General features: G+C 58.4%; 54 protein-coding genes and 1 pseudogene (2 of these 55 only partly in view). 19 read left to right on the top strand and 36 right to left on the bottom strand.

Going from position 1 to position 56,302, the window contains the following annotated elements:
* Positions 1-395 carry the 3' portion of a DsbA family oxidoreductase gene (locus ACXPVS_RS00760; RefSeq protein WP_458508206.1) on the top strand. Its footprint begins 271 nt before the window's first position, so 395 of the gene's 666 nt are visible here — the last part of the coding sequence; the start codon falls outside the window, past its left edge; the stop codon is at positions 393-395.
* A 51-nt stretch (positions 396-446) separates the two neighbouring features.
* On the opposite strand, the gene ACXPVS_RS00755 is transcribed toward ACXPVS_RS00760, so the two are convergent.
* The 11 genes from ACXPVS_RS00755 to ACXPVS_RS00705 all read right to left on the bottom strand — a co-directional run bounded on the left by ACXPVS_RS00755 (position 447) and on the right by ACXPVS_RS00705 (position 12,734).
* On the bottom strand, positions 447-776 hold the full coding sequence (locus tag ACXPVS_RS00755; RefSeq protein ID WP_415773891.1) for a GlpM family protein: 330 nt from the start codon (positions 774-776) through the stop codon (positions 447-449).
* An 8-nt stretch (positions 777-784) separates the two neighbouring features.
* Entirely contained in the window at positions 785-2,113 is a 1,329-nt protein-coding gene (gene aauR, locus ACXPVS_RS00750) for a two-component response regulator AauR (RefSeq protein ID WP_458508205.1), read from the bottom strand.
* A complete protein-coding gene (gene aauS / locus ACXPVS_RS00745) occupies positions 2,110-4,011 on the bottom strand; it encodes a two-component sensor histidine kinase AauS (RefSeq protein WP_458508204.1) in 1,902 nt (633 codons plus the stop codon). The genes aauR and aauS overlap by 4 nt, the downstream gene beginning before the upstream one ends.
* A 64-nt stretch (positions 4,012-4,075) precedes the next feature.
* Positions 4,076-4,810, bottom strand: a complete 735-nt coding sequence (locus ACXPVS_RS00740; RefSeq protein ID WP_074874020.1) for an amino acid ABC transporter ATP-binding protein — start codon at positions 4,808-4,810, stop codon at positions 4,076-4,078.
* Positions 4,807-5,478, bottom strand: a complete 672-nt coding sequence (locus tag ACXPVS_RS00735) for an amino acid ABC transporter permease (RefSeq protein ID WP_458508203.1) — start codon at positions 5,476-5,478, stop codon at positions 4,807-4,809. Before ACXPVS_RS00735 ends, ACXPVS_RS00740 begins: the two co-directional genes overlap by 4 nt.
* Complete coding sequence (locus tag ACXPVS_RS00730) at positions 5,478-6,224, bottom strand: amino acid ABC transporter permease (RefSeq protein WP_458508202.1); 747 nt, start codon at positions 6,222-6,224, stop codon at positions 5,478-5,480. The genes ACXPVS_RS00735 and ACXPVS_RS00730 overlap by 1 nt, the downstream gene beginning before the upstream one ends.
* Before the next feature lie 192 nt (positions 6,225-6,416).
* Positions 6,417-7,343, bottom strand: a complete 927-nt coding sequence (locus ACXPVS_RS00725; protein ID WP_458508201.1) for a glutamate/aspartate ABC transporter substrate-binding protein — start codon at positions 7,341-7,343, stop codon at positions 6,417-6,419.
* Between the two features lie 355 nt (positions 7,344-7,698).
* Positions 7,699-9,237 (bottom strand): glycerol-3-phosphate dehydrogenase, encoded by a 1,539-nt coding sequence (glpD, locus tag ACXPVS_RS00720; RefSeq protein WP_458508200.1) that lies wholly within the window; start codon positions 9,235-9,237, stop codon positions 7,699-7,701.
* 213 nt (positions 9,238-9,450) lie between these two features.
* Complete coding sequence (locus tag ACXPVS_RS00715; RefSeq protein ID WP_007916700.1) at positions 9,451-10,206, bottom strand: DeoR/GlpR family transcriptional regulator; 756 nt, start codon at positions 10,204-10,206, stop codon at positions 9,451-9,453.
* Between the two features lie 95 nt (positions 10,207-10,301).
* Complete coding sequence (gene glpK, locus ACXPVS_RS00710; RefSeq protein WP_458508199.1) at positions 10,302-11,807, bottom strand: glycerol kinase GlpK; 1,506 nt, start codon at positions 11,805-11,807, stop codon at positions 10,302-10,304.
* 75 nt (positions 11,808-11,882) lie between these two features.
* The gene (locus ACXPVS_RS00705; protein WP_458508513.1) at positions 11,883-12,734 is read right to left on the bottom strand and encodes an MIP/aquaporin family protein; all 852 of its coding nucleotides are present in this window, start codon (positions 12,732-12,734) and stop codon (positions 11,883-11,885) included.
* Positions 12,735-13,104: 370 nt separating this feature from the next.
* Here ACXPVS_RS00705 and ybaK point away from each other — a divergent pair, with 370 nt between their 5' ends.
* Both ybaK and ACXPVS_RS00695 read left to right on the top strand, forming a co-directional pair.
* The gene (ybaK, locus tag ACXPVS_RS00700) at positions 13,105-13,575 is read left to right on the top strand and encodes a Cys-tRNA(Pro) deacylase (RefSeq protein WP_458508198.1); all 471 of its coding nucleotides are present in this window, start codon (positions 13,105-13,107) and stop codon (positions 13,573-13,575) included.
* Between the two features lie 106 nt (positions 13,576-13,681).
* Positions 13,682-14,464, top strand: a complete 783-nt coding sequence (locus ACXPVS_RS00695) for a PhzF family phenazine biosynthesis protein (RefSeq protein ID WP_458508197.1) — start codon at positions 13,682-13,684, stop codon at positions 14,462-14,464.
* Between the two features lie 47 nt (positions 14,465-14,511).
* Here ACXPVS_RS00695 and ACXPVS_RS00690 read toward each other — a convergent pair whose 3' ends face one another.
* A complete protein-coding gene (locus ACXPVS_RS00690) occupies positions 14,512-15,621 on the bottom strand; it encodes an ABC transporter ATP-binding protein (RefSeq protein ID WP_458508196.1) in 1,110 nt (369 codons plus the stop codon).
* Entirely contained in the window at positions 15,618-16,538 is a 921-nt protein-coding gene (gene argF / locus ACXPVS_RS00685; protein WP_458508195.1) for an ornithine carbamoyltransferase, read from the bottom strand. Before argF ends, ACXPVS_RS00690 begins: the two co-directional genes overlap by 4 nt.
* A gap of 675 nt (positions 16,539-17,213) precedes the next feature.
* On the opposite strand from argF, the gene ACXPVS_RS00680 reads away from it, so the two are divergent.
* Together ACXPVS_RS00680 and grxD are read left to right on the top strand one after the other, a co-directional pair.
* Complete coding sequence (locus ACXPVS_RS00680) at positions 17,214-19,319, top strand: molybdopterin oxidoreductase family protein (protein ID WP_458508194.1); 2,106 nt, start codon at positions 17,214-17,216, stop codon at positions 19,317-19,319.
* 97 nt (positions 19,320-19,416) lie between these two features.
* A complete protein-coding gene (grxD, locus tag ACXPVS_RS00675) occupies positions 19,417-19,758 on the top strand; it encodes a Grx4 family monothiol glutaredoxin (RefSeq protein ID WP_458508193.1) in 342 nt (113 codons plus the stop codon).
* Positions 19,759-19,927: 169 nt separating this feature from the next.
* Here the strand turns inward: grxD and bfr are convergent, their stop codons facing one another.
* Positions 19,928-20,401, bottom strand: coding sequence for a bacterioferritin (bfr, locus tag ACXPVS_RS00670; RefSeq protein ID WP_056742015.1), 474 nt, complete (start codon positions 20,399-20,401; stop codon positions 19,928-19,930).
* A gap of 198 nt (positions 20,402-20,599) precedes the next feature.
* Positions 20,600-20,818 carry a bacterioferritin-associated ferredoxin gene (locus ACXPVS_RS00665; RefSeq protein ID WP_458508192.1) on the bottom strand — a complete coding sequence of 73 codons (219 nt, stop codon included), beginning with the start codon at positions 20,816-20,818 and terminating at the stop codon, positions 20,600-20,602.
* A 303-nt stretch (positions 20,819-21,121) separates the two neighbouring features.
* Between ACXPVS_RS00665 and ACXPVS_RS00660 the strand changes: the two genes are divergently transcribed.
* Positions 21,122-21,724 (top strand): peroxiredoxin C, encoded by a 603-nt coding sequence (locus tag ACXPVS_RS00660; RefSeq protein ID WP_458508191.1) that lies wholly within the window; start codon positions 21,122-21,124, stop codon positions 21,722-21,724.
* Positions 21,725-21,797: 73 nt separating this feature from the next.
* Here ACXPVS_RS00660 and rnt read toward each other — a convergent pair whose 3' ends face one another.
* On the bottom strand, positions 21,798-22,475 hold the full coding sequence (gene rnt / locus ACXPVS_RS00655; RefSeq protein ID WP_033057472.1) for a ribonuclease T: 678 nt from the start codon (positions 22,473-22,475) through the stop codon (positions 21,798-21,800).
* On the bottom strand, positions 22,472-23,518 hold the full coding sequence (gene pyrC / locus ACXPVS_RS00650) for a dihydroorotase (RefSeq protein WP_458508190.1): 1,047 nt from the start codon (positions 23,516-23,518) through the stop codon (positions 22,472-22,474). Before pyrC ends, rnt begins: the two co-directional genes overlap by 4 nt.
* A gap of 159 nt (positions 23,519-23,677) precedes the next feature.
* On the opposite strand from pyrC, the gene ACXPVS_RS00645 reads away from it, so the two are divergent.
* Positions 23,678-24,586 carry a flagellar protein MotY gene (locus tag ACXPVS_RS00645; protein WP_458508189.1) on the top strand — a complete coding sequence of 303 codons (909 nt, stop codon included), beginning with the start codon at positions 23,678-23,680 and terminating at the stop codon, positions 24,584-24,586.
* Positions 24,587-24,715: 129 nt separating this feature from the next.
* Positions 24,716-25,933, top strand: coding sequence for an argininosuccinate synthase (locus ACXPVS_RS00640; RefSeq protein WP_007898502.1), 1,218 nt, complete (start codon positions 24,716-24,718; stop codon positions 25,931-25,933).
* A 201-nt stretch (positions 25,934-26,134) separates the two neighbouring features.
* On the opposite strand, the gene ACXPVS_RS00635 is transcribed toward ACXPVS_RS00640, so the two are convergent.
* The gene (locus ACXPVS_RS00635) at positions 26,135-26,767 is read right to left on the bottom strand and encodes a hypothetical protein (RefSeq protein WP_458508188.1); all 633 of its coding nucleotides are present in this window, start codon (positions 26,765-26,767) and stop codon (positions 26,135-26,137) included.
* A 577-nt stretch (positions 26,768-27,344) separates the two neighbouring features.
* Between ACXPVS_RS00635 and ACXPVS_RS00630 the strand changes: the two genes are divergently transcribed.
* Complete coding sequence (locus ACXPVS_RS00630; RefSeq protein WP_149631468.1) at positions 27,345-27,971, top strand: response regulator transcription factor; 627 nt, start codon at positions 27,345-27,347, stop codon at positions 27,969-27,971.
* 91 nt (positions 27,972-28,062) lie between these two features.
* Here the strand turns inward: ACXPVS_RS00630 and ACXPVS_RS00625 are convergent, their stop codons facing one another.
* The 8 genes from ACXPVS_RS00625 to metG all read right to left on the bottom strand — a co-directional run bounded on the left by ACXPVS_RS00625 (position 28,063) and on the right by metG (position 34,950).
* Complete coding sequence (locus ACXPVS_RS00625; RefSeq protein WP_458508187.1) at positions 28,063-28,242, bottom strand: PA3496 family putative envelope integrity protein; 180 nt, start codon at positions 28,240-28,242, stop codon at positions 28,063-28,065.
* Positions 28,243-28,348: 106 nt separating this feature from the next.
* Positions 28,349-28,987: an endonuclease III gene (gene nth / locus ACXPVS_RS00620; RefSeq protein ID WP_458508186.1), complete on the bottom strand. Its 639-nt coding sequence runs from the start codon at positions 28,985-28,987 to the stop codon at positions 28,349-28,351.
* A 25-nt stretch (positions 28,988-29,012) separates the two neighbouring features.
* On the bottom strand, positions 29,013-29,600 hold the full coding sequence (locus ACXPVS_RS00615; RefSeq protein ID WP_458508185.1) for an Rnf-Nqr domain containing protein: 588 nt from the start codon (positions 29,598-29,600) through the stop codon (positions 29,013-29,015).
* Positions 29,593-30,204 carry an RnfABCDGE type electron transport complex subunit G gene (locus ACXPVS_RS00610; RefSeq protein WP_458508184.1) on the bottom strand — a complete coding sequence of 204 codons (612 nt, stop codon included), beginning with the start codon at positions 30,202-30,204 and terminating at the stop codon, positions 29,593-29,595. Before ACXPVS_RS00610 ends, ACXPVS_RS00615 begins: the two co-directional genes overlap by 8 nt.
* Entirely contained in the window at positions 30,201-31,193 is a 993-nt protein-coding gene (locus ACXPVS_RS00605; RefSeq protein WP_458508183.1) for an RnfABCDGE type electron transport complex subunit D, read from the bottom strand. Before ACXPVS_RS00605 ends, ACXPVS_RS00610 begins: the two co-directional genes overlap by 4 nt.
* Entirely contained in the window at positions 31,180-32,190 is a 1,011-nt protein-coding gene (gene rsxB / locus ACXPVS_RS00600; protein WP_458508182.1) for an electron transport complex subunit RsxB, read from the bottom strand. The genes ACXPVS_RS00605 and rsxB overlap by 14 nt, the downstream gene beginning before the upstream one ends.
* Positions 32,187-32,756 carry an electron transport complex protein RnfA gene (locus tag ACXPVS_RS00595; protein ID WP_458508181.1) on the bottom strand — a complete coding sequence of 190 codons (570 nt, stop codon included), beginning with the start codon at positions 32,754-32,756 and terminating at the stop codon, positions 32,187-32,189. The genes rsxB and ACXPVS_RS00595 overlap by 4 nt, the downstream gene beginning before the upstream one ends.
* Positions 32,757-32,898: 142 nt before the next feature.
* Positions 32,899-34,950, bottom strand: a complete 2,052-nt coding sequence (metG, locus tag ACXPVS_RS00590) for a methionine--tRNA ligase (RefSeq protein WP_458508180.1) — start codon at positions 34,948-34,950, stop codon at positions 32,899-32,901.
* A 181-nt stretch (positions 34,951-35,131) separates the two neighbouring features.
* On the opposite strand from metG, the gene apbC reads away from it, so the two are divergent.
* Positions 35,132-36,226, top strand: a complete 1,095-nt coding sequence (gene apbC / locus ACXPVS_RS00585) for an iron-sulfur cluster carrier protein ApbC (protein WP_458508179.1) — start codon at positions 35,132-35,134, stop codon at positions 36,224-36,226.
* Positions 36,227-36,291: 65 nt separating this feature from the next.
* On the opposite strand, the gene ACXPVS_RS00580 is transcribed toward apbC, so the two are convergent.
* Complete coding sequence (locus tag ACXPVS_RS00580; protein ID WP_458508178.1) at positions 36,292-37,050, bottom strand: SDR family oxidoreductase; 759 nt, start codon at positions 37,048-37,050, stop codon at positions 36,292-36,294.
* 170 nt (positions 37,051-37,220) lie between these two features.
* Here ACXPVS_RS00580 and ACXPVS_RS00575 point away from each other — a divergent pair, with 170 nt between their 5' ends.
* The 4 genes from ACXPVS_RS00575 (at position 37,221) to groL (ending at position 40,733) form a co-directional block, all read left to right on the top strand.
* Positions 37,221-37,952: a HugZ family pyridoxamine 5'-phosphate oxidase gene (locus tag ACXPVS_RS00575; protein ID WP_458508177.1), complete on the top strand. Its 732-nt coding sequence runs from the start codon at positions 37,221-37,223 to the stop codon at positions 37,950-37,952.
* 66 nt (positions 37,953-38,018) lie between these two features.
* Positions 38,019-38,498, top strand: a complete 480-nt coding sequence (locus ACXPVS_RS00570; RefSeq protein ID WP_033057490.1) for an FxsA family protein — start codon at positions 38,019-38,021, stop codon at positions 38,496-38,498.
* A gap of 248 nt (positions 38,499-38,746) precedes the next feature.
* Complete coding sequence (locus ACXPVS_RS00565) at positions 38,747-39,040, top strand: co-chaperone GroES (protein ID WP_007948593.1); 294 nt, start codon at positions 38,747-38,749, stop codon at positions 39,038-39,040.
* Between the two features lie 49 nt (positions 39,041-39,089).
* Positions 39,090-40,733 (top strand): chaperonin GroEL, encoded by a 1,644-nt coding sequence (gene groL, locus ACXPVS_RS00560; protein ID WP_458508176.1) that lies wholly within the window; start codon positions 39,090-39,092, stop codon positions 40,731-40,733.
* A gap of 93 nt (positions 40,734-40,826) precedes the next feature.
* On the opposite strand, the gene ACXPVS_RS00555 is transcribed toward groL, so the two are convergent.
* Together ACXPVS_RS00555 and ACXPVS_RS00550 are read right to left on the bottom strand one after the other, a co-directional pair.
* Positions 40,827-41,570: a phosphatase PAP2 family protein gene (locus ACXPVS_RS00555; RefSeq protein WP_458508175.1), complete on the bottom strand. Its 744-nt coding sequence runs from the start codon at positions 41,568-41,570 to the stop codon at positions 40,827-40,829.
* Positions 41,571-41,683: 113 nt separating this feature from the next.
* Positions 41,684-42,089, bottom strand: a pseudogene (locus ACXPVS_RS00550) (LTA synthase family protein); the annotation flags it as partial.
* 336 nt (positions 42,090-42,425) lie between these two features.
* Between ACXPVS_RS00550 and colR the strand changes: the two are divergent.
* The 5 genes from colR to ACXPVS_RS00525 all read left to right on the top strand — a co-directional run bounded on the left by colR (position 42,426) and on the right by ACXPVS_RS00525 (position 46,160).
* Complete coding sequence (gene colR, locus ACXPVS_RS00545) at positions 42,426-43,109, top strand: two-component system response regulator ColR (RefSeq protein WP_458508174.1); 684 nt, start codon at positions 42,426-42,428, stop codon at positions 43,107-43,109.
* On the top strand, positions 43,099-44,382 hold the full coding sequence (locus ACXPVS_RS00540; protein ID WP_458508173.1) for a sensor histidine kinase: 1,284 nt from the start codon (positions 43,099-43,101) through the stop codon (positions 44,380-44,382). The genes colR and ACXPVS_RS00540 overlap by 11 nt, the downstream gene beginning before the upstream one ends.
* 161 nt (positions 44,383-44,543) lie before the next feature.
* Complete coding sequence (locus tag ACXPVS_RS00535; protein WP_458508512.1) at positions 44,544-45,212, top strand: class I SAM-dependent methyltransferase; 669 nt, start codon at positions 44,544-44,546, stop codon at positions 45,210-45,212.
* Positions 45,213-45,216: 4 nt separating this feature from the next.
* The gene (locus ACXPVS_RS00530; RefSeq protein WP_458508172.1) at positions 45,217-45,930 is read left to right on the top strand and encodes a lipopolysaccharide kinase InaA family protein; all 714 of its coding nucleotides are present in this window, start codon (positions 45,217-45,219) and stop codon (positions 45,928-45,930) included.
* A gap of 2 nt (positions 45,931-45,932) precedes the next feature.
* Positions 45,933-46,160 (top strand): hypothetical protein, encoded by a 228-nt coding sequence (locus tag ACXPVS_RS00525; protein WP_458508171.1) that lies wholly within the window; start codon positions 45,933-45,935, stop codon positions 46,158-46,160.
* A 54-nt stretch (positions 46,161-46,214) separates the two neighbouring features.
* Here the strand turns inward: ACXPVS_RS00525 and ACXPVS_RS00520 are convergent, their stop codons facing one another.
* The 7 genes from ACXPVS_RS00520 to ACXPVS_RS00490 form a co-directional block, all read right to left on the bottom strand.
* Positions 46,215-49,247, bottom strand: coding sequence for a multidrug efflux RND transporter permease subunit (locus ACXPVS_RS00520; RefSeq protein ID WP_458508170.1), 3,033 nt, complete (start codon positions 49,245-49,247; stop codon positions 46,215-46,217).
* Between the two features lie 12 nt (positions 49,248-49,259).
* Entirely contained in the window at positions 49,260-50,408 is a 1,149-nt protein-coding gene (locus tag ACXPVS_RS00515) for an efflux RND transporter periplasmic adaptor subunit (RefSeq protein ID WP_458508169.1), read from the bottom strand.
* A 168-nt stretch (positions 50,409-50,576) separates the two neighbouring features.
* Complete coding sequence (locus ACXPVS_RS00510; protein ID WP_458508168.1) at positions 50,577-51,674, bottom strand: DUF1513 domain-containing protein; 1,098 nt, start codon at positions 51,672-51,674, stop codon at positions 50,577-50,579.
* Positions 51,675-51,688: 14 nt separating this feature from the next.
* Entirely contained in the window at positions 51,689-52,753 is a 1,065-nt protein-coding gene (locus ACXPVS_RS00505) for an imelysin family protein (protein WP_458508167.1), read from the bottom strand.
* 26 nt (positions 52,754-52,779) lie between these two features.
* Positions 52,780-54,207 carry a di-heme oxidoreductase family protein gene (locus tag ACXPVS_RS00500; RefSeq protein WP_458508166.1) on the bottom strand — a complete coding sequence of 476 codons (1,428 nt, stop codon included), beginning with the start codon at positions 54,205-54,207 and terminating at the stop codon, positions 52,780-52,782.
* A 140-nt stretch (positions 54,208-54,347) separates the two neighbouring features.
* Positions 54,348-55,682 carry an imelysin family protein gene (locus tag ACXPVS_RS00495; RefSeq protein WP_458508165.1) on the bottom strand — a complete coding sequence of 445 codons (1,335 nt, stop codon included), beginning with the start codon at positions 55,680-55,682 and terminating at the stop codon, positions 54,348-54,350.
* Positions 55,683-55,846: 164 nt separating this feature from the next.
* Positions 55,847-56,302, bottom strand: the 3' portion of a protein-coding gene (locus ACXPVS_RS00490; protein ID WP_458508164.1) for a putative bifunctional diguanylate cyclase/phosphodiesterase. Its footprint extends 1,596 nt past the window's final position; the window shows 456 of its 2,052 coding nt (coding positions 1,597-2,052); its start codon lies beyond the right edge, outside the window — the gene reads right to left on this strand; it ends in the stop codon at positions 55,847-55,849.

Raw genomic sequence — 56,302 nt, 5'->3', positions numbered from 1 at the left:
TTCGCACGGACGGCAACAGTCGCATCTACAACACCTTCGATGCCCACCGCTTGCTGTTCTGGGCGGGACTGGAAGGGTTGCAGTTCAATCTGAAAGAGGCGTTGTTCACGTTGTATTTCACCGAGGGCGGCAATCCGTCCGACCATGGGCAGTTGGCGCAGATCGCCGAAAGCGTGGGGTTGGGGCGGTCGCGGGCCGAGGCGATTCTGGCGTCGGACGAGTTCGCCAACGAGGTCCGCGAGGAACAGCAATTGTGGCTGTCGCGAGGCGTCAGTTCGGTGCCGACCGTGGTGTTCAACGGACAATACGCCGTCAGTGGCGGTCAGCCGGTGGACGCCTTTGTCGGGGCAATTCGGCAGATCATGAGTGAAGCGAAAGGCGGTACGGTGAGCTGACCTGCGATCGTTCCCACGAGAGTGGGAACGATCAATGACAGAAGACCGCAGTCAGCCGTGAAGACGAACCCATACAGTGACCAGCACAGTCGCCGCCATCAACCAAGCCACCGCCGCTACAGCGAGCGAAGCCTCCAGCCGCATCCGGTCCACCATCACATACAACGTCGCCAGGTAGATGAAGTAAGGAATGATCGACCACATCCCAAACACGATCGTGGTCTTCAAGTCCTCCAGTGAACGGCCCTTGCCGACGATGTAATGAGCAATCAACGCGAAGGTCGGAAACAGCGGCACCAATCCTGCGATGTAATAGTTTTTGGTCTTGGCCAGGGCGGCGAGGATCACCACCACGGCGGCGCCCAGGGTGGCTTTGAGGATCAAGTCCATCAGTGGCTCAGCCCGTATTTTTTCACTTTGTCGAACAACGTGGTCTTGGCCATCCCGAGTTCCAGGCTGGCCTGGGTCAGGTTGCCACCGCTGCGCTGCAGGGCGTCGCTCAGCAGGTTGCGTTCAAAAGCTTCTACCGCTTCAGCGAAGGCCAGGCCCTGATTGCTGCCACTGGCGCCGGATTTTTTGAAGGCCGGCAGGCCGAGGGCAAAACGCTCGGCGACGTTGCGCAGTTCGCGCACGTTGCCCGGCCAGTCGTGGCTCATCAGGTTCGACAGGGTGTGGTTGTCCAGGTCCGGCACGGCACGGTCGAAGCGCAGGGACGACTGCTGCAGAAAGTGCTCGAACAGTTGCAGGATGTCTTCACGGCGCTCGCGCAGCGGCGGCAATTCGAGGGTCACCACGTTCAAGCGGTAATACAGGTCGCTGCGAAATTCGCCCGCCTTGCTTGACTCATCCAGATCGGACTTGGTCGCCGCGATCACCCGGCAATCCACCGCCACGCTCTGGTTCGAACCAAGGCGTTCGAGGGTGCGTTCCTGCAACACCCGCAGCAGTTTGATCTGCAGCGACAGCGGCATGCTTTCCACTTCGTCGAGGAACAGCGTGCCGCCGTCGGCGTGTTCGATTTTGCCGATCCGCCGTTTCCCTGCACCAGTGAAGGCGTTGGCTTCATGGCCGAAGATTTCGCTTTCGAACAGGTTCTCCGGCAGGCCACCGCAGTTCAGCGCGACGAACTGCTTGGTGTGCCGTCGACTGAAGTCGTGCAGGCAACGCGCAACCAACTCTTTACCGGTGCCGGTCTCGCCTTCGATCAACACGTTGGCCGACGTATCGGCCACGTTGGCGATCAACTCCCGCAGGTTCTGCATGGCGGGCGAGCGGCCGATGATCCGGCCTTCGAGGGAATCCCGCTCCGCCAGTTGCCGACGCAACGAATAGACTTCCCGTGCAAGGCTGCGTTGCTCCAGCGCACGGCGCGCCACATCGACCAGGCGTTCGGGGGAGAAAGGTTTCTCCATGAAGTCATAGGCGCCTTTCTGCATCGCGCCGACAGCCATGGAGATGTCGCCGTGACCGGTGATCAGCACCACCGGCAGGCTGCGGTCGCGGGCCTTGAGTCGGGTCAGTAGTTCCAGGCCATCGATGCCCGGCAGACGGATGTCGCTGATGACGATGCCGGCGAAGTTGTCGCCGACCCGCTCCAGCGCTTCTTCGGCGCTACCGACGCCCACACAGGGAATGTCTTCCAGCGTCAGCGCCTGTTGGCAGCCGAGTAGCACATGGGGATCGTCTTCGACGATCAGCACACTAAGGTCGTTGTTCATATTGGCTCGGCGTGAGTGGGGCTTACCAACGGTAAACTGAGGACGAAGGCGGTACCACCGCTGGCCGGGTGCTCGACCCCCAGATGACCGCCGGTGGCGGCGGCCAGGCTGGCGGAAAGAGTCAGGCCGAGGCCGAGGCCCTGTTCGCCGGGTTTGGTGGTGAAGAACGGTTCGAATAGGTGTTTGCGTGCTTCGGCGTCAATGCCATGGCCGTTGTCGCGTACACGAAGGCGATATTTGCCATCGTACTCTTCGCCCTCGAGCCACAACTCTGGCAGCGGCTGCGCCTGCATGGCGTCGAGGGCGTTGCCGATCAGGTTCACCAGAATCTGCTCGAGTCGGGTCTGGTCGATCTGTACCTGGAAATCGGCGAAGTTTCGGTGCAGTTGCAGATGAGCGCTTTCCACGCGGCCACCGAGCAGTTGCAAGGCTGCATCCACCGCTTTGCCGAGGCTGGCCTGACCTTTGTCGTCGCCGCGGCGAGCGAACGAACGCAGGCTGGCGGTGATCCGGCCCATGCGGTCGATCAATTCGTTGATGGTCTTGAGGTTGGTGCTGGCAACGTCCAGTTGACCGCGCTCGAGAAACCGCACGGTGTTGCCGGATAAGGTCCGCAGCGCCGCCAGTGGCTGGTTCAATTCATGGGCGATGCTGGTGGACATCTGGCCGATGGCCGCGAGTTTTCCGGCCTGCACCAGTTCATCCTGGGCGTGGCGTAGCGTCTCTTCGGCCAGACGCCGTTCGCGGATCTGGCCCTTGAGCCGTTCGTTGCTCGCGCGCAGATCGGTGGTGCGTTCGGTAATCCGACGCTCCAGTTGATTGTTGGCTTCCTGCAAGGCTTCCCGGGCGGCCAGGCGCGTGGCAATGACCTTGCGCCGCTCGTTCCAGGCGATCAACAGGAACGCCACGAGGGCAAACGCCACCGCCACCAGAATCCCCTGATTGATCGCTTCGCGGCGCAAATCCTGCAGGGGGGTGAGCAGGGTGAAATTCCACGGGGTATCGCTCAATGGCCGGGTTTGCGAGAGGTAGCTGATGTCCTCTTCATCTGATTCCACTTCGCTGTTGGCGGGGAAGGTCAGTTTTTCCTCGCCCTCGGCCAGTTGTTCACGGGCCAGCGGTTGCAGTTCATTCAGTGGGAACCAGTAGTACTGAAGGCTGCGGGCCAGTTTTTCCTTGGTCTCGTCGCTCAGCGGCACAACCGATTTCAGGCGCCGTGCCGGATCGCTGGAAAGAATGATGATGCCATTTTCATCGCTGACGAAAGCTTCCAGCCGCGCGCGCTGCCAGCGTTCCTCCATGGCTTCGAGGCGGACCTTGACCACCGCGACGCCGATGATCTTGCCGTGTTCTTCCAGGCCATGAGCCAGGTAATAACCGGGCTCGCCGTTGGTGCTGCCGATGCCATAGAAGCGCCCTGGCTGGCCGCGCACGGCGCTCTGGAAATAGGCGCGAAAGGACAGGTCTTCGCCCAGGTAACTGTCGACATCGCGCCAGTTACTGGTGGCCATGACACGGCCAGTGGTGTCCATCACGTAGATAGCCCGGCTGCGGCTGCGCCGGTTCAGGCCTTCGAGGTATTCATTGACCGTCTGCCGGTACTGCGGTGACGGGTCGGCCAGCAGTTTCGAAACGCTGGATTCGAGTTCCAGCAGGCTGGGCAGGTAGGTGTACTTGCTGATCTCGCTCTCGACAGCGCGGGCGTGCAGTTCGAGCTGACGCTGGCCGTTCTCGCTGAGGCTGCGGATCCCGTAATGTTCACTGACCCAGAAGCCGAGGTAACCCAATCCGATCATCAGGGCGATAACCAGCGGTGGCAGGAACAGATGACGAATCAGGCGGGGTTTCACGGCGAGTGATGGCGGCGCGGCGCGATAGAGATTGGGGTCGCATTTCATCACAGATGCCTTGGGTCAACCACCTGCATTCCCCGACAATTGCTGCCGGGGAATGCGGCGGGTTTTAGTGCTGCAGAATCTTGGCGAGGAAATGCTGCGTACGCTCGGCGCGGGCGTTGATATCGCCGAAGAACTCCTCTTTCTTGCAGTCTTCGATGATCTTGCCCTGGTCCATGAAAATCACCCGGTCCGCGACTTTACGGGCGAAGCCCATTTCGTGGGTCACGCACATCATGGTCATGCCTTCGTGGGCCAGTTGCACCATCACGTCGAGTACTTCGTTGACCATTTCAGGGTCCAGCGCCGAAGTCGGTTCGTCGAACAGCATGACGATCGGGTCCATCGCCAGCGCTCGGGCAATCGCCACACGCTGTTGCTGCCCACCGGAGAGCTGGCCCGGGTGCTTATGCGCATGGGCAGACAGCCCGACGCGCTCAAGCAGTTGCAGGCCTTTCTTGGTGGCTTCTTCCTTGCTGCGGCCCAACACCTTGATCTGCGCGATGGTCAGGTTTTCGGTGATGGTCAGGTGCGGGAACAGTTCGAAATGCTGGAACACCATGCCAACGCGCGAACGCAGTTTCGGCAGGTCGGTCTTCGGGTCGGCGATGGACGTGCCATCGACCACCACGTCGCCTTTCTGGAACGGTTCCAGGGCATTGACGCATTTGATCAGGGTGGATTTGCCGGAACCGGACGGCCCGCACACCACAATAACTTCGCCTTTTTTGACCTCGGTGCTGCAGTCAGTCAGTACCTGGAAGTCGCCATACCACTTGTTGACATTCTTGATAGAGATCATACGGCAAACCTTTTTTGCAGACGCTTGACCAGCAGCGAGGCGGCAAAGCTGATTGTGAAGTACGTGAGACCTGCAAAGATCAGGAACTCGTTGGAGCGACCGATGATGTCGCCACTGGCACGCGAGGCATTGAGGAAGTCCACCAGACCGACCGCGTAGACCAGCGAGGTGTCCTGAAACAGAATAATGCTCTGTTGCAGCAGCAGCGGGGTCATCTTGCGGAACGCTTGCGGCAGGATGATCAAACGCATCATCTGGCTATACGTCATGCCCAAGGCTTGGGCTGCACCCATCTGGCCCTTGGAAATCGACTGCACGCCGGCCCGGACGATTTCGCAGAAGTACGCCGCTTCGAACATCATGAACGCCACGATGCACGAGGCAAACGCGCCGATCGGGGTGTCTTCGCCGGTGATCCAGCGCAGTACGAACGGCACCGCCAGGTAGAACCAGGTGATGACCAGCAGCAGCGGAATCGAACGGAAGTAGTTAACGTAGGCGCCGGCAATGTTCGACAGCCATTTGCTGTGGGACAGGCGCATCAGCGCCAGGATCGTGCCGAGGATGATCCCGCCGATGACGCCCAGCGCCATCAGTTGCAAGGTCATGACCATGCCGTTCCACAAACCCGGCAGGGACGGGATGATGCCCGAGAAGTCGAATTCCATCATTTACCCCCTACGGAGATCAGCCCCGGTACGGCCACTTTTTTCTCGATCATGCGCATCAGCAGCATCAGGCCCATGTTCAGGGTGAAGTAGATCAGCGTTGCCAGGGTGAAGGCTTCGAACAGGTTGGCGGAGAACTCGGCGGTCTGTTTGGTCTGCGCGAGCAACTCCATCAGGCCGATCAGCGACGCGACGGAAGAGTTCTTGAACACGTTCAGGAATTCCGAGGTGAGCGGCGGAATGATGATCCGATAGGCTTGGGGCAGCAGCACGTTCCAGTAGATTTGCGGCAGCTTGAAGCCCATGGCGCGAGCGGCGGATTCCTGGCCGCGAGGCAGCGCCTGGATACCGGTACGCACTTGTTCGCAAACACGAGCTGCGGTGAACAAACCCAGGCACACGACGACGCTGAGGTAGGCCGAGGTGGTCGGATTGAGGTCCTGCTTGTACCACTCTTGCAGGTCCGGAGGCAGCAGATCGGGCACCAGGAAGTACCAGATGAACAGCTGAACCAGCAGCGGCACGTTACGAAAGAGTTCGACGTAACAGGTCGCAATGCCCGATACGATGCGGTTCGGTATGGTGCGCATGACGCCCAGAACCGAGCCCAGCAGCAGGGCAATGATCCAGGCCACGACGGCGATGGCAATGGTCCAGCCCAAACCGGAGACGTACCAGTCGAGATATGTCTCGCTGCCCACGCCGGTGGACTTGAAGAACACGCTCCAGTCCCAGTTGTAATTCATTAGGGTCTCCCCTCAGATCGTTCGATGTACAAGTGCCCGCCTGGGGAAGCTCCGTTCCCATCCGACCTTGACGGTCAGGCACACACGAGCGGCTCGACAGCCACCGGTTCGAGTGTTTCCAGAAATGCCAGCAGGGAATGACTATCCCCCGAAAGAGCAGTGGCTCCGTCAGGGGACAAGGTTAGTCAGAACTCAGGACTTTTTTTCTACAGGCTTGTCGTCAGCCGCTTTATCGGTCGGACTGGCGATCAGGGCCTTGAGCTCGTCGCTCATCGGGAAGTTCAGGTTCAGGCCTTTTGGTGGAATTGGCGCCATGAACCATTTTTCGTAGATCGTGTTGATCTCGCCGGACTTGTAGGTTGCAACGATGGCGTCATCCACGACCTTCTTGAACGGCTCGTCGCCCTTGCGGACCATGCAGCCGTAGATTTCGTAGGACTGCGGAGTGCCAGTCACGGCCCAGTCATCCGCCCTCTTGGCTTTGGCCGCTTCACCGGCCAGCAGCGCGTCGTCCATCATGAACGCGACGGCCCGGCCCGATTCCAGCATCTGGAAGGATTCGCCGTGGTCTTTGGCAGAGATGATGTTCATGCCCATTTGCTTGTCGGCGTTCATCGACTTGAGGATGCGCTCGGACGTGGTGCCGGCGGTGGTCACGACGTTCTTGCCTTTGAGGTCGTCGAAATCCTTGTACGCGGAACCTTTCTTGGACAGCAGGCGGGTACCGATTTCGAAGATGCCGACGGAGAAGTCAACTTGCTGCTGACGCTCGACATTGTTGGTGGTGGAGCCGCACTCGACGTCCACGGTGCCGTTCTGCACCAGCGGGATGCGGGTTTGCGAGGTGACCAGGTTGTATTTGACCTGAAGGTTCGGCAGGTCGAGGTCTTTCTTTATGGCTTCGACGATTTGCAGCTGGATATCGTGGGAGTAGCCCATCGGTTTGCCGGAAGCATCAGCGATGTAAGAAAACGGAATGGAAGCGTCACGATGTCCGAGAGTGATAACGCCGGACTCTTTGATCTTCTTCAGGGTGCCGGTGAGTTCGGCGGCGAAAATTGGAGTGCTGATCAGAGCGGCAGCAATGGCTGCGCCCAGGAGATGGGGAACGATGCGCATCAAATTTTCCTCGACATTGTTTTTATAGGGAGCCAGTTCATCGGCCCTTTTTTGTGCTTTGAATACCTGACGGCTCCTGGAGTGTTGGTGCAACAGGCATTCGTCCAAGAGAGTAGAGCATGACTCGTGCCAGACCGGGCGATCAGTATCAAATTATTGATTTATAAGGATTTTGTATATTTAAAGCGATGTTTGTTGCGCTGGATAATCCGGGTAACCGAATCGACCGGCAGGTCGTGTTCGGAAAACCGAATGCCATGCCTTGACTCTCATATGTTGATCAGTGGTGTTCTGCAGAATGCAAAAAGCCCCTGAATCTCTCGATTCAGGGGCTTTGGTTTAACCGGGTACCCGATCAGGCGGCTTCGATCTTGCTACGGTTCTGTTCGACCTTGTTCAGGTAATCCTTGAGCTTGTCCTGTTCCTGCGGGGTGGTGAACAGCCCCAGCTTGCTGCGGCGCCATAGAATATCGTGCGCGGTGGTTGCCCACTCTTCGCTGCACAGGTAATCGATTTCGCGGGTATAGAGACCGCCACCGATGTGATCGCCCATATCACTGAGATTCTGCACGCCTTCGAGCATGCGCCAGGTGCGGCTGCCGTAGGTGGTGGACCAGCGGCGGGCGATTTCGGTCGGCACCCAGTCGAACTTGTCACGGATCAAGGCGCACAAGGCTTGCGGGGTGGTCATGTCTTCGCCGCCCGGCAAGGTAGCGCTGGCGGTCCAGCTCGGCTTGATGTCTTTGAAGTACGGAGCCAGTTGCGCCAGCGCCGACTCGGCGAGTTTGCGGTAAGTGGTCAGCTTGCCGCCAAACACCGACAGCAATGGCGCTTCTTCGCCAGTGCCCGATAATGCCAGGGTGTAATCGCGGGTGACGGCCGACGGGTTGTCGGATTCGTCGTTGCACAGTGGGCGAACACCGGAATAGCTGTGCAGGATATCGTCGCGGCTGATGCGTTTCTTGAAATGGGAGTTGACCACCTTCAACAGGTAGTCGGTTTCGCTTTCGGTGATCGCGACTGCTGCCGGATCGCCGGTGTACTCGCGGTCGGTGGTGCCGATCAGGGTGAAGTGGTTCAGGTACGGAATGGTGAACACGATGCGCTGATCTTCGTTTTGCAGAATGTGCGCGTGTTCGCCTTCGTACAGCTTCGGCACGATCAGATGGCTGCCCTGGATCAGACGGATGCCGTAGGGCGATTCCATCTTCAGGTCGTCACGAATGAACTTGGCGACCCAAGGGCCGGCGGCATTTACCAGTGCTTTGGCGCGGATCGAGAACAGGCTGCCATCGGCGCGTTCCAGATGCAGGTGCCACATTCCCTTGGTGCGACGGGCGCTGACGCAGCGAGTCTGGGTGTGAACGTGGGCGCCTTTTTCGCGGGCGGCCATGGCGTTCAGCACCACCAGACGAGCATCGTCGACCCAGCAATCGGAGTATTCGAAGCCTTTGGTGATTTCGCTTTTCAACGGGCTGTCCGGGCCGAATTTCAGGCTTTTGGAGCCTTCGAGTTTTTCCCGTTTACCGAGGTGGTCATAAAGGAACAGACCGGCACGGATCATCCAGGCCGGACGCAGGTGAGGGCGGTGCGGCAGCACGAAGCGCATCTGCTTGACGATGTGCGGGGCCTTGGCCAGCAGCACTTCGCGTTCGGCCAGGGCTTCGCGCACCAGACGAAATTCGTAATGTTCAAGGTAGCGCAAGCCACCGTGGATCAGCTTGCTGCTGGCTGACGAGGTGTGGCTGGCCAGGTCATCCTTTTCGCAAAGAAACACCGAAAGACCGCGACCGGCGGCATCCGCTGCGATCCCCACGCCATTGATCCCGCCACCGATGACGGCGACATCGTAGATCTCAGCGAGAGGGGGCGTAGGCAAGGTAGAAGTGGGCATTGGCTAGCCTCGGGCTTTTATGATTTTCAGTATTTGAATTCGAACATTAATGTTCATTTGCGAAAATGGTAGCCCATAAAGACGCCCACAGCCAGTTAACTTCGATTGAAAATACTGATCGAAGGGCGGCCAAAGGAAAATTTTCGAACATTTAAAGGGTTGCGAAGAGCAAATGTAGCGAGGGGATGAAACCCCTCGCTATAGGGGAGGGGGTTAAACCACTTCCAGTCGAATCTTGTGCTGACTCAACAACTGCGCCAACGCCGGCACCGGTTGCTGATCGGTCACCAGGCAATCAATCAAACTGATCGGCCCCAGACGAATCATGGCGTTGCGCCCGAATTTGCTGGAGTCAGCCGCAAGGATGACCTGTCGGGCATTGGCGATGATCGCCTGGGACACCCGAACTTCCTGATAGTCGAAGTCCAGCAGACTGCCGTCTTCATCGATACCGCTGATGCCGACCAAGGCGAAATCAACCTTGAACTGGTTAATGAAGTCGACACTGGCCTGACCGACCACGCCACCGTCGCGCCGCACGTTGCCACCCGTCAGCAGGACATCGAAGTCGTCCTTGGCGCTGAGCATCGAAGCCACATGCAGGTTGTTGGTGATGATCTTCAGGTGATTGTGATTGAGCAACGCCCTGGCGATGGATTCGGTGGTGGTACCGATATTGATGAACAGCGAGGCGTGATCCGGGATTTGAGCCGCAATGGCTTCGCCAATACGCTGCTTTTCATCGCGCATCTGGTCGGCACGCATGGCGTAGGCGGTGTTTTCGACACTGGAGTCGTAGGCTGCGCCGCCGTGGTAGCGACGCAATAAATTGGCTTCCGCGAGCTGATTGATATCGCGGCGAATGGTTTGCGGTGTAACGACGAACAGCGTAGCCATTTCCTCGATGCTGACATAGCCGCGTTCGCGGACCAGTTCGAGGATTTGCTGCTGACGGGGAGGCAGATTCATGGGGCTTCCTTTGGGCTGCCGTGCAAAATTTGCCCATGATGCCGCAGGAATCTGCTCCCTACCAGTTACATACAGATACGAGTACTCAGCTTGGCTTATTCAGCGCCTTCATGCGGTTCCCAATCGCGGGTGCGGCTGACGGCTTTTTTCCAGCCAGCATAGAGTTTTTCCTTCGCGGTTTCGTCCAGGTTCGGTTCGAATTCGCGCTCGATCACAGCCTTGCCACGCAGCTCATCCAGGCTTCCCCAGAAGCCACACGCCAGACCGGCCAGGTACGCCGCGCCCAGTGCGGTGGTTTCGCGCATTTGCGGGCGCTCGACCTGAGTGCCGAGGATGTCGGCCTGGAACTGCATCAGGAAGTTGTTAGCAACTGCGCCGCCGTCTACACGCAGGGATTTCAAGCGTTCGCCGGAGTCCTGTTGCATGGCGTCCAGAACGTCGCGGGTCTGGTAGGCAATCGACTCCAGGGCTGCACGAATGATGTGATCCACGCGTACGCCGCGCGTCAGGCCGAACAGTGCACCTCGGGCATACGGGTCCCAGTACGGCGCGCCCAGCCCGGTAAAGGCGGGTACCAGGTACACGCCGTTGCTGTCCTTGACCTTGTTGGCGAAGTATTCGGTGTCGTGGGCGTCGTTGATGATCTTCAGTTCGTCACGCAGCCACTGAACAGTCGATCCGCCGTTGAACACAGCGCCTTCCAGCGCGTATGCCACTTCGCCGCGCGGGCCGCAAGCGATGGTGGTCAACATGCCGTGCTTGGATTTCACCGCTTTGTCGCCGGTGTTCATCAGCAGGAAGCAGCCGGTGCCATAGGTGTTTTTCGCCTGGCCGGGCTCGACGCACATCTGGCCGAACAGAGCTGCTTGCTGGTCACCGGCGATACCGCCGATGGCAATGCCGCTTTTGGTGTGGCCGTAGATTTCCGACGACGATTTAACTTGCGGCAGCATTTCGCGCGGGATGTCGAGGATCTCCAGCATCTTCGCGTCCCACTCCAATGTGTGGATGTTGAAGAGCATGGTGCGCGACGCGTTGGTGTAGTCGGTGACGTGGACTTTGCCGCCAGTAAATTTCCAGATCAGCCAGCTGTCGATGGTGCCAAACAACAGTTCGCCTTTGCGCGCACGTTCGCGGCTGCCTTCGACGCTGTCGAGGATCCATTTGAGCTTGGTGCCGGAGAAGTACGGGTCGGTGACCAGGCCGGTGGTGTCGCTGATGTATTGCTCGTGACCGTCGCGCTTGAGTTGCTGGCAGATCTCGGTGCTGCGGCGGCACTGCCAGACGATCGCGTTGTAGATCGGGCGGCCGGTGGTCTTGTCCCAGACCACGGTGGTTTCGCGCTGGTTGGTGATGCCGATGGCAGCGACTTGGTCATGATGCAGGCCGGCTTGAGCCAGGGCCTCGACCATCACGGCGCTTTGGGTCGCGAAGATTTCCATCGGGTCGTGTTCGACCCAACCGGCTTGCGGGTAATGCTGTGCGAATTCGCGCTGGGCGGTGCAGACCACGTTCGCGTCGCGGTCGAAAATGATCGCGCGGGAGCTGGTCGTACCCTGATCGAGGGCAATGATGTAGTTCTTATTCTGAGTGTCGGTCATGTCGATTGCCTTGGACGAAAAAAGGAAGTGAGGTCCGGCGCGCGATCTTAAGGGCAGGATCACGCGCCAACGGGATCAAGAAATTCTTGGTTTGCCGTCAATGGCCGGTGCTGCGTCCTTTGTAGCAGGTAGGGCGCTGGGCAGATGACGGGCAATCAGCCCGCGATAAGCTGCAGCACCGAGGCAGGCACCGATAATCGGTGCAAAAATCGGAATCAGGAAATACGGGATATCGCGCCCACCGGTGAAGGAAATTTCACCCCAGCCAGCGAAGAAAGTCATCAGTTTAGGACCGAAATCGCGTGCCGGGTTCATCGCAAAACCGGTCAGCGGCCCCATCGAACTCCCAATCACGGCAATTAGCAGGCCGATCAGCAGCGGAGCGAGCGGACCCTTTGGCAAGCCATTGTTGTCGTCGGTCAGGGACATGATCACGCCCATCAGGATGGCGGTGATGGTCACTTCAACCAGAAAGGCTTGTGCCGTGGTCAAGGCCGGGTTGGGGAAGGTGGAAAACACCGACGCCAATTCGAGGCTGGCCTGAGTACCACGAACCATATGGTGAGTTTGTTCGTAATCGAAGAATAGATTGCTGTACAGCGTGTAAACCAACAACGCTCCACAGAAGGCCCCAGCGATCTGGGCGAGAATATAGAACGGTAGTTTGCGCTTTTCGAAGTCAGCGAAAATGCTCAAGGCAATGCTGACGGCGGGATTGAGATGAGCGCCGGAAACGCCGGCGGTCAGGTAGATCGCCATGCTCACGCCGATCCCCCAGATGATGCTGATTTCCCAAAGGCCGAAGCTGGCACCCGCGACCTTGAGCGCGGCAACACAACCGGTACCAAAAAATATCAGCAGCGCAGTACCCAAGAATTCCGCCATGCATTGGCTTGAGAGCGACGGTTGTTGTAAAGCAGTTGTCATTGAAAACCTCGTTTTTGTTGTTGTCTGGCGCTTTTTCATCATGGTCAAAGCGCGATTTTCACCGAGACAGGATCCCCATCCTGTTCTCGGCTTACTGCTGGGTGCTGCGATGGGAACATTCGTACAGTATTCAGATTCGAAAAAATATAGACAAGAAACGCTGCTGTCAAAGGTCGAAAGTGAACCATCAGTCACAATCGAACTATTAGTCACATGAATGACCGCATCGTTTACGCGACAGGCCGGAGGTGGACGAACGGCATAAGACGCCGCCAAGCCTTTGAAATCGCGCTGTAATAGAGTCTTTTATTGATCAATGACCTAGAATCCAGCGCAGTATTTTTCTACTGCCGCCCAGTCCGGAGCTGTCATGACCCCTGCATTGGATTTGTTGAAAAAAGTTCGTGCCGAACATCACGTTCACAGTTACGAACATGATCCAAAGGCAGCGTCCTACGGGCTGGAGGCCGCGCAGAAGCTGGGACTGAATCCGGGGCAGGTGTTCAAGACCTTGCTGGCGGCCAGTGAGAAAGGTGAACTGCTGGTAGCTGTGGTGCCGGTCGTCGGAAGTCTGGACTTAAAGGGCCTGGCGCATGCTGCGGGCGTAAAAAAGGTCGAAATGGCCGACCCAGCCGCTGCGCAACGATCCACCGGTTACCTCTTGGGCGGCATCAGTCCGCTGGGGCAGAAAAAGCGCTTGCGCACCTTTATCGATAATTCAGCTCAGCTCTTTGCCAGCATTTTTGTCAGTGCGGGGCGACGAGGGCTGGAAGTCGAACTGGCACCCGCAGTGCTGGCCGAACATACCCAGGCAAAGTTCGCTGATATCGGCCGTGCCTGACGCGAACGACCAGCCCGGCGCTGTATGGTGCAAATTTACGGGCTCTGTCACTGGTGCCGCGTCGCCGGCAGCTTCATGCTCGGTGGCCTGACAAAGGGAGAAGGTTATGCAACTTGAGTTTCATCAGGTCGATGCGTTCAGTGATCGGCCGTTCAGTGGCAACCCGGCGATGGTCTATCGCCTCGATGCCTGGCTTGCCGATGAGTTGATGCAGAAGATCGCCGCCGAGCACAACCTCGCCGAAACCGCTTTCGTGGTACGCGAAGGGCAGGGCTGGCGCATCCGCTGGTTTACCCCGACTACCGAAGTGCCGTTGTGCGGTCATGCAACCCTGGCCAGCGCTTACGTTCTGTTTGAAATCTATAAAGAGCCGGTCGAGCGCCTGGACTTCGTCTGTAAGTCTGGCCCGCTGAGTGTGAGCCGTGAGGGTGAGCGCTTGTGGCTGGATTTCCCGGCGATCATGCCATCGGAAGTGGGCGTGACCCTGGATGTCGAGCGCGCGCTGGGTGTTGAAGCGGTTGATGTGCTGGGGGCGAACGAGTTGTTCGTGGTGCTGGAATCCGAACAGGCGGTGCTCGAATGTCAGCCGGACATGGCTGCACTGGCGAAACTGCCGTGGCCAGGAGCAATTGTCACGGCCAGGGGCAGCCAGCATGATTTTATTTCCCGCTACTTCGCGCCGGCGATCGGCATCAACGAAGACCCGGTGACGGGTTCCACCCATTGCAGCCTGATTCCGTACTGGTCGAAATGTTTGGGCAAGTCGAGCCTGACGGCTTGTCAGCGCTCGGCTCGAGGCGGGGAGTTGTTCTGTCGGCTGGAAGGGGATCGGGTGAAAATCGGCGGGAATGCGACGCTCGTTGCAAGCGGAACGCTGATGCTGGGTTAAACGAACACCCGATGTGGGAGCAAGCTCCCACATTTTATAGCGTGTGCTCAGTGAGCGCTGCTGTAGCGGCGGACACCGGATTCGACGGCCGGAATCTGCGCCGCCGTACTGCCCGACGCCTGAAACAGCACCAGGTGATCCGCCGCGACACGAATGCCGACCTCTGAGCCCACCTGATGATCGGCATGGCTGGGGAAAATCGACTCCAGCTGCGCGCCGGTCGGCAACTGCAAGCGATACAAGGTGGAGGCACCCTGGAAAGACTTGCCGACAATCCGGGCCTTCAACGTGCTGTCCGGTGCATAGACGATATCGTCCGGACGCAGCAGTACATCCACCGCGCCGCCAACCGGCCAGGTGTAGGCACGATTACCGCGTAACTCACCCAGTTCGGTCTGCACTGACTCGGGGCTGCTCAGCTGACCGCGAATGAAATAACCCTGACCGATGAAACTGGCGACAAACGGCGTCAGCGGTTCGTGATACAGGTTGTAGGGCGTGTCCCACTGTTCCAGACGACCTTCCTTGAAAACCCCCACATGGTCGCTCACAGCGAAGGCTTCTTCCTGGTCGTGGGTCACCAGGATTGCGCTGGTGCCACGGGCCTTGAGGATATCGCGCACCTCATGGCTGAGCTTGCGTCGCAGTTCGCCATCAAGGTTGGAAAAAGGTTCGTCGAGCAGCAGCAATTGCGGTTCCGGCGCCAAGGCACGGGCCAGTGCGACGCGCTGCTGTTGACCACCGGACAGCTCATGCGGGAAGCGCTTGCCGAGGTTTTTCAGGTTGACCAGTTCCAGCAACTCTTCGGTGACGCGATCCTTTTGCGGGTGCTTGCGGATCCCGAAGGCGATGTTTTCGGCCACGCTCAAGTGCGGAAACAGCGCGTAATCCTGGAACACCATGCCAATCCGGCGTTTCTCCGGGGCGAGGGTAAAACCGGCCCGGGAGATCGTCTCGCCCGCCAACTGGATTTCACCTTCGTGTACCGGTTCGAAACCGGCAATCGCCCGTAACGTGGTGGTTTTGCCGCAACCCGAAGAGCCCAGCAGGCAACCGATGTCGCCGGCATTCAAATGCAGGTTGAGGTTCTGCACGACGCGCTGGTCTTGATAGCCGCAGGCGAGGTTACGCAGGTTCAGCAGTAATGGATGGCTCATGCGTGGTGGTACGCCGGTTCGACGAGAAACTCGAGCAAGGCTTTCTGTGCGTGAAGACGGTTTTCGGCTTGATCCCACGCGACGGAACGTTGGTCATCGAGCAGGTCGACGCTGATTTCCTCGCCGCGGTGGGCCGGCAGGCAGTGCATGAACAGCACGTCCGGTGCGGCCAAGTCGAGCAGGGCGCGGTTGACCTGAAACGGCGCGAACAGTTTCAGGCGCCTGGCGGTTTCCTCTTCCTGGCCCATGGAGGTCCAGACGTCGGTGCTGACCAGGTGGGCGCCGCGTACGGCATCCTTCGGATCGCGGAGGATGGTGACCCGATCACCGGCCTTGGCCACGAACTCAGGGTTGGGTTCAAAGCCTTCCGGGCAAGCGATGCGCAACTGGAAGTCGAACTGGATCGCCGCTTCTATATAGCTGTTGCACATGTTGTTGCCGTCGCCGATCCAGGCCACGGTTTTGCCCTGGATCGAACCGCGGTGTTCGAGGAACGTCTGCATGTCGGCCAGCAACTGGCATGGGTGCAGGTCATCGGACAGGCCGTTGATCAGTGGGACGCGCGAATTGGCAGCGAATTCGGTCAGTGTGCTGTGGGAAAACGTGCGGATCATCACCGCATCGAGCATGCTCGACATGACAATGGCAGCATCGCCGATCGGCTCGCCACGGCCCAACTGGGTGTCGCGCGGCGACAGGAAAATCGCCTGACCGCCGAGCTGGATCATGCCGGCTTCGAACGAAATACGGGTGCGGGTCGAGGACTTCTCGAAAATCATCCCGAGCACGCGGTTTTTAAGAGGCTCGAACAGTACTCCGCGGTTACGCAGGTCTTTGAGCTCAACGCCTCGACGAATCACGCTGACCAGCTCTTCGGGCGTGCAATCCATCAGGGAGAGAAAGTGCCTTGCGCTCATCATTGACTACCTTTTTGCAACAGACCGCAGATACTCAAAGCCTTGTTTAACTGAAAAACGGGCGAGACCTGCGGCGTAAGCCGCACGGGGCGACGAAATAGGGGAAGGCGCGATCTTATAATTAAATGTCGCGTCTTACCAATAGGGCTACGGTTTTTAGGGGATTTCAGAGGGGCTACGGGATGACCGCATTAGCGCTTTTGAAGTCTGTTTCCTGACAGCAGCCCGCCATTTGTACACTGGGGTCGCGGGGCATTGCAATCAAACGGGGCGGGGAAAGCGTAGCAACAGTCGGTTTCTGACGTGTCTGGTCTGAAACATTCTCTAATGCAAAGTGGCGGGTAATAACGAACGCACGAACGACCCAGGAAGCCTTCGCAGTGGAATCGAAAGAGCGACAGTTAATGGAATTACTCGGCCTCAACCATTAGTGCCGGGCTAGACGGGCACCGGGGACTGATCGGCGAGCTCACGGGTGTCCATGTCGCTCACGAGCAGATCGAACCATTCAGGAGATCCAGTTGCAAGTGCCGCCGAGCTGATCCCAGAGGTCATCGGCGGGCCTGATGGCCGTCGATTCACAAGACGAACGTCGCTGGCGCTGCAGTGGATCGGGCGCCATAGTTTTGTTCCCGCGGCCGATATTGCCCGCCCAGAACAAGACAGAGACTGGCCATGACCAAGACTCTCCATCACCGTGCGTGCCACTTGTGTGAAGCCATCTGCGGCCTGACCATCGAAACCACCGAGGTCGAAGGCACAGTGCAGATCACTTCGATCAAGGGTGACGCTCAGGATACATTCAGCCGCGGGCACATTTGCCCCAAGGCGATCGCGCTGCAAGATATTCAGAACGATCCGGATCGTCTGCGTCAGCCGATGCTGCGGGTCGGCAGCGAATGGCAACCCATCGAGTGGGAAGATGCCTTCAACCTTGTAGCTGAACGGCTGGCGGCGATTCAGGAGCGTCACGGACAGAACGCGGTGGCGGTCTATCAAGGCAACCCCAGCGTGCACAACTATGGGCTGATGACCCACAGCAATTACTTTCTCGGCCTGTTGAAAACCCGCAACCGGTTTTCCGCGACCTCAGTCGACCAGTTGCCCCATCATCTGACCAGCCATTTGATGTACGGTCACGGTTTGCTGTTGCCGATCCCGGACATTGATCACACCGATTTCATGCTGATCCTGGGCGGCAATCCGCTGGCCTCCAACGGCAGCATCATGACCGTGCCGGATGTGGAGAAGCGCTTGAAGGCTATTCAGGCACGCGGCGGCAAAGTGGTGGTGGTCGATCCGCGCCGCAGCGAAACCGCGGCGATTGCCGACCAACATCTATTTGTGCGCCCTGGTGGCGATGCGGCGTTGTTGTTCGGACTGCTCAATACCTTGTTCGCTGAAGGTCTGACCTGCGACAGTCATTTGCCGGTGGACGGTCTAAATGAGGTGCGGGAGGCGGTCGCGAATTTCACCGCCGAGGCCATGAGCCCACTGTGTGCGGTGCCCGGCGAACAGATCCGGCAACTGGCGCGGGACTTTGCAGCGGCGCCGACGGCGGTCTGTTACGGCCGCATGGGTGTCTCGACCCAGGCGTTCGGCACCTTGTGTCATTGGGTTGTACAACTGATCAACTTGGTTACCGGTAATCTCGATCGCGTAGGAGGTGCGTTGTGCACCGAACCTGCGGTGGACCTGGTGGCGTCCACCTCGGGTGGGCATTTCAATCTGTGGCAGAGCCGGGTCTCTGGGCGTCCTGAATATGGTGGAGAACTGCCGGTCTCGGCGCTGGCCGAAGAGATGCTTACCGAAGGGGAGGGGCAGGTCCGCGCGCTGATTACCGTGGCGGGTAATCCGGTGCTGTCGACGCCCAATGGCCGACAACTGGAACAGGCCCTGGACGGTTTGGAGTTCATGGTCAGCATCGACCTGTACATCAATGAAACCACGCGTTATGCCGACCTGATTCTGCCGTCCACATCGGCCCTGGAAAATGATCATTACGACACGACTTTCAATATGTTCGCGGTGCGTAACGTCAGTCGGTTCAACCGCGCGATCCTGGCCAAACCCGAAGGTGCGTTACATGACTGGGAGATTTTCGTGGGGTTGGCCAAGGCCTTTGCTGAGAAGACTGGCAAGGCACTGAAACCGACGGTCCCGCCAGCGCAGATGATCGACCGTGGCTTGCGGATGGGGTTGTATGGTGATGCTTCGGAACAGAAATTGTCGCTGGCGACCTTGTTCGATCACCCTCATGGTGTCGATCTCGGGGCGCTGAAATCTAACCTGGCGCCACGCTTGAAAACCGCCAACCAGTTCGTCCAGGCTGCGCCCCCCGCGATTCTTGCCGACCTGGCGCGCTTTGCAGCCTTGCAGGCACCAGCGGCCGATGAGTTGCTGATGATTGGCCGCCGTCATGTGCGCAGCAACAACTCGTGGATGCACAACTATCATCGCCTGGTGAAGGGCAAGCCGCGCCATCAATTGCTGATGCACCCGGATGACCTGGCCGGTCGTGGGCTCAACGACGGGCAGCGCGTGCGGGTCAGTTCGCGGGTCGGTGTGATTGAAGTTGAAGTGCTCGGCAGTCTGGATATGATGAAAGGCGTGGTCAGCCTTCCTCACGGTTGGGGCCATGCGCGGCCGGGTGTGCAGATGACCATTGCCAGTGGTCAGCCGGGTTCCAGCGCCAATGACTTGACCGACGAGTGTCAGCTCGATGAGTTGTCGGGCAATGCGGCATTGAACGGTGTGCCAGTGACGGTGGCAGCGGCCTGATCATGTCTGTCGGGGATACCGAGCAGGGTGCTCAGGTTTCCGTTACAATGCGCCACCGTGCCGACCACTGAGTCGGAAAGTTCAGCCGAGGTGCTCCATGGATATCATCGAAACGATTAAAGAGCAGATTGCTAACAACACCATTCTGCTTTACATGAAAGGTTCGCCGAATGCCCCGCAGTGTGGCTTCTCCGCGAAAGCCTCGCAGGCCGTGATGGCATGTGGTGAAAAGTTTGCGTACGTGGACATCCTGCAGAACCCGGAAATCCGCGCCAACCTGCCAAAATACGCCAACTGGCCAACCTTCCCGCAACTGTGGGTTGGCGGTGAGCTGGTCGGCGGTAGCGACATCATGGCCGAGATGGCTGCAGACGGTTCGCTGCAAACCACCATCAAGGTTGCTGTCGAAGCTGCTGCTGCCAACAAGACCGAAGCCTGACTGGTCTGTAGGAGCAAAGCTCGCTCGCGAGGCAGGCGCCGCGGTTTAGCAAGAACACCGCGTCATCGTTCATCGCTGGCAAGCCATGCTCCTACAATGGCAATAAAAAGCCCCGCCTCTTTAACAGAGAGCGGGGCTTTTTAATGTCTAGAGTTTAGCGGGCGCTAACTTACTCTTCGCCCATCTGCGATTGCAGATAGTTCTCAAGACCGACTTTATCGATGAGGCCCAGTTGGGTTTCCAGCCAGTCGATATGTTCTTCTTCGGATTCAAGAATATCTTCAAGCAGTTCACGGCTACCAAAGTCGCCAACGGTTTCGCAATGAGCAATAGCCACTTTGAGATCCGCATGACCGGTGCGTTCGATACGCAGGTCACACTCAAGCATTTCCTTGGTGTGCTCGCCGATCTGCAGCTTGCCCAGGTCCTGGACGTTCGGCAGGCCTTCAAGGAAAAGGATGCGTTTGATCAGCTTGTCCGCGTGCTTCATCTCGTCGATGGATTCGTGGTATTCGTGCTTGCCGAGCTTGTTCAGGCCCCAATCTTCGTACATGCGTGCATGCAGGAAGTATTGATTGATCGCGACCAGTTCATTGGCAAGGATCTTGTTGAGATGCTGGATGACTGTAACGTCGCCTTTCATGATGGGGTCCTGCCCTAAGTAGCTGTCTATAAGGCAGAGTCTGAGCCGCGCAATTAAGAGTGTCAAACCTAAGTTATTGAAACTTAAGTGAAAATTAATCGGAATAGGAATGTTTGTGTTCCGCGTCTAGAGCGTAAGCGATTGATTTTCAGACATAAAAAAACCGGACATCGAGTCCGGTTCTTTGAAATACGTTAATTATGCGGCAGTAAATTCTACAGGGTAGGGAATCGCGGCCTGGGCCGATTGCAGTGTGGTCAGGGTTTCGCGGACCACTTCCTTGGCAAGGCAGGCACATTTGCCGCATTGGCTAGCAACGCCGGTGGCTTGACGGACTTCCTTATAGCTGCAGCAACCTTCATAGATCGCTTCGCGGATTTGACCGTCGGTGACGCCAGTGCAGAGGCAAACATACATAAGTGAGAACCGTCGCTGGTTGTGACTCAATTGCGATGGATCTTAATGTTAACGAGAATGATTGTCAAAGTTGTTTCTGAAAGCTTTGATCAGGGCTGACGAACGGTTTCCTCTCAGCATCGATCACGAGGAGTCCCCGTCGACTGCATTTCCCCGGACAAAAAAAACCGTTAAGGACAGGTCAAAAACGCAGTGTATGATAGCCGGTCCTTATGAAGCAGGTTCGTGTCACAGGGCTGTCGCCTGAAGGTGGCAGGCTGATGCGAGGCCAGTTCTTCACGTTATTAGACCAGGAGATATCCAATGAGCGTACTTGTAGGCAAACAAGCCCCTGACTTCACCGTACCGGCCGTACTCGGCAATGGCGAAATCGTAGACAGCTTCACCCTGTCGTCGGCCATCAAAGGCAAATACGGCCTGGTGTTCTTCTACCCACTGGACTTCACCTTCGTTTGCCCGTCCGAGCTGATCGCTCTGGACAACCGCATGTCTGACTTCAAGGCCCGCAACGTTGAAGTGGTTGCGGTGTCTATCGACTCGCATTTCACCCACAACGCATGGCGCAACACCCCGGTAAACAATGGCGGTATCGGCCAGGTCCGTTACACCATGGCTGCCGACATCAAGCAGGAAATCATGAAGGCCTACGACGTTCAGTCCGCTGACGGCGTGGCTTTCCGTGGCGCGTTCCTGATCGACGACAAAGGCGTTGTCCGCTCGCAGATCATCAACGACCTGCCGCTGGGCCGTAACATGGAAGAGCTGATCCGACTGGTCGACGCTCTGCAATTCCACGAAGAGCACGGCGAAGTTTGCCCTGCCAACTGGAAAAAAGGCGACAAAGGCATGACCGCTTCCACCGAAGGTGTTGCGGCTTACCTGACCGAGCACGCTGCGGCACTGTAAGCCCAAGCGTCAGGCATAAAAAAACCGGCCGTTGAGGCCGGTTTTTTATGGGCGGGATAAATCCAACGACGGATCAGTCGTTGAAGTCTTCCCAGCCGCCCATTTGTTTCCAGCGATTGACGATGCCGCAGAACAGCTCTGCCGTCTTCTCGGTGTCGTAGCGAGCCGAGTGGGCCTCACGACCGTCAAAGTCGATATCGGCTGCCTGACAGGCTTTGGCCAGTACGGTTTGTCCGTAAGCCAGACCGGCCAGGGTTGCAGTATCAAAGCTCGAGAACGGATGAAACGGGTTGCGCTTCATGTCCAGGCGCGCGACGGCGGCGTTGAGGAAGCCCAGATCGAAGCTGCTGTTGTGCCCGACCAGAATCGCTCGTTTGCAACCATTGGCTTTCAGGGCCTTGCGGATGCCGCGGAAGATGTCGGTAAGCGCTGCTTCTTCACTCACTGCCATGCGCAGCGGGTGATCTAGTTTGATCCCGGTAAATTCCAGAGCCGCCGCTTCGATGTTCGCGCCTTCAAAAGGCTCGACGCGAAAGAAGTAGGTGTGATCGGGGTACACAAACCCTTTTTCGTCCATGCCAATGGTGGTTGCGGCAATTTCCAGCAAGGCGTCAGTGGCAGAGTTGAAACCACCGGTTTCAACGTCGACAACAACTGGCAGGTATCCACGGAAGCGCTCAGCCATCGGGTGGCGCGAACCACCTCCGCCGCCTTGACCGTCCTGTTCGTCGTCGAAATGGTCTTCACTCACGCGTGTTCCTCCAGCAGGCGCCAGCGCAGTTTTTCACCGGCGCGCAGCGGGATTACGGTCAGCTCGCCAAATGGCAGGCTGGTTGGGGCGGTCCACTCTTCGCGGACCAGGGTGATGCGATCGGTGTTCACCGGCAGGCCGTAGAAACGCGGGCCGTTCAGGCTGGCGAAGGCTTCGAGCTTGTCCAGCGCGTTGCGCTGTTCGAAGGCTTCGGCATACATCTCGATCGCTGCATAAGCGGTGTAGCAACCGGCACAGCCGCAAGCTGCTTCTTTAGCATGCTGGGCATGGGGCGCCGAGTCGGTGCCGAGGAAGAACTTGTCGCTGCCGCTGGTGGCGGCGTCGAGCAGGGCTTCCTGATGGGTGTTGCGCTTGAGGATCGGCAGGCAATAGAAGTGCGGCCGAATCCCGCCCACCAACATGTGGTTGCGGTTGTACAGCAGGTGATGCGCGGTGATGGTTGCGCCGACGTTGGCCGGAGCCGCGTTGACGAACTGCACGGCATCGGCGGTGGTGATGTGTTCGAACACCACATTGAGCGTCGGAAAACGCTCGACCACACGACGCATGTGCTCATCGATGAAGATTTTTTCGCGGTCAAATACGTCGACATCGCCACGGGTGACTTCGCCGTGAATCAGCAAGGGCATCCCGACTTCGGCCATGGCCTCGATCGCAGGGAAGATCTTGTCAATGCTGGTGACGCCAGAGTCCGAGTTGGTGGTCGCGCCGGCCGGGTACAGCTTGGCGGCGTACACGAAACCGCTGGCCTTGGCCTCACGAATTTCTTCGGGCTGGGTACGGTCGGTGAGGTAGAGGACCATCAACGGTTCGAAACGGCTGCCGGCCGGACGTGCAGCGAGAATCCGCTGGCGATAGCTGTCGGCTTCAGCGGCGTTACGCACCGGAGGTACCAGGTTAGGCATGATGATGGCGCGACCAAAGGTGCGCGCGACATCCGCAACGGTATGGGTCAACACGGCACCATCGCGAAGATGAATGTGCCAGTCGTCGGGACGCAGCAGGGTCAGGCGGTCGGACATGAGGGGATTCCAGGCGGGTCAAACTGAGGGGAATGCTACCGGAAAAGACTCTTCCAGGCACTCGCTATCAAGTTTTGCAGGAAGCTTCCGATATCCAACAGGTATGCCGTAAACATATGTGTGTCGGTCTTTTTGTTGTAGAAGCCAGTGGAGCCTCCCGTGCGCCAGCGTTATTTAGCCTTGCTCAGCGTGTTTGCCAGCCTTCCTGCGATGGCGCTCACTTTCCAGACCCGTCTGGAGAGCATTGAGTGGACGGTCGAAGGAGACAAGTTCGAGTGCCGCCTGACTCAGCCGATCACCGATTTTGGTTCGGGCGAATTCGTGCGTCGCGCTGGTGAGCAAGCGACGTTTCGTCTGAAGGCCTATAACTCGATGATCGGCGGCGGTTCGGCCACCTTGCTGGCGGCGGCTGCACCCTGGCAGCCGGGGCGTGGCGACATCAACCTCGGTTCTGTGCGAATCGGCAGCGGCAATGTGTTGTTCAACAGTTCGCAAGTTCAAGCTGGCCGCTTGATCAGTGGCCTGATGGATGGCCGCAGCCCGGTCGTTCGACACTACTCGGGCGATGGCCGGGTGTCGGAAGTGCGTTTGTTGCCAGTCAAGTTCAGCAAGGCATTTAACGACTATCAGGGCTGCGTGGCGAAGCTGCTGCCGAAGAATTTCGAGCAGGTTAAGCAATCGCAGATCGGCTTCCCCGGCGAAGGCATCGATCTCGATGCGAAGGCCAAGGCTCAATTGCAAGTGATGCTCGAGTTCATGAAGGCCGACCCGACGGTCAACCACATCGAACTCGATGGTCACTCCGACAACAGCGGCAACCGCCTGAGCAACCGTGACCTGTCGCGGCGTCGGGCGCTGGCAGTCATGGAGTTTTTCAAAGCCAACGGCATTCAAGAATCGCAGATCACCGTGCGCTTTCACGGCGAGCGTTATCCATTGGCGCCCAATACCAATTCCGCCAACCGGGCGAAGAATCGTCGGGTCAATGTGCACCTCGCGCGCGTTGCGCCCACCGAAAAGCCGGCCCCCCAGGCCACTGCATCGGCGAGCGCCGCGTCGACCTCCTGAACCCGCTGTTATCGTCGCTCATTCGACAGAGTCTGTCGCTTCGTCGTCATAAGCTGTCGCGCCTCTGTAAATTATCCTGCATGAGCGGTAGACTTGGCGGCTTTCCGTAGAACCCCGTGGAGTGATGGCATGGCGGACGTAAACAAGGTCGTTCTGGCGTATTCCGGCGGCCTGGACACTTCGGTGATCCTCAAGTGGCTGCAGGATACTTATAACTGTGAAGTCGTGACCTTCACCGCTGACCTGGGTCAGGGCGAAGAGGTCGAACCTGCACGCGCCAAGGCACAGGCCATGGGCGTGAAAGAGATCTACATCGACGACTTGCGCGAAGAATTCGTGCGCGATTTCGTTTTCCCGATGTTCCGCGCCAACACCGTTTACGAAGGCGAGTACCTGCTGGGTACCTCCATCGCTCGTCCGTTGATCGCCAAGCGCTTGATCGAAATCGCCAACGAAACCGGCGCTGACGCCATTTCCCACGGCGCCACCGGCAAGGGCAACGACCAGGTTCGTTTCGAGCTGGGCGCCTACGCCTTGAAGCCAGGCGTGAAAGTGATTGCCCCGTGGCGCGAATGGGACCTGCTCTCCCGTGAAAAGCTGATGGATTATGCTGAAAAGCACAATATCCCGATCGAGCGTCACGGCAAGAAAAAATCCCCGTACTCGATGGATGCCAACCTGCTGCACATCTCCTATGAAGGCGGCGTGCTGGAAGACACCTGGACCGAGCACGAAGAAGACATGTGGAAATGGACCGTCTCCCCGGAGAAGGCTCCAGACAAGGCGCAGTACCTGGAACTGACCTACCGCAACGGCGATATCGTCGCACTGGACGGCGTTGAAATGACCCCGGCTACCGTGCTGGCGACCCTGAACCGTATCGGTGGCGAACACGGTATCGGCCGTCTCGACATCGTCGAGAACCGTTACGTGGGCATGAAGTCCCGTGGCTGCTATGAAACGCCAGGCGGCACCATCATGCTGCGCGCTCACCGTGCGATCGAATCGATCACGCTGGACCGCGAAGTGGCTCACCTCAAAGACGAGTTGATGCCTAAATACGCCAGCCTGATCTACACCGGTTACTGGTGGAGCCCTGAGCGTCTGATGCTGCAACAGATGATCGACGCGTCCCAGGCCCACGTGAACGGCGTTGTGCGCCTCAAGCTGTACAAGGGCAACGTGATCGTCACCGGTCGCAAGTCCGACGAATCGTTGTTCGATGCCAATATCGCGACCTTCGAAGAAGATGGCGGCGCCTACAACCAGGCCGACGCGGCGGGCTTCATCAAGCTTAACGCGTTGCGCATGCGTATTGCGGCGAACAAAGGCCGGAAGCTTTTCTGAGATCTTTGAAACCGTAGTGGAACGACCGTAGTGGAACGACTGTAGTGGAACCACGGTAGTAGAGTTGTGGCCTTGTCGGTGACAAGGCCACAATTTCTGAATAGGGGGGGGAGTTCTCCTGCCGGACATCGTGTGATTAGCGCTCTTTTTGTATCTGTAATACCTTCCTTCTGTTTCCTCTCTCTGAATGCTCTTCAAGCGTTACCTGCTGCGTGTCAGGTAAAAAGAGTGATCAAGAATCGTCAGACCGTGTGAACTCAAATTGTAAGCAATGCAAAGCGTTGGTCCGCTGCGATTCTTTGCCTGTTTTGATTGCTTGCTTGCGCTTTCCTTCAATAATGCCTCCGAATCGGTACAGGTGAGAAATATGATCACTTGCGCAGGACTTCCCTGTGGGCGCTGGTTTTTTGCAATCCAGGCACCGAATTCCATTTTCTTGTTTAGCCACCGCGCATCGACGATGTGCAGGTTTTTTAGCGGCTCGGCCAGGCAAACGTGCTGTAGAGCCGAGAGTCCCATCTGAATACCGATCCGGACGGGAGGGTCCTTCAGGTTATCGGGCCGTTGAGTGCGTTCAGCGTTGTCCATCACTTTTATAAAATGCTTCCCCTTGCCGAAATCGGAGGGCGCGTACAGTGACCGGTAGTTGAAGTTGAGTGTGACGAAGAAAAGAAAAAGCAAATAAAAAGGGAAACTGATCAGGAACCAGACATAGAACTCTCGCTCCTTATTGTCGAGAAAGGGCAGTGAGACGGCGGCCGACGTTTCAGAAATAGCGGCAAATATTGCAATAACTGTCATGGGGTTGATGATTTTCTTCTTTGATTTGGTCATGTTTTTTGCTCGCTGGAATAGTGTTTTTCTCTGTTGGTTAGTGTTTTTTGTTTTCGCGTTAATAACTAAGTGGTCGATGTTTGTATTTGTGCAGTACTCCTTCTGAGTTTTACAGTTCGAAGGTTTGATAGTAACGGTATTGAGTGTGCAGCGGGTGCCTCTGTTGTTGGGTTTTAGGTGATGAAGGATTGAGTTTATTATTTAAGTGTTGCCTGGTGTGATTTTTTATTACACCCTTGAGGTGCGGTGTTTGTGGTATGGGGTTTCGAGTGGTAAATATCAGTTACTTTTAAGGAGGGGCAATAGTCCGTATCCGTTGGGTCTCTTGCGGCGAGCCCCGCTATTTGGTTCATTGGTTGTAAACAGAAACAAAAAAACTGCGGATGACCGAAATATTTGCAGGTTGATAAAATTTTTACCCCCTCGGTATTTTGGGGAATCTTGTAAGACTATTCTTTAATGTATGTAGGGAATGTCTTTCGGTGTAGGTGGCCGAGGGGGGCGGCATGCTATGGGTGAAACGACTAGGCTATCGTGCGGGCTCTAAAAATTCGAACAGCGAAAATTGGACTTGCCCATGAATAAAGTGCTGATCGTGGATGATCACCCCGTCATTCGTCTTGCGGTACGTATGCTAATGGAGCGTCACGGCTACGAGGTTATTGCAGAGACAGATAATGGCGTGGATGCGTTGCAACTTGCCCGTGAGCATATGCCGGATATTGTCATACTGGATATTGGAATACCAAAACTTGATGGGTTGGAAGTCATTGCGCGTCTGACATCGACAGCAACGCCCATGAAAGTACTGATACTAACGTCCCAGGCGCCTGGGCATTTCTCGATGCGTTGCATGCAATCGGGTGCTGCAGGGTATGTCTGTAAGCAACAGGATCTCACTGAGTTGCTCAGTGCAATAAAGGCAGTATTGTCAGGCTACAGTTACTTTCCGAATCAAGCCTTGCATACCGTACGTTCCAGTTTGGGGAACGCCAGTGAAGCCGATATGGTGGATCGTTTGTCGGGACGGGAAATGATGGTCTTGCAACAATTGGCCCGAGGCAAGACCAACAAGGAGATCGCCGATGGAATGTTTCTCAGCAATAAAACTGTCAGTACTTACAAGACTCGTCTGTTGTTGAAGCTCAATGCTCGCTCCTTGGTCGACCTGATCGAATTGGCTCAACGCAATGGTCTGGTGTGACTGTCTCAGCGTTTGACCAGGCGCGATGAGCGGGGGTGTATCAGGGGACGGCACTTAGTAAAAAGCCTCCGTTTCGGGAGGCTTTTAGGTGTCATAGGTCAAAATCGTAATCGGCCAATCGCTTTTGCAGTCGGCGCTCCTCCAGCAGATTGTCGATGGTACGGCGTTTGCCAAGGTTGGTCTTCGCCACTTCAACCACCGGTTCAGCATCCTCTGCCTCAACAGGGGTGAAGTCGTCTTCTACGTCCAATTGCTCTTTGCCAGTGCTCATAGTGTTACTCCAGGCTAAGACTGCCTTTGGCGCCCCTTATATCGATAATCTCTCGGCGGGTAAAAAAGATTTTTTCAATCGATAAATCGAAAAACCTAATAGTGCCTCAATCGTCCGAGGTCTTTTGCTTGTATTCGCACAAGTCTTCGATCCGGCAACTGCCGCAGCGAGGCTTGCGGGCCAGGCAAACGTAACGTCCGTGGAGGATCAGCCAGTGATGGGAATCGAGCAGGTATTCCTTCGGCACGAACTTCATCAGTTTTTGCTCAACCTCGACCACATTTTTGCCTGGAGCAATGCCGGTACGATTGCTGACCCGGAAAATATGCGTGTCCACGGCCATGGTCAGCTGACGGAATGCGGTGTTGAGCACCACGTTGGCGGTTTTGCGGCCGACGCCGGGTAACGCTTCCAGTTCTTCACGGGTTTGCGGCACTTCACCGGCATGACGCTCCATCAGCAAGCGACACGTCTCGATCACGTTTTTGGCTTTGCTGTTGAACAAGCCGATGGTCTTGATGTATTCCGATAAACCTTCGACACCCAGGGAATAAATCGCCGCCGGTGTATTGGCCACCGGGTAGAGCTTCGCGGTGGCTTTGTTGACGCCGACATCGGTCGACTGCGCCGAGAGAATCACGGAGATCAGCAGTTCGAACGGTGAGGCGTAGGCCAGTTCGGTCTTCGGTTCCGGGTTGTCTTCGTGAAATCGGCGAAAAATTTCCAGACGTTTTGCGGCATTCATGGGCAGTGCGTTTCCTCGAAGGCGGTCAGTGAGAGGGCGTCGAGCGGGTCCAGGCCTGACGTGCGGCGATCAGCAGTCCCAGCAGAATGAATCCGCCAGGGGCCAGAGTGGCCAGGTGCAAACCACCGTCGGCGGTCAGTACCCAGCCTTGCCAGTCCGCTTGCGCAGTACCTGCCAGCCATGGCAGGTGGCTGCCGAATGTTCCGTTGCCGATGAACTCGCGTAGCACGCCAAGGCCTGCCATCAACGCGCCGAACAGGCCACACAGGCGCAGGCGATCACGCCAGGCGCTTTGGAGAAAACCGGTGTGTTCCAGCACAACACATTGCAAGGCAATCAAGCCTGCATAGACCCCAACATGTTGGTGCCATTGCAGCGCCCAGACTTGCGCGGCGAGTTCGGTGCAACTGGTCAGTGTGGCCGCCAGCAGAACGCTGGCAAGCAAACGTGTCGCCGGGACAAGTCGCGATCGCAAGGCGCCCATGCTCACGCCAAAGGCACTGATCACCACGATGAACATCAGCCACAAGCCCAGAGCGGACACCCCTGAATCTGTGGCGCCGATCAGCGGCGCAAGCATCAGTGAATTCTGCAGCGTCGATGACTTATTCATGAGCGCTGCTCCCGATCAACTGTTGCTGATGATCGTCGAAATAGCGCAAAGCGTCATGGATGGCGTTGATGACCGCTCTCGACGTAATGGTCGCCCCCGTCATTTGATCGAATTGCCCCTGATCTTTTTTCAAGGCCCAGCCACTGTCGGCGGGTTCGGTTCGGGACTTTCCGGAAAAAGCCTGAAGCCAGGCATTGGGCCAGTCGGCGAGTCGACCGCCCAGCCCCGGAGTTTCCGATTGCTTGAGCGTTTTGACGCCCAGCACCTTGCCGTTTGCACCGATGGCGATCAGCAATTCAATGGAACCCTCGTAGCCCAGGGTCTGGCTGCGCAGCAACACGGTGCTGGGTTGGCCAGCCTTGGTCGCCAGGTAGCCACCTAGCAGCGTGCTATTGGCCAGCCCAGTCTTTTCGAGGGCGAGTGGCTGTTCCAGCGGCTGATTGTCGTAGCGTTCAGCGGGGAGCAGGTCCAGCAGGTTTCGACTGTCGATCAGGCGCTGTTCGGCCGCAATGCGCGGCGCGCTGGTGTGCTGCGCAAGGTAAGTCGCACCCATCCCCAGGGCTGCCATCAACACCAGGATCACAGCGCTCGACGCCCGGCTCATGGCGCACCCGGTTCCAGTCTGGAGGCGGCAAACCGCTCCAGCGCCGGCACACAGAGGTTCATCAACAGCACGGCAAAAGCGACGCCGTCCGGATAACCACCCCAGGTACGAATCAGGTACGTCAGCAGCCCGACGCCCGCGCCGAACAGGAGTCGCGCACCGGGGCTTTTTGCGCCCGACACCGGCTCCGTGACGATGAAGAATGCACCCAGCATGCTCGCACCAGTGAACAGATGAAATAGCGGTGAACCATGGGAGTCGGAGCCCGAGCCGTTCCAGCACAGCAGGCTAATGATGAACAGGCAGGCCAGCATGCCGACCGGCGCATGCCAGCTAAACACCCGTCGTTGCAGCAGAAACGCGCCACCCGCCAGAAACGCCAGATTGACCCACTCCATGCCTCGGCCACCGAAATGACCGAACGCCGGGTTAGCGGCAAACAGTTCGTCCATGGTCAGGCTTTTGTTGATCCGCAGGCTGTCCAGCGCCGTGGCCTGGACCCAGGCATCGGGTGGCTGACCGAGGCTGAACCCGAACACCTGCTGCAAGCCTCCGATCAGGTCCAGTCCATGGGATGACGGCCAGTGGGTCATCTGTTGGGGAAAGGTCACCAGCACCAGGGCGAAGCCCAGCATTGCCGGGTTGAACGGGTTCTTGCCAACGCCGCCATACAGGTGTTTGCCGAACACCATCGCGAACGCCGCGGCACAGACCGTCAGCCACCATGGGCAATAAGGCGGCAAAGTCAGAGTCAACAGCGTCGCGCTGACCAGCGCACTGCCGTCGCTCAAGGTCGGCTTGAGCGCTCGCTTGCGCAGGCGCAACACGGCCGCTTCAACGGCCAGTGCGGTAACACCCGTCAGAATCAGGTTGATCAACACGCCCCAGCCATACAGCCAGAAAAACACCAGCATTCCCGGCACGGTGGCCAGCAATACCAGCTTCATGGCCTGCTGAAGGCGCTCGTCGACCGATTCAAGGGGTGGCATAGGCCTCCACCTGACACTCGGCTTCATTCATCGCGAGCTCCAAGGCTTCGATTTGCTCAGGCGGCGCGTCGCTGGTGTGGGCTTTCTTGAGTTCGGCGCGGCGCATGGCCAACTGGATTTTTGCTCGATTGAGCGGCGCATTGTTCGCTGGAACGACAGGGGGCGCGGCTGGCGGAGCAGTACTTTCCAGTTTCGCCAACGTCTGTTCGGCAGCCTCGAATTGCTGCTGCAGGAGGATCAGTTGCGACTGCTGTTCGAAGGTCGGCGGATGCCCGAACGCCTTGAGTGACTTGTTCAGTTGCGCCCGACTCATCGCCAGATCGATCCTGGCCTTTTTCAACGCCGCATCCGCATTTGCTGCCTTCTGTGCGCGGATTCGCTCAAGAGCGGCCTGAACCGGGTCAAGTGTCGCTACCTCACAGTGCTGGACGGCGCGCTGGGCTCGGGCCTGACGTTCGGCGATTTTGTGTTCTTCTTCGCGACGAAGGCGAGCATTGCGCTGCTCAAAACGGCGCCGCGCGTGATTGCGCTTGGTCGCCCGGGCACGTTGTTCCTCAAGGCTGAACGCCAGACCGCCGACAATCGGCAGCGCCGTGGCCAGCGGCAACGGCCGCATCTCGATGCAATCCACCGGGCAGGGCGCTACGCACAGGTCGCAACCGGTGCATTCATCGATGATCACCGTGTGCATCAATTTCGCCGCGCCGACAATGGCATCCACCGGGCAGGCCTGGATGCACTTGGTGCAACCAATACACTCGGCTTCACGAATATAGGCGATCTGCGCCGGGGCCGAACCGCGACTGACGTCGAGTTCCAGCACCGGCACTTTCAACAGATCGGCCAGGGCGGCGATGGTTTCGCTGCCGCCCGGCGGGCACTTGTTGATCGGTTCGCCGCTGGCAATGCCTTCGGCGTACGGTTTGCATCCGGGATGGCCGCACTTGCCGCATTGGGTCTGCGGCAACAGGGCGTCGATGCATTGAATCAGACTCATGTTTTGATCAGTCCGCTGAATCCGAGAAAGGCCACTGCAATCAGTCCGGCGCCGATCAGGTCGATCGGCAGGCCGCGAAAGGGCAGGGGGGTATCATTTTCGATTGTGCGTTGGCGTAAGTCGCTGAACAGGCTCAGTACCAGCCAGAAGCCCAGGCCGGCACCCAGGCTCAGGGCCATGGCGTGGAAGAAGCCTTTGTCGTCCTGAGCGTTGAGCAGCGTCAAGCCGAGTACGCCGGCGTTGCCCAGCAGCAGGGGCCAGAGGCCATCGAACGCAAGCTTTGGAAGCCACCGGGGAAGCACTTTCAGCAGCGGGCCAATCAGCAAAACGCTTAATGGCAGGAAGACGAAAAGGCGCAGCGACGTCAGTTCAAGCGGGACCAGCAGCCAACGGTAGGCCGAGTAGCCCGCCGTGCCGGCAATCAACATCAAGCACGCCGTCGCAAGGCCCAGCGCGTGGACTTGCCGATGCTCGTTGCCCAGCAGCGGATCGACGCCCAGCGGCCAGTGCAACACGAGGTTGTTGATCAGGGCAGTACTGATAAGCGTAAGAACAATTTCGGTCATGATCGTGCCGGCAAGAACGGGGCTTTTTAACGGAGCGGTCTAAAAAGCTTAGGCATTATCCGGCAAGGACGGAGGGTGGGCCAGATATGAAAATCCCACAGTCGCGCCAGGCGCGACTGTGGGATCGGTTTACAGCAGCGTCTTACTTGATGCGCTGACCTGGCTTGGCGCCGCTGTCAGGGCTGAGCAGGTAGATTTCTTCACCGCCAGGGCCCGCCGCCATCACCATGCCTTCGGAGATACCGAACTTCATTTTCCGTGGCTTGAGGTTGGCGATCATCATGGTCAGACGACCATTGAGCTTGGACGGATCCGGATAAGCACTCTTGATTCCGGAGAACACGTTGCGTTGCTCGTCTCCGATGTCGAGGGTCAGGCGCAGCAGTTTGTCGGCGCCTTCCACGTGTTCGGCCTTGAGAATCAGGGCGACGCGCAGGTCGACAGCGGCAAAGGCATCGAACTCGATTTGCGGCGACAGCGGATCCTTGGCCAGTTCGCCATTGCCGGCAGGCGCGGCATCGCCGGTGTCGGTAGCGCTGGCGGTCAGGTCTTCTTTCGAGGCGTCGCTCATGGCTTGCACTTTTACCGGGTCGATACGGGTCATCAACGGTTTGAACGCGTTCAACTGATGATTGCTGAGCAAGGTGGCGTGGTCGTCCCAGGTCAGCGGCGCGACGTTCAGGAATGCCTCGGCGTCGGCGGCCAGCAGCGGCAGCACCGGCTTGAGGAAAATCACCAACTGGCGGAACAGGTTGACGCCCAGGGCGCAGATGGCCTGGACTTCGTCTTGCTTGCCTTCCTGTTTGTTCAGCGACCACGGCGCCTTGTCGGCGATCCAGGCATTGGCACGGTCGGCCAGGCCCATGATTTCGCGCATGGCACGGGCGAAGTCGCGAGCCTCGTAGGCTTCGGCGATGCTTGGCGCTGCGGCCAGGAACGCTTCGGTCAGTTCCGGCGCGGCATTGCCCGCCACCAGTACACCGGCGTTGCCTTTGTGGATGAACCCGGCGCAACGGCTGGCGATGTTGACGACTTTGCCCACCAGGTCGGAGTTGACCTTCTGCACGAAGTCTTCGAGGTTCAGGTCCAGGTCATCGACGCCACGGCTCAGCTTCGCCGCGTAGTAGTAGCGCAGGTATTCCGGCGACAGGTGGTCGAGATAGGTCCGGGCCTTGATGAAGGTACCGCGCGATTTGGACATTTTCTGACCGTTGACGGTCAGGTAGCCGTGTACGTTGATACCGGTCGGTTTACGGAAACCGGCGCCTTCGAGCATGGCTGGCCAGAACAGCGCGTGGAAGTTGACGATGTCCTTGCCGATGAAATGGTACAGCTCAGCGGTGGAATCCTTGCCCCAGAACGCGTCGAAATCAAGTGTAGGCGTGCGGTCGCAGAGGTTCTTGAAGCTGGCCATGTAGCCAATGGGCGCGTCGAGCCAGACGTAGAAATATTTGCCTGGTTCGTCAGGGATTTCGAAACCGAAGTACGGTGCATCGCGGGAGATGTCCCACTGTTGCAGGCCGGCGTCCAGCCATTCGGCGATTTTGTTCGCCACGGCCTCTTGCAGGGTGCCGCTGCGGGTCCAGGCTTGCAGCATGTCCTGGAAGTCCGGCAGCTTGAAGAAGAAGTGCTGGGAGTCCTTGAGCACCGGAGTGGCGCCAGAGATCGCCGACTTCGGATCCTTCAGGTCGGTCGGCGCGTAGGTCGCACCGCATTTTTCGCAGTTGTCGCCGTACTGGTCTTCAGTGCCGCATTTCGGACAGGTGCCCTTGATGAAGCGGTCGGCCAGGAACATTTTCTTTTCCGGGTCGAAGTACTGAGTGATCGAACGCTGGGCGATGTGCCCGGCGTCGCGCAGCTTCAGGTAGATCTGGCTCGACAGCTCACGGTTTTCTTCGGCGTGAGTGGAGTGGAAGTTGTCGAAGTCCACCAGGAACTCGGCAAAGTCGGCGCTGTGTTCAGCCTGGACGTTGGCGATCAGTTGTTCCGGGGTGATGCCTTCCTTTTCCGCGCGCAGCATGATGGCCGAACCGTGGGCGTCGTCGGCGCAGACGTAGATGCATTGATTGCCGCGGTGCTTCTGGAAGCGCACCCACATATCGGTCTGGATGTATTCCAGCATGTGACCAAGATGGATCGAACCATTGGCGTAGGGCAGGGCGCTGGTGACGAGGATCTTGCGTGGCTCGGACATGGGGCTCGGCTACTTGATGAAACGGAGGTCGGCCACTATAAAGCGCCGGCGCATATTTTTCACCCCGTGAGCCTGTTTCGATCTACGACAACCGCCAACCGGCGTCGGGCTCCCTCGCCACAAATGTGTGTCCGGCGTAGGATACCCGTCTGATTTTCCAGTCTTGCTATCGGAGTTACCCATGAGCGCCGTCAATCGCGCAGCGGTGGAAGCCGTCCTTCGCCAATACACCGACCCTTACCTGAACCAGGACCCGGTCAGCGCCGGGTGCGTACGCGGCATCGACATTCAGGGTGATCGCGTCAACGTCCAACTGGAGCTGGGTTACGCCGCCGGCCTGTTCAAGAGTGGCTGGGCGCAGTTGCTGCAAATGGCCATTGAAGGGCTGGACGGCGTGACCATCGCCCGCGTCGAGATCACCAGTGTCATTGCCGCGCACAAGGCTCAAGCGCAGATCCCGGGGTTGGCCAACGTCAAGAACGTGGTGGCCGTGGCGTCCGGCAAGGGCGGTGTGGGCAAATCAACCACCGCCGCCAACCTGGCTCTGGCGCTGGCCCGCGAAGGCGCCAAGGTCGGGATTCTCGACGCGGACATTTACGGACCGAGCCAGGGCATCATGTTTGGCATCCCCGAAGGCACTCGACCCAAGATCAAGGATCAGAAGTGGTTTATTCCGATCGAGTCCCATGGTGTCGAAGTCATGTCCATGGCGTTCCTGACCGATGACAACACGCCGATGGTCTGGCGCGGACCGATGGTTTCCGGCGCCTTGTTGCAACTGGTCACTCAAACCGCCTGGGGCGATCTGGATTACCTGGTCATCGACATGCCACCAGGCACCGGCGACATCCAATTGACCCTGGCGCAGAAAGTTCCGGTGGCCGGCGCGGTGATCGTTACCACGCCGCAAGATCTGGCATTGCTGGACGCACGCAAGGGCGTCGAGATGTTCCGCAAGGTAAACATCCCGGTACTGGGCGTGGTGGAAAACATGGCCGTGCACATCTGCTCCAACTGCGGGCATGCCGAGCATCTGTTCGGTGAGGGCGGTGGTGTGAAGCTGGCCAGCCAGTACGACGTCGAGTTGCTGGCGTCGTTGCCACTGGCGATGGCCATCCGCGAACAGGCCGACGGCGGCAAGCCAACGGTGATCGCCGAGCCCGACAGCCCGATTGCGATGGTTTACCAGGAATTGGCCCGCCATGTCGGCGCGCGGATCGTGTTGCAGGAAGCGGCGACACCGGCCATGCCGAACATCACCATCAGCGACGATTAATGAATTGAAATACGATCCCCTGTGGGGGCGAGCAAGCTCGCTCCCACATCGGTTTTAGGTCGGCTTTAAATCCGCAACCCGCCATCCAGCTCCAGAATTCGACCGGAGAAGTAGTCGTTCTCGAAAATGTACGCCGCCGAATGGGCGATCTCTTCAGGCGTGCCCATGCGCTTGAGTGGAATCGCCGACGTTATCTTCTCCAGCGCCTCAGGCTTCATGCTCAGTGTCATTTCGGTTTCGATAAAGCCCGGGGCAATGCCCGCCACACGAATACCGTAGCGTGCCAGTTCCTTCGCCCAGGTCACGGTCGCCGCGGCGACACCGGCCTTGGCGGCGGAGTAGTTGGTCTGGCCGACGTTGCCAGCACGGGAGATCGACGAGATATTAATGATCGTGCCGCTGTTGTTCAGCTCGATCATTTTGGCCGCGACTTCACGCGTGCACAGGAATACGCCGGTCAGATTGACGTCGATGACCGTCTGCCATTGGGCCAGGCTCATCTTGGTCATCTCGCCGTCCTTGACCTTGATAAGCAGGCCATCGCGCAGGATCCCGGCGTTGTTGATCAGGCCGTGGATCGCCCCGAAGTCCTCGGCCACCTGGGCGACCATATGGGTCACTTGCTCTTCATTGGCGACATTGCACAGATAAGCGCGAGCCTCGATGCCTTTAACCTTGCAAGCGGCGACGGTGTCGTCGAGCTTTTCCTGGTTCAGGTCTACCAGCGCCAGCTTCGCGCCTTTACCGGCGAAATACTCGGCCATGGAGCGGCCTAAACCCTGGCAACCGCCCGTGATAATGATTACTTTGTCAGTGAGTTGCATTCGCATGCCCCAATAGCAGGTCAGAGGATTGGTTTCCTTTTAGAGAGTAGCCTCTCGATCTGCACCTGATGCGGCTTGGCTGCACATGAGAACTGCCCCAATGGCGTACTGGAGATTATCCCCAGGCGCCTGTCCGTTTTTTCGACGGATTCTTTATAAGGAGTCATAAATTGAGCGTTGAAGCGGCCAAGAATGCCCGAGAATTGCTTCTCAAGGAATACCGTGGAGTGCTCTCGACACACTCCAAGGCAATGCCCGGTTTCCCGTTTGGCTCCGTGGTTCCGTACTGTCTGGACGACCAGGGCTGGCCGCTGATCCTTATCAGCCGTATTGCCCAGCACACCCACAACCTGCACAAAGATCCGAAATGTTCACTGTTTGTGGGTGAGCGCGGGGCCGAAGACGTGCAAGCCGTTGGTCGCCTGACCTACCTCGCCGAAGCAGAAAAGCTCGAGGACGAGTCAGCCATCGAAGCGGCGGCTGAGCGTTACTACCGCTATTTCCCGGATTCGCAGAGTTATCACAAGGCTCACGATTTCGATTTCTGGGTGCTCAAACCGGTGCGTCATCGCTACATCGGCGGCTTCGGTGCGATTCACTGGGTCGATCAACTGACCCTGGCCAACCCGTTCGCCGGTAAGGCCGAGATGAGCATGGTCGAGCACATGAATGCCGATCACGCCAAAGCCATCGCCCACTACGTAGCGCTGGCGGGCCTGTCGAAAACCGAGCCGGCGCAATTGGCCGGTATAGACACCGAAGGCATGCACCTGCGCATTGGTCAGGGGCTTTACTGGTTGCCGTTTCAAGCGCCGTGTAATACGCCGACACAAGTGCGTGAAGCCTTGGTTTTCCTGGCTCACGCCGACCATTGGCCGAAAAATGAAGTGGCTGACGCTTGAATTCACGAAACGGCGACTTCATCTAGGGATTACTGGCAAGGCATTCTTGCGTTGAGGAACCATTTGATGCGCCCTTTTTTATTGCTCTTTGTACTGTTTCCGGTGTTGGAGCTGTTCGTATTCGTCAAGGTCAGCGGGGCGATCGGGTTTTTCCCGGCCCTGCTGCTGGTCATTCTCGGCTCGATGCTCGGCGTGTTCGTGCTGCGTATCGCTGGTCTGGCAACCGCATTGCGTGCTCGTGAAAGCCTGAACCGCGGCGAGTTGCCGGCCCAGACCATGCTCGAAGGTTTGATGCTGGCACTGGCGGGTGGCCTGTTGATCCTGCCGGGTTTCGTCACTGACGTGTTGGGTCTGATCATGCTGCTGCCGATCTCTCGTCGATTGTTGGCCAATAAAATGCGCCAGCGTGCCGAAGAGGCGGCAATCCGTCAGCGTGCGTTCGCCGACGACCTTCAACCACGTGGCGGCGGCCCTGCGACCCGCGAGCCGCTGGGTCGCGAGCCCAACGTGATCGAAGGCGAATTCGAACACCGCGATACCAAGTAATCCGCTACACCGGCACGGCGCCTTTGGGTGCCGTGTTCGTTTGTGGGGCCGCAACCTGAAAAAATTTGCTTACTCGCCCTTGTAATAAGCTTATGCGCCCTTATGTAACGGTCACCGCAAGGTTTCTGGCGATTACGCCAGACAGACTTCCGCGGTTCGCTCGACGAACCGCAACCGGCACCGCCGGATTTGTTAAACCCGCCGGGAATACACCGGCCGATGAAAACCACAATTAGGAGAGATCGACAATGAAGCTTCGTCCTCTGCATGACCGCGTCGTCGTCCGTCGCAGCGAAGAAGAAAAGAAAACCGCTGGCGGCATCGTCCTGCCAGGTTCGGCTGCTGAAAAGCCAAACCAGGGTGAAGTCCTCGCTGTAGGTCCAGGCAAAGTGCTGGACAACGGTGAAGTGCGTGCACTGTCCGTGAAAGTGGGTGACAAGGTTGTGTTCGGCCCTTACTCCGGCAGCAACACTGTGAAAGTCGACGGCGAAGACCTGCTGGTAATTGGCGAGAGCGAAATCCTCGCCGTTGTCGAAGGCTGATTCCCCGCTCATTTTCCCGCTACTACAAAGTATTTAAGGAATATCGATCATGGCTGCTAAAGAAGTTAAATTCGGCGATTCCGCCCGCAAGAAAATGCTCGCCGGTGTGAACGTCCTGGCTGACGCAGTAAAAGCGACCCTGGGCCCTAAAGGCCGTAACGTGATCATCGAGAAGAGCTTCGGCGCTCCGACCATCACCAAGGATGGCGTGTCCGTTGCCAAAGAAATCGAGCTGAAAGATCGCTTCGAAAACATGGGCGCGCAGCTGGTCAAAGACGTTGCCTCCCGTGCCAACGATGACGCAGGCGACGGCACCACCACCGCTACCGTTCTGGCTCAATCGATCGTCAACGAAGGCCTGAAAGCCGTCGCTGCCGGCATGAACCCGATGGACCTGAAACGCGGTATCGACAAAGCGACCATCGCGATTGTCAAAGAGCTGAAAGCCCTGTCCAAGCCTTGTGCTGACACCAAGGCCATCGCTCAGGTCGGCACCATCTCGGCCAACTCCGACAGCTCCATCGGCGACATCATTGCCGAAGCCATGGAAAAAGTCGGTAAAGAAGGCGTGATCACCGTCGAAGAAGGCTCGGGCCTGGAAAACGAACTGTCGGTTGTTGAAGGCATGCAGTTCGACCGTGGCTACCTGTCCCCGTACTTCGTCAACAAGCCAGAGACCATGACTGCCGAGCTCGACGGTCCGCTGATCCTGCTGGTCGACAAAAAGATCTCGAACATCCGCGAACTGCTGCCAGTGCTGGAAGCCGTTGCCAAAGCAGGCCGCCCACTGCTGATCGTGAGCGAAGACGTTGAAGGCGAAGCCCTGGCGACTCTGGTTGTGAACAACATGCGCGGTATCGTTAAAGTGGTTGCCGTCAAGGCGCCAGGTTTCGGCGATCGTCGCAAGGCCATGCTGCAGGACATCGCTGTTCTGACCGGCGGTACCGTTATCTCCGAAGAGATCGGTCTGAGCCTGGAAAGCGCTACCCTGGAACACCTGGGTAATGCCAAGCGCGTCACCGTGACCAAGGAAAACACCACCGTGATCGACGGTGCCGGCGTTGAAGCTGATATCCAGTCTCGCGTTCTGCAAATCCGTCAGCAAGTGGCCGACACTTCGTCCGACTACGACCGTGAAAAACTGCAAGAGCGTCTGGCCAAGCTGTCCGGCGGCGTTGCAGTGATCAAGGTTGGCGCCGGTTCCGAAGTTGAAATGAAAGAGAAGAAAGCCCGCGTTGAAGACGCCCTGCACGCTACCCGTGCAGCCGTTGAAGAAGGCGTGGTACCTGGCGGTGGCGTGGCACTGGTTCGCGCTCTGCAGGCAATCTCCGAGCTGAAAGGCGACAACGATGACCAGAACGTTGGCATCCAGTTGCTGCGTCGCGCTGTTGAAGCGCCACTGCGCCAGATCGTTGCCAACTCCGGTGACGAGCCAAGCGTAGTTGTCGACAAGGTCAAGCAGGGTTCGGGTAACTACGGTTACAACGCTGCTACCGGCGAATACGGCGACATGATCGAAATGGGTATCCTGGACCCGGCTAAAGTGACTCGTTCGGCTCTGCAAGCGGCTTCGTCGATTGCCAGCCTGATGATCACCACCGAGGCCATGATCGCTGAGATCAAGGAAGACGGTCCAACTGGCGGCGGCATGCCAGACATGGGCGGTATGGGCGGTATGGGCGGCATGATGTAAGCCAGCTTCACCCCAAGCTTACCCCTATAAAAAAGCCCCGCCTGCGATCAGCAGGCGGGGTTTTTTATTGCTTTCTATTAAAGGTCGCAGCCTTCAGACGCCGATCGTTCGTGCCTCGGCCACTTGTTCAGCTTTGGACTCCGGGCGATACAAGATGTAGTAGTACGACCCTAGACAAATCAGCCAGCAGAAAATCGCCGTCCACACGTTGTGAGAAAAGAAGTGCGCGCCCTGAATCATCCGGCCAACGGAAAACACTGAGCCTAACGTAAAGGCGAAGACAAACGCCGAGCGTGCCAGACGCGGACGTCGGTCGCGCAGTACGAAGAACAGCGCAAACAGCGTGAAACCGGTCGCTGCGTGGCCGCCGGGCCAGCAACGGCCAGGTTTGTCAGTGTGCGGGCGAGGGCTGAGCAGTTCGCTGTAGGTTTCCTTTCCGCCGAACTGCTCAAGGCTCCACGGGCATTGAACAGCGGTCACCGCTTTGACTGGCGTGACAAAGGACGTCGCCAGCGCCAGAGACAACACCAGGCAGCCCAGTTCCCGTTTGATCGGTTTGAGCCTGTCCATGAAAAAAGACGCGATGAAGCCGATGATGGACAGTACCGAAAAAACGATGACCACTTGTTTGGCGCGGGTATGCAGGATGTTTTCCAGGAAATAGCTGTGCTTCCCGATGAAGTCCCCCGCGATCGGGTCATAAAACAGCCTGGCCAGGTCCATGTCCAGGGACGTCAGTTCAAGCAGCAACAGAATGATGGCTGCAATGGCGGGAACAGCCAGACACACCCAGAAATTGAGAGGGCGGGAGGCGGGGCGGATGGCGGTTGATGGCATGACGGATCCTGAACGATAGAAAAAGCCTCGGGGCATCGGCCTGGGGCTATTCGGTTAACGTTGGCTGACTTGGTCGGTGCCCTCCTTGGGCGCCCTCCAGCCAAGCAGCTGGTGCTTGAAGCCATAATGTGGTCGGAGACGAAGATTGTATTGTCGAACCACGGCTTTTTACGGGCCTGGTCGACACACTGGCCGATCGCGTAATCAGTGTACTTCACCGCGCCATCGCGACCGTTGCCGGAGTAGATGTCGATCCGATTATCCGGATTGGTCATCAGTTGCAGCAGAAGTGGCTATTGCTTGGCATAGTCGGCGTCCGTCTGTTTGTAGCGATTTTCGTCGCCATACCCCAGGCGTTTTGAAGTGAATCTCCGACTCATCGACGCGGCTCTGGTCGACCACGCGGTAACCGTTACCACTGAAGAAGGCATTCATGTTGTCGAAGTCACCGCGCCCGCCATAGACAAACACGCTGTCGTAGCCCACGGCACTGAGTTGCTGGTCGAGGCCGCAAAAACCGACAGGAAACCGCTACCGGCCTTACCCAGGTGAGTAAGCAACAGAACGGTTCGGGTCAGGAAGAAAATCACCAGCCATGTGCCAGTGACGAGCAGCAGAAAGCGCATTGGCGCAGCTTTGAAAAAATCCATTGTGTTTACATTCCTAATTTCAATTGCGCGAGAGTCTCGCTCGAACGCTGTAGTCAGGGTGTGAATCGATAGTGAAAAACTTGTTAACCCCCTCTTTTGGTTGAGTGAATGGATTGTCGCGATTCCCGGCGCTAGCCGTGAGCCACACTTGGCCTTAAGCTGCGCGGGCCAAGACGGCCGTTACTGTGTACGCAGGAGATTACCCATGCGAATTCTATTGGTTGAAGACAACCGCGATATCCTGGCCAATCTAGCCGATTACCTGGGACTCAAAGGCTATACCGTGGATTGCGCGCAGGACGGCTTGTCAGGCTTGCACCTGGCGGCTACCGAGCATTACGACTTGATCGTACTCGACATCATGTTGCCGGGCATCGACGGTTACACCCTGTGCAAACGTCTGCGTGAAGACGCGCGCCGCGACACGCCGGTGATCATGCTCACCGCTCGCGATCAATTGGACGACCGGTTGCAAGGCTTCAAATCCGGCGCCGATGACTACCTGGTCAAACCCTTTGCCCTGTCTGAGTTGGCGGCGCGCATCGAGGCGGTCATGCGTCGCGCCCAGGGTGGCGGTCGCCGCACCCTGCAGGTCGGCGATCTGATCTACGACCTCGATACCCTGGAAGTGACCCGCGAAGGTCGTCTGCTGAAACTCAACCCGGTGGGACTGAAGTTGCTGGCCGTGCTGATGCAGAAAAGTCCTCATGTACTGCGCCGCGAAGTTCTCGAAGAGGCGCTGTGGGGGGATGACTGCCCGGACAGCGACAGCCTGCGCAGCCACGTCCATCAATTGCGCCAGGTGATCGACAAGCCGTTCGCCAAACCGTTGCTGCAAACCGTGCACGGTGTGGGTTACCGTTTGGCCGAGGGACGAGATGGAGTTTAAACAGAGCCTTGCTCAACGGATCATCATCGCCTTTGCGCTGATGAGCGCACTGGTCGCGGGAACCTTTGCCATGGGCATTGTGGCGACTGTGCACCTGGTGGAAGAAAAACTGATTTCGGCAGGGCTGGGCGGCGATTTACAACGTCTGTTGCTGATGGACAGCGTGTCGGACTGGAGCCACCGTCCCGAGCCGGACCAGCTGTTTTATTTCAGCGGCGGGCCGGGCGCCTTCGAGCTCCCCAAGGACCTACGGCACCTGGAGCCAGGTTTTCACGAAGTGTTTCGTGAACAACTGTCGTACCACGCGATGGTCGAAGTCGTCGACGGACGGCGTTATGTGCTGTTACAGGATCAGAGCGATTTCGAAGAGCGGGAACGGGTGCTGTTTGCCGTGGTGCTGGTGGGCTTCGTCCTGAGTCTGGCGTTGGCGGTGTTTCTTGGCTGGGTACTGGCGCGCAAAGTGATGGCACCCGTGGTGCGACTGGCCCGTCAGGTCCGTCACCGTGATCAATTATTAGGTCTTGCGCCACCACTGGCGCCGGATTATGCCGCTGATGAGGTGGGTGAGTTGGCCGTGGCCTTCGACGCCACCCTCGGGCGCTTGCGCCAGGCGTTGACCCGTGAGCGGTTATTCACCAGTGACGTCAGCCACGAGCTGCGCACGCCATTGATGGTGCTGGCCAGTTCCTGCGAGCTGCTGCTGGAAAACCCCGGCATCGATCAGCGTGGCCATGCTCAGGTCGAACGAATCGCCCGTGCCTGTGAAGAAATGCGCGAGCTGGTGCAAACCTTCCTGATGTTGGCCCGCGCACAACGTGAAGACGCGAGCATGTCGCCTCAACAGACCCTGAGCCAGGTCGCCGATGGACTGCTCAATCTGTGGCGCGAGCCGATCGAGTCCAAGGGGCTGACGCTGATCTTTGGACCGGGCAATCCGGGCAACACCCGCTACAACGCAACCCTTCTGCACGCGGTCATGGGCAACCTGCTGCGTAATGCGCTGCATTACACCGAGAGTGGGTTTATTCGCCTGACGCTGACGGCCACCGGTTTCATCGTCGAAGACAGTGGCGTGGGCATTCCCGAGGAAAAGCGCGAGGCGATGTTCGAGCCTTTCGTGCGGGGCAACGAGAAGCGTGGTGAGGGCTTGGGGTTGGGGCTGTCGCTGGTGCAGCGGATCTGTGAAAACCAGGGTTGGAACGTCAGCCTGACGAACATGGAACCCAATGGTTGTCGTTTTCAGGTGGAGTTGTGTCCGTTGGATCTGAGCTGATCGACCCCTTGAAACCCAGTAGCCCGGATCAATCGTTATCGGCCTGTAAAACCTCGAAATGATTCGGGGTTTTACATAACGGTTTTTTCACAAAGGTATGACCTGACACTGACATGGCGCGACCTATCGTGGGTGCCATCGAAGCTCAGGAGACCTTGATGATGGACGGCCCGATCAAACTTGATTTTTCAGAAAAATACGACGATCAACACGCTCAACGATACCTGCGCAAGCATAAGGATGGCCTTGGCCGTCGCCTGTCCCACTGGCGTGACGAGCAACTGGCGCGCAAGGCACTGGCCCTGGCCGGTGAGCCGGGGCTGGTCCTCGATTTGCCCTGTGGTGCGGGACGTTTCTGGCCATTGCTGGCGGAAAAAGCCAATCGTGCGATCATTGGCGCTGACAACTCCGAGTCCATGGTGAAGATTGCCATGCAGGCGCAACCTGCCGAGGTGGTGAAACGGGTACAACCCTTGCACACTTCTGCATTCGACATCGCCTTGCCTGATAACGCCGTCGACAGCATTTTCTGCATGCGTTTGCTCCATCACATTGGTGAAGCTGAGCATCGACTGGCTATTTTGCGCGAATTCGAGCGTGTCACCCGCGACAGCGTGATCTTGTCGTTGTGGGTGGACGGCAATTTCAAAGCGTGGAAGCGTAAGCGCTCCGAGAAAACCCGTGGGCAGGAAGGTTACCAAAATAGATTTGTGTTACCGGCGGCTACGGTTGAAAAGGAATTCGAGCAGGCGGGTTTTCGTATCCAGGAACAACTGGACTTTTTACCGCTCTATGCAATGTGGCGGGTCTACGTATTACGCAAGAGGTAACAGAATGGCAGTGCAATGTGCAGCAGAAACGGACGTCGCTCCTCAGGACCGCTTCGACTATTTCTGGAATCAGCGCGGCGAATGGGTAGAAGAACCCAACGTCCGTCGCGGTGGAGAAAGCGGCGTGCAGCGCGTCGTGGGCAGCAATGGAGAGTTGTTTTACGTTAAACGTCAAACCGGGCATATCCATCGCAGTTTGCTGCACCCGTTCGGTCGGCCGACGGTGTTGCGCGAGCGCGATGCACTCACTGGCCTGCACCTGCTCAACGTTCGTGTTCCTGAGATCGTTTTCTGTGGTGCACAGCGCGATCCGGTGCATAAGTGGCGCGCATTGCTGGTCACCAAGGCGCTGGACGGCTTCGAGGAAATCGAACATTGGTACGCTGGCGGTGGGCGCGAACGTCACGGTGAGGCCGTGCACGATCAAGTGTTGAAGGATTTGGCCGAGAACCTGGCCCGCATGCACAAAGGCCGCTGGCAGCACAGCTGCATCTATATCAAGCATGTATTCGTGCGCGTCACCGACGAAGGCGAGGCTGCCAAGGTTGAAGTGGCCTTGATCGATCTGGAAAAATGTCGGCAGCGTTTGACCGCCCGGCAAGCGGCTGCGCATGACATGAAGCAACTGCGTCGCCACTCGTCGTTCAGCACGACGGACTGGCAGAAACTCGTCTATTTTTATGAGACAGCGTTTGGCAGCGCTATCAAGGGTTTATAGCAATGAAACTCGAAATTGCACGAGGTGTATTTTTAATAGGAGCCTTGGCAGTTGCTTCACTGGCGGTGGCTGCTTGGGAGCAGCCCCGCACGCAGATCCTCAGTTCAGTGAACGGCGACGCACACTGTCCATTGCCACGAGTTGCGAAGGCATCCGTGGCATTCCAACCCGATCATGATTTATTACTGTTCATGTTCGGACTTTCTCAAGGATTGAGGCCACAAAGTTGAACAGATTGAAGCCCAAATAAAAGGTCTCGCTTATGCGAGACCTTTTTTTTTATCTTAGCGTGAGGGTTTATCGGGTTTAGCCAGCAACGTGTAAACACACGGCAGCACAAACAACGTAAACAACGTCCCGATCGACATCCCCGTGGCGATCACCATGCCGATGTCGAACCGGCTGACGGCGCCCGCGCCCGTGGCGATGATCAACGGCACCATGCCGAATACCATCGCAGCGGTGGTCATCAACACCGGACGCAGACGAATGGACGCCGCTTCCTCCACGGCTTCGCGCGGCGTCAGGCCTTTGTCCTTGCGTAACTGGTTGGCGAATTCGACGATCAGGATTCCGTGCTTGCTGATCAGCCCGATCAACGTCACCAATCCGACCTGAGTGTAGATGTTCATGCTCGACCAGCCCAGGAACAGCGGGATCAGCGCGCCACAGATCGACAACGGCACAGTCACCAGAATCACCAGTGGATCGCGCAAGCTTTCGAATTGAGCGGCCAGTACCAGGAAAATGATTGCCAGCGCCAGGGCGAAGGTGACCCACAGCGCACTGCCTTCCTGGACGTATTGCCGTGATGCGCCGGCATAGTCGAAGGCATAACCCACCGGCGCCTCTTCCCGAGCGATCTGGCGCACGGTGTCGATGGCTTCACCCATACTGACCAGCGGCACCCCGGACAGGATGGCCGAGTTGAGTTGCTGGAACTGGTTCAACTGCCGTGGACGCGCCCGGTCGGTCACGGTGATCAGGGTCGACAGGCCCAGCAGTTCGCCTTGGGTGTTCTTGACGTAATAATTGTTCAACCAGGCGGGGTTATCCCGGAAGGGCCGTTCGACCTGCGCGATGACTTTGTAGCTGCGACCTTCAATGGTGAAGCGGTTGATCTCCGCCTCACCCAGCAATGTCGCGAGCGTCCCGCCCAGGTCCTGCATGGAAACACCCATCTGCGCAGCCTTGGCGCGATCGATATCCACCACCACTTCAGGTTTGTCGAACGCCAGGTCGAGGTCGACGAAGGCGAACTTGCCGGATTCCATTGCCCTCTTTTTCACTCGGTCGGTGACTTGCAGCAGCGACTCGTAATCGTTGGCGGAGTTGATGACGAACTGAAACGGCAGCCCTTGACCGGTACCGGGCAGGGAAGGCAGGTTGAAGCCGAAGATCTGCAGCCCGGTAATGCTCTCCAGTTTGCGCTGGACCTCGGGCAGGATTTGCATCTGAGTGCGACTGCGTTCGTTCCACAGTTTGAGCAGGAAGCCACCGATTCCCGATTGCACGCCGTTGAAACCATTGATCTGGAATGACGAGTAGTACTCGGGAAACGTCTTGAAGATCGTGACGAACTCGTCGGTGTAGGTGCTCAGGTAGTCGAGATTGGTCGGTTGCGGGGCGTTGGCGATCATGAAAATGATGCCCTGGTCCTCGTCCGGCGCCAGTTCCGAGGTGGTGAACGTGAGCAGCACCGGAATCAGGCACAGCACGATCACCGCAAACACCAGCACCACCGGCCGGGTGTTGAGGGTGCCGTGGAGCATGTTTTGGTAACGGTGCTTGAGGCCTTCGAATATCAGGTCCAGTCGATGCGCCAGGCCGCTGGGATTTTCGTCGTGGCGCAGCAATAAGGCACACATCATCGGCGACAGGGTCAGGGCGACGATGCCGGAAATCACCACCGCCCCGGCCAGGGTCAGGGCGAACTCCTTGAACAGCGCCCCCGTGAGCCCCGTCAGGAAGCCGATCGGCGCATAGACCGCTGCCAGGGTGATGGTCATGGAGACCACCGGCATGGCGATTTCGCGGGCGCCTTCGATGGCCGCATCCAGCGGCGTCTTGCCTTCTTCGATGTGCCGGTGGATGTTTTCCACCACCACAATGGCGTCGTCCACCACCAGGCCGATGGCCAATACCATCGCCAGCAACGTCAGCAGATTGATCGAGTAGCCCATCATCTGCATGAAGAACATCACACCGATCATCGACAGCGGGATGGTGACTACCGGGATCACCACCGAACGCAGCGCGCCGAGAAACAGGAACACCACCACGATGACGATCAGCACCGCTTCAAACAGGGTTTTCACCACTTCGTCGATCGAGGCCTGGATGAACAGCGTGGCGTCGTAGGCGATTTCACCTTTGAGGTTCGGCGGCAACTGGGCTTCCAGGTCCGGCATGATCTTGCGCACTTCCTTGATCACGTCCAACGGGTTGGCGCCCGGCGTGGCCTTGATACCGATGTACACCGAGGGGGTGCCGCCAAAGGAACTGATCGAATCGTAGTTTTCCGCACCCATTTCAACCCGCGCCACATCGCTGAGCAGCACGCGACTGTCGCCCTCGACCTTGAGCGGAATCGCGGCAAAGGCTTCGGCGGATTTAAGTTCGGTATTGGCGTTGATGCTGGTGACGACGTACTCGCCTTTCACTTCGCCGGCGGCGGAGAGGAAGTTGTATTTACGCACTGCATCGGTCACGTCGCTGGCACTCAGGCCGAAACCGGCCAGCTTGATCGGGTCCAGCCACAGACGCATGGCAAATACCTGGTTGCCGAGAATTTCGGCTTCGGCCATGCCCGGCAGGGTCGCCAGTTTCGGCTGGATGACCCGCGACAGGTAGTCGGTAATCTGCGGGTTGCTCAGTTCCTTGCTGAAGAAGCTGATGTACATCAGTGCCGAGGCGTCGGCGGCTTCCTTGCTCAGCACCGGGTCTTCGGCGTCCTGAGGCAGCTGGTTCTTCACCTCGTTGGCTTTGGCCAGCAGTTCGGTGAACAAGCGGTCGCTGTTGGAGCCGATGCGCGCGTAGATCGAGATTACCGAGAAGTTCTGGCGACTGACCGAGGTCATGTAATCGATGCCTTCGGCGCTCGCCAGACTTTGTTGCATCGGTTGGGTGATGTAGCCCTGGATGGTTTCGGCATTGGCCCCGGGGTAAGCGGTGGTCACCGTGATCAGGGCGTTTTCCATTTGTGGATATTGACGCAGCGGCAACTTGCCCCAGGCCTGGAAGCCCAGCAGCACAATCAATAGGCTGACCACGGTGGCGAGCACGGGGCGGCGGATGAACGGGTCGGTAAAAGCCATGGGGGTCCTTGATCAGTCCGCGCGCGGGGGGCTGTTCTTCTCGGCTAAGGTCTTGTCGTCGCTGATCGCAATGTGTGTGCCGTTGTCCAGTTTGATCTGGCCGGCCGTGACCACTTTTTCGCCGTTCTGCACACCTTTGGTGATCATCACCTGCCCGTCGCGGCGCTCGCCGGTTTCGATGAAACGCCGTTCGGCGATCAGGATCGGTTGGCCCTTGTCGTCTTTTTCCAGGCTGGCGTCTTCGGCTTTTTTCTGCGCGACGACATAGAGCGAGTTGCCGTACAGCGTGTAAGTGATCGCACTTTCCGGCACGACGATGCGCGGCTGCGGGTCGGGCAACAACACTTGCAGGCTGGCGAACATCCCCGGCAGTAGTTTGCCGTCGGGGTTGGCCAGGGTCGCGCGGACCTGGACGTTGCGCGTGCTGTTTTCGACTTTCGGGTTGATCGCGCTGATGGTGCCGGGGAAGGATTGTGTCGGGTAGGCCGCGACAACGATTTGTACCGGTTGGCCAGGGGCGATCTTCGGTACCCACTGCTCGGGCACGAAGAAGTCTACATAGAGGCTGCTGAGGTCTTGCAAGGTGGCGATCATGGTGCCGCTGGCGAGATAGTCACCGATGTCCACCTGACGAATGCCAATCGTCCCGCTGAACGGTGCGAGCAAGCGTTTTTTGGCCAGCGCCGCCTTGAGCTGATTGACTGTGGCCCGGCTCTTTTGCAACACCGCCGAGAGCCGGTCGAATTCGCCTTTGGAAATGGCTTGGCTGCCCACCAGTTGGCTGCCGCGCCCGTAATCGAGCTGAGCCAGCCCCAGGTCAGCCTGAGCGGATTCGAGCAGGGCGGTTTCTACCACGCTATCCAGCAGAAGCAGCGGTTGGCCGACCTTGACCTTCTGACCGGAGTCAAACTGCAGCGCCCTCACCGTGCCGGAAGCTTCCAGGCTCAGGTCGACACCTTGCAGGGCCGTGAGGGTGCCAACGCTGGGCAGGCGGGCTTGCCACGGCCGTTCGGTGGCGGTGGCCACGGCGACATTGATGGCGGGTTTTGGCACCGCAAAGCCCTGAATCATCGTGTAGATGGAGAAGGCTTTGTAACCGGCCAGGACCAGCACGATCAGCAGAACAACACCCAACATGATCAGCATGCGGCGACGCAGCATATTTCCACTTCCTTGGAGAAAATCAGGTGAGACAGTCGGGAACATTACTCCGAGTATGGCGGTGAATCCAACTGGAAGCACTTACCGGCAGGCATCACCCCGACCGCTAGCAGTCTGCGACGGCTGCGCCCGAACGCAGACTTCGCCAGCGGCTACAAAGAACCGTGTTTAGATGAGGTGGAGGTGGTTGTCCCAGAGCCCCGCGGGCAGATCAAGAGGTTTTGCAACAAGATCAGTCTGGCGGCAATCGTAGTACCGGCAGCGTCCTTGGCCCGAGGTCACGACAAAACCATCGGCCACTGTCCCGACCCCGGCGCAATCGGGAAGCGGCGCATCCAGGCGCACTTCACCGCTGTCCAGGTCCCAGATGAAAAAGCGGTTGCCCCGTGGTGCGGTCAACGCCACCAGGCGCAGTTCGCTGTGCACCGCGACACTGGCGGTGTAATGCCCCATGGCCTGCAACTGATGCTCAGGTACCGGGAAGGCCACGAACGGTTGGCCGGGACGCTTGATCGCCAATAGCGCCGACGGCTCGTGGGACGGCCCCATGAACTGTTGACCGGCGACGATGGTGCCGTCGTTGGCGATTCCCAAATGACGCACGCTGTTCATCTGCTGGGCCAGGGTTTCCTTGCTCAGCAGGGTGCCGTCGCGGTGCATCAGGACCAGGCTCGGTTCCATGGCGTTGAGGTTCATCTCGACGCGGCTTTCGGCCTCGGTACGAATGCCGCCGTTGGCCACCACCAGGGTTTCGCCATTGGGCATCCACGACACCTGATGCGGGCCGACGCCGTGGGTCGAAATCTCGCCGCTGTGCACCAACCGCTCGCCTTCGAACCTATACACGCCGAGCAAGCCACGCCCCGGATCGGAGGTGTCGTTCTCGGTGGCGTACAGCCAGTCGCCGCTCTTGTGAATCACCGCGTGACCGTAGAAGTGCCGGTTCGGCCGCGAGGTCACGGTTTGTAGCAAGGTGCCGTCGCGCAGGTCGATCAGGTAACTCTCGGTGCCTGGGCGACGGGCGACAAACAGGGCAATCGGCAGCGTCGGGTGGTTGATGATGTCGTGGCAACGCTGGCCGACCTGGGTGGCAAACACCCGGGTGCCGTCCAGCCGGTAGCCGACGGCATAGTGTTTGCCATCGCCATCGTCCTGCGCCGAAAGCAGCAGCGGGCTTTTGTCCTTCTGCCTGAACAGCGTCCAGCCGCCCAGCGTCACCGCACCCAGCAGCAAACTACCTAACGTCAGAGCCTGGCGTCGCAGCATGGAACTTGCCCTCATCAGTCACCGTCGTTGGCGTTGAAGCCCAGTTGGATGCCCAGCGCCTTGGCCAGTTCGCCTTCGTGCAGGCGATGGACGACGTTGAGGCTGTCGTAAATGTCGTTGAGTTGCTGGCGGCCCGCGTCGTCGCCGAGCATGTCGGTCAGCGAACGCTGGTTGCTGGCGAACAGTTTCAGAGACGCGGCGTAAGCGGCATCGATCTTGTCGGCCAACGGTTTTTGCTCGCTGGGCAACAGGCCGCGCAGGCCTTTGTTGTCGACCCCTTCCCACACTGTTTTGGCGGCGGCGAGGCTGGCTTCGAGGCCGGGCAGGGACGACTGGCTGCGCCATGCATCGGCCTGGAACGGTTGCGGCACACCCTTCGTCTGACGGCCCATCGGTGTGCCGAGTTTTTTCTTCAGGCTGTCGAGGGCGGTGACTTGCACGCGCAACAGATCGGCGATGGCTTCGTGGGAGTCGGCGTAGCGCTGATTGGGGAACTTGCTCATCTGCGCGAGCATGCCGTCGGTGTTGTTCCAGTTTTTCAGAATCTCTTCGGCCAGTTGTTTCTGACGCTCGCCAATCGCGATCAGCAGCGGGCAGTACTTGGCTTTCTGTTCAGCGTTGGCCACATCAGGCTTGCTGTCGAACAAGATGTATTCGTAGGCGGAAAGGCCCTGCACCACAACGCTCGACTTGGCCAAAGCAGCGGCATCGATCTGCGGCTGTACGGTGACCAGTTGCTCGACCTGACGGCCGACGAGGTTTTTCTTGTCCGGCCAGAACTGCACCTGCCAGGCGCGATTGCCCTCGGCCAGCGGCCCGATCAGTAGCGGTTGCAGCTCGGCCCAGGCTTTCTGCGCGTGCAGGAAGTCGGCGCGAGCGGTGTCGAGGTTTGCCTTTCCTTCGCAGTAGGCGAGGGCGCTGACGGCCAGTTGGCGGTCGGCTTCAACCCATCGGGTGTAGGTTGGCAGGATCACCGATTTGGCGATGGCTGCTGACGTGACGGCCTGCGGATCCTGTGGCGAACAGGCGCCCAAGGCTAGCGCGGCAAGGCTGGTGAACAACAATTTGGGACGGAACATGTCGGGCTCCCGCTATGGAATACGTATTAAAGGGAATTCAAAAATGCCAGCAACGCAGCGCGCTGCTCGGCATTGAAAGACAAAACCTGTTGCTGCGCCGCCGTTGCTTCGCCGCCATGCCAGAGCACGGCTTCGAGCAGATTGCGGGCGCGGCCATCGTGTAAAAACAGAGTGTGGCCACTGACCGCGTGCGTCAGGCCGATGCCCCACAACGGCGGGGTGCGCCAGTCGCGGCCACTGGCCTGGAACTCGGTACGGTTGTCGGCCAGACCGTCGCCCATGTCATGCAACAGCAGATCGCTGTAAGGGCGAATCACTTGATTGGCCAGTTCAGGTTCTGCGGCGTTGGCGGCGGTGGTGTATTTGGGGGTGTGGCAGGACTGGCATCCGGCCTGGAAAAACAGCGTCTTGCCGGCCAGCACCTCGGGAGTGCTGACATCGCGGCGGGCCGGTACGGCGAGGTTACGGCTGTAGAACAGCACCAGACGCAGGATGTTATCGCTGACTTGCGGCTCGCCGTCCGGGCCATTGCCGTTGGGCGCTTGCTTGCAAGCGATTTGCGCGGCGGTGCAGTCATCAACGGGTCTCAGGCGGGTGGTCAGGCCCATGTCACCGGAAAACGCATGAACATTTTGCTGATTGAGGTTTGGTTGGCCGGCCTTCCAGCCAAATCGCCCGAGGACGGTTTTTTGCTGTGCGTCATCCCAGACCCGGTTCGGACGCCCGGCGACGCCGTTTTTGTCTTTTGCCTGAGCCTCGGCATTGGCCAGGATCGCCTCGTCGGGAATCGCTTCGAGCAGACCCAGGCCAATCATTGGTGGTGCAACCCTGGCCGAGAAACGGGTGTCAGGGTGCATCGGGCCGTAGCCGAGTTGGGTGATCTGCAACGTCGGTTTGCGCAACTCGACTTCGGTGCCGTCCTTGAAGCGAATCGGAACGGGCGTGTAATCGACGCGCACTTTGCCTTCCGGCACGACACCCGGCACCGACATGTCCTGCAATTGTCCACCGTAGACAGGCTCCGGGACGACGCCAAGCTGCTCGATGACGTTGGCATAGGCCGGCGTATCGGGAATCGACAGGCGTACCAGCATCGATACGGCGTTCTGTGCATCAGGCGTGGGTGGATGACCACGTCCGTCCTTGATATGGCAGTTCTGGCAGGCGTTGGTGTTGAACAACGGCCCGAGGCCATCCCGGGCGGTGGTGGTCGACGGGGCGATCACCCAGGGGCTACGAAAAAAACTGTTGCCGACACTGAAGTCCACGCGCCGTGACGGTGGCAGGTTGGCGGACGGCAGGGAAAATGAGTTCTGATCGGTCTTGCGCACGGTTGCGCTGCCACCGGACCGGGCTTCACCGGGTTCGGCTTGGGTAAAGCGCGGGGCGTCATCGCAGGCACTCAGGCCCAGGGCCAGAAACAGTGCGGACAAGCGAAGAGGCAGCGAGGGCATCAGACATCCTGCAGACGAGCAAAACAAGGGCGCAGAGTCTAACAGCGCAAGGAAGATTGAATAAGAGGAATTATCGTTTGGTTGATGTGGGGCATGAAAAAAGCGACCCGAAGGTCGCCTTTTTATTCAGGCAGCGTTGATCAGAATTCGTGATCAGCGTTGTCCGGGTTCAGGTCACCGATGCCCAGTTTGCCAGCGATGGCTTCGATCGAACCGGTCTGCTTGACCAGGGAAGCGATAGCGTCGCGGACGATCTGGTTGCCAGCGGTGTTGCCGGCGGCGATCAACTGGTCGTAGTGCTCACCCTTGTCGGCGTGATCGACGAGGACCTGCATCTTGGCTTCGGTCGCCGCCAGATCGGCTTTCAGCGCGGTGTCGGCAGCCGGGTCAGCCTTGGCCACCAGGGACGACAGGCTGGCGCCGGTCATTTGGGTGCCGTCGACGCGGGTGTATTCACCCAGATACACGTTACGAACGCCTTTGGCATCGTAGAAGTGCGAGTTGTGGGTGTTGTCGCTGAAGCAATCCTGTTCGTCTTCCGGGGAGTTCGCTTCCAGGGAAACCTTCATGCGTTCGCCCGCCAGTTCACCGAGGGACAGGCTGCCCATGCCGAAGAGCATTTTGCGCAGGCCGGATTCAGCTGGCTCTGCTTCGAGGGTCGCGCGGTAGTTGTCAGCCACGTTCGGCTTCCAGTTACCGACCATTTCTTCCAGGTCGCTGACCAGCAGTTGGGTCACGGACCTCAGATAGGCGCGACGACGATCGTTATGACCGCCGGTTGCGCCTGTGCCTTCCAGGTAATCGGAAGCTGGACGGTTGCCGGCGCCTGGGCCTGTGCCGTTCAGGTCCTGGCCCCAGAGCAGGAATTCGATGGCGTGGTAGCCGGTGGCGACGTTGGCCTCGGAACCACCCAGCTCGTTCAGGCTGGCGAGTTCTGCCGGGGTGATGTCTTTCACATCGATCTTGTCTTCGCCGACCTGAACTTGAGTGTTGGCGATGATGTTGGCCGTGGCGCCCGGGTTGCCCAGCGCGTGTTCGTAGGATTTGTCGACGTAGTCGATCAGGCCTTCATCCAGCGGCCAGGCATTCACCTGACCTTCCCAGTCGTCGATGATGGTGTTGCCAAAGCGGAACACTTCACTCTGCAGGTAAGGCGTGCGGGCAGCGACCCAGGCAGCCTTGGCCGCTTTCAGGGTGTCGGCGTCCGGCTTGGCGAGGAAGGCGTCGATGGTGGTTTGCAGGGTCTTGGCGGTGGATTCGGCATCGCTGTAAACGGCGAAGACGATGTCGGCGTAATGCGCGACAACGGCTTTGGCGGTGGCTTCGTCGATTTTACTGGTAGCGGCAGGGGCCGTGGTGCTGGCGGCCGGAGTCGGCGTCTGCGCGGCGGTGGCTTTGTCTTTGCCTTCGCCACAACCGGCGAGGGAAATAGCGATGGCCAACAGACTGGCGGTAGCCAGAGGCATACGAATCATGGCGAACATCCTGCTTCGAGAGGGGTGGAATGGCGCAGCAAGCGCGCAAAGCTGCGACATAATGCAAATCTTTCGCATTATCTGTAAAGGGTTGTGCTTGTAAATATTTCTTATTCAGGCGGGGGTTGTGTCGTAGATCAAGAGGTCGCAGCCTCGTTTTGCCGTTACAAAATTGCCGCGTTACTGCGCTGAGCCTGTTTCAGATACGCGCTCAATTCCCGTGCCGGCAGCGGCTTGCTGTAGAAATAGCCCTGACCTTCGTGACAGCCTTCGGAGATGATGTAGGCCTCTTGCTCGGCGGTTTCCACGCCTTCGGCAATCACCTGCATGCCCAGACTTTTGCCCAACTGGATGATGGCCCGCACGATGGTCGCATCGTCGTCGTCATCGAGCAGGTCCTGAACGAAGCTCTTGTCGATCTTGATCTTGTCCAGTGGCAGGCTTTTCAGATAGCTCAATGACGAGTAACCGGTGCCGAAGTCGTCGATCGCGATCAGCGCACCGGAGCGGCGCAGGCTCAGCAGGTGCTGGGCGGCCGTGCTGATGTCTTCCATCAGGCCGGTTTCGGTGACTTCCAACTCCAGGCTGCGTGGAGGCAAGCGGTACATCTGCAGCAGGTT

The organism is Pseudomonas sp. Ma2-10, assembly GCF_054330215.1.
Note: the sequence above shows the minus strand (reverse complement) of the source record. Positions and strands in the feature narration are given on the sequence as shown.

Coding starts and splice junctions, on each gene's coding strand:
- nth (WP_458508186.1), bottom strand. CDS start 28,987: ATGAATGCCGCAAAACGTCTGGAAATTTTTCGCCGATTTCACGAAGAC.
- rsxB (WP_458508182.1), bottom strand. CDS start 32,190: ATGAGTCTGATTCAATGCATCGACGCCCTGTTGCCGCAGACCCAATGC.
- ACXPVS_RS00615 (WP_458508185.1), bottom strand. CDS start 29,600: ATGAATAAGTCATCGACGCTGCAGAATTCACTGATGCTTGCGCCGCTG.
- ACXPVS_RS00570 (WP_033057490.1), top strand. CDS start 38,019: ATGCGCCCTTTTTTATTGCTCTTTGTACTGTTTCCGGTGTTGGAGCTG.
- ACXPVS_RS00580 (WP_458508178.1), bottom strand. CDS start 37,050: ATGCAACTCACTGACAAAGTAATCATTATCACGGGCGGTTGCCAGGGT.
- ACXPVS_RS00735 (WP_458508203.1), bottom strand. CDS start 5,478: ATGGAATTCGACTTCTCGGGCATCATCCCGTCCCTGCCGGGTTTGTGG.
- bfr (WP_056742015.1), bottom strand. CDS start 20,401: ATGAAAGGCGACGTTACAGTCATCCAGCATCTCAACAAGATCCTTGCC.
- ACXPVS_RS00495 (WP_458508165.1), bottom strand. CDS start 55,682: ATGATTCGTATGCCTCTGGCTACCGCCAGTCTGTTGGCCATCGCTATT.
- ACXPVS_RS00630 (WP_149631468.1), top strand. CDS start 27,345: ATGAATAAAGTGCTGATCGTGGATGATCACCCCGTCATTCGTCTTGCG.
- ACXPVS_RS00565 (WP_007948593.1), top strand. CDS start 38,747: ATGAAGCTTCGTCCTCTGCATGACCGCGTCGTCGTCCGTCGCAGCGAA.
- ACXPVS_RS00665 (WP_458508192.1), bottom strand. CDS start 20,818: ATGTATGTTTGCCTCTGCACTGGCGTCACCGACGGTCAAATCCGCGAA.
- groL (WP_458508176.1), top strand. CDS start 39,090: ATGGCTGCTAAAGAAGTTAAATTCGGCGATTCCGCCCGCAAGAAAATG.
- ACXPVS_RS00740 (WP_074874020.1), bottom strand. CDS start 4,810: ATGATCTCTATCAAGAATGTCAACAAGTGGTATGGCGACTTCCAGGTA.
- ACXPVS_RS00610 (WP_458508184.1), bottom strand. CDS start 30,204: ATGAGCCGGGCGTCGAGCGCTGTGATCCTGGTGTTGATGGCAGCCCTG.
- ACXPVS_RS00605 (WP_458508183.1), bottom strand. CDS start 31,193: ATGCCACCCCTTGAATCGGTCGACGAGCGCCTTCAGCAGGCCATGAAG.
- ACXPVS_RS00725 (WP_458508201.1), bottom strand. CDS start 7,343: ATGCGCATCGTTCCCCATCTCCTGGGCGCAGCCATTGCTGCCGCTCTG.
- ACXPVS_RS00705 (WP_458508513.1), bottom strand. CDS start 12,734: ATGACAACTGCTTTACAACAACCGTCGCTCTCAAGCCAATGCATGGCG.
- colR (WP_458508174.1), top strand. CDS start 42,426: ATGCGAATTCTATTGGTTGAAGACAACCGCGATATCCTGGCCAATCTA.
- ACXPVS_RS00520 (WP_458508170.1), bottom strand. CDS start 49,247: ATGGCTTTTACCGACCCGTTCATCCGCCGCCCCGTGCTCGCCACCGTG.
- ACXPVS_RS00535 (WP_458508512.1), top strand. CDS start 44,544: ATGGACGGCCCGATCAAACTTGATTTTTCAGAAAAATACGACGATCAA.
- apbC (WP_458508179.1), top strand. CDS start 35,132: ATGAGCGCCGTCAATCGCGCAGCGGTGGAAGCCGTCCTTCGCCAATAC.
- ACXPVS_RS00505 (WP_458508167.1), bottom strand. CDS start 52,753: ATGTTCCGTCCCAAATTGTTGTTCACCAGCCTTGCCGCGCTAGCCTTG.
- ACXPVS_RS00680 (WP_458508194.1), top strand. CDS start 17,214: ATGACCAAGACTCTCCATCACCGTGCGTGCCACTTGTGTGAAGCCATC.
- glpK (WP_458508199.1), bottom strand. CDS start 11,807: ATGACCGACACTCAGAATAAGAACTACATCATTGCCCTCGATCAGGGT.
- ACXPVS_RS00595 (WP_458508181.1), bottom strand. CDS start 32,756: ATGACCGAAATTGTTCTTACGCTTATCAGTACTGCCCTGATCAACAAC.
- ACXPVS_RS00625 (WP_458508187.1), bottom strand. CDS start 28,242: ATGAGCACTGGCAAAGAGCAATTGGACGTAGAAGACGACTTCACCCCT.
- ACXPVS_RS00635 (WP_458508188.1), bottom strand. CDS start 26,767: ATGACCAAATCAAAGAAGAAAATCATCAACCCCATGACAGTTATTGCA.
- pyrC (WP_458508190.1), bottom strand. CDS start 23,518: ATGTCCGACCGCCTGACCCTGCTGCGTCCCGACGACTGGCACATTCAT.
- argF (WP_458508195.1), bottom strand. CDS start 16,538: ATGAGCGCAAGGCACTTTCTCTCCCTGATGGATTGCACGCCCGAAGAG.
- ACXPVS_RS00515 (WP_458508169.1), bottom strand. CDS start 50,408: ATGCTGCGTCGCCGCATGCTGATCATGTTGGGTGTTGTTCTGCTGATC.
- ACXPVS_RS00730 (WP_458508202.1), bottom strand. CDS start 6,224: ATGAATTACAACTGGGACTGGAGCGTGTTCTTCAAGTCCACCGGCGTG.
- ACXPVS_RS00690 (WP_458508196.1), bottom strand. CDS start 15,621: ATGAGCCATCCATTACTGCTGAACCTGCGTAACCTCGCCTGCGGCTAT.
- ACXPVS_RS00715 (WP_007916700.1), bottom strand. CDS start 10,206: ATGAATCTGCCTCCCCGTCAGCAGCAAATCCTCGAACTGGTCCGCGAA.
- ACXPVS_RS00660 (WP_458508191.1), top strand. CDS start 21,122: ATGAGCGTACTTGTAGGCAAACAAGCCCCTGACTTCACCGTACCGGCC.
- aauR (WP_458508205.1), bottom strand. CDS start 2,113: ATGAACAACGACCTTAGTGTGCTGATCGTCGAAGACGATCCCCATGTG.
- ACXPVS_RS00530 (WP_458508172.1), top strand. CDS start 45,217: ATGGCAGTGCAATGTGCAGCAGAAACGGACGTCGCTCCTCAGGACCGC.
- grxD (WP_458508193.1), top strand. CDS start 19,417: ATGGATATCATCGAAACGATTAAAGAGCAGATTGCTAACAACACCATT.
- ACXPVS_RS00695 (WP_458508197.1), top strand. CDS start 13,682: ATGCAACTTGAGTTTCATCAGGTCGATGCGTTCAGTGATCGGCCGTTC.
- ybaK (WP_458508198.1), top strand. CDS start 13,105: ATGACCCCTGCATTGGATTTGTTGAAAAAAGTTCGTGCCGAACATCAC.
- ACXPVS_RS00510 (WP_458508168.1), bottom strand. CDS start 51,674: ATGCTGCGACGCCAGGCTCTGACGTTAGGTAGTTTGCTGCTGGGTGCG.
- ACXPVS_RS00525 (WP_458508171.1), top strand. CDS start 45,933: ATGAAACTCGAAATTGCACGAGGTGTATTTTTAATAGGAGCCTTGGCA.
- aauS (WP_458508204.1), bottom strand. CDS start 4,011: ATGAAATGCGACCCCAATCTCTATCGCGCCGCGCCGCCATCACTCGCC.
- ACXPVS_RS00640 (WP_007898502.1), top strand. CDS start 24,716: ATGGCGGACGTAAACAAGGTCGTTCTGGCGTATTCCGGCGGCCTGGAC.
- ACXPVS_RS00500 (WP_458508166.1), bottom strand. CDS start 54,207: ATGCCCTCGCTGCCTCTTCGCTTGTCCGCACTGTTTCTGGCCCTGGGC.
- glpD (WP_458508200.1), bottom strand. CDS start 9,237: ATGCCCACTTCTACCTTGCCTACGCCCCCTCTCGCTGAGATCTACGAT.
- ACXPVS_RS00555 (WP_458508175.1), bottom strand. CDS start 41,570: ATGCCATCAACCGCCATCCGCCCCGCCTCCCGCCCTCTCAATTTCTGG.
- ACXPVS_RS00540 (WP_458508173.1), top strand. CDS start 43,099: ATGGAGTTTAAACAGAGCCTTGCTCAACGGATCATCATCGCCTTTGCG.
- metG (WP_458508180.1), bottom strand. CDS start 34,950: ATGTCCGAGCCACGCAAGATCCTCGTCACCAGCGCCCTGCCCTACGCC.